This is a genomic window from Rhizobium sp. SG_E_25_P2 (genome assembly GCF_029892285.1).
Taxonomy (GTDB): Bacteria; Pseudomonadota; Alphaproteobacteria; order Rhizobiales; family Rhizobiaceae; genus Rhizobium_E.
Genome location: NZ_JARXVM010000024.1, coordinates 1 through 57671 on the forward strand (window position 1 = coordinate 1; position 57671 = coordinate 57671).

50 protein-coding genes (1 of these 50 running past the window's edge) are annotated in these 57671 nt (G+C 60.2%); 24 read left to right on the top strand and 26 right to left on the bottom strand.

The genetic code is table 11. From position 1 onward, the window contains the following. Positions 1 to 192, bottom strand: a 192-nt coding sequence (locus M2360_RS24280; RefSeq protein WP_280777977.1) for a recombinase family protein, incomplete at its 3' end; no start/stop codon positions are given. A gap of 346 nt (positions 193 to 538) precedes the next feature. Here M2360_RS24280 and M2360_RS24285 point away from each other — a divergent pair. Further along, complete coding sequence (locus M2360_RS24285; RefSeq protein WP_280777978.1) at positions 539 to 1651, top strand: flagellin; 1113 nt, start codon at positions 539 to 541, stop codon at positions 1649 to 1651. 196 nt (positions 1652 to 1847) lie between these two features. Continuing rightward, positions 1848 to 2549, top strand: coding sequence for a DUF2958 domain-containing protein (locus tag M2360_RS24290; protein ID WP_280777979.1), 702 nt, complete (start codon positions 1848 to 1850; stop codon positions 2547 to 2549). Here M2360_RS24290 and M2360_RS24295 read toward each other — a convergent pair. Further along, positions 2499 to 3812, bottom strand: a complete 1314-nt coding sequence (locus M2360_RS24295) for a hypothetical protein (RefSeq protein WP_280777980.1) — start codon at positions 3810 to 3812, stop codon at positions 2499 to 2501. The two genes, M2360_RS24290 and M2360_RS24295, sit on opposite strands and share 51 nt — an antisense overlap. Positions 3813 to 3901: 89 nt before the next feature. Here M2360_RS24295 and M2360_RS24300 point away from each other — a divergent pair, with 89 nt between their 5' ends. Then, the gene (locus M2360_RS24300; protein ID WP_280777981.1) at positions 3902 to 4213 is read left to right on the top strand and encodes a DUF6626 family protein; all 312 of its coding nucleotides are present in this window, start codon (positions 3902 to 3904) and stop codon (positions 4211 to 4213) included. Positions 4214 to 4264: 51 nt separating this feature from the next. Here the strand turns inward: M2360_RS24300 and M2360_RS24305 are convergent, their stop codons facing one another. From M2360_RS24305 to M2360_RS24330, 6 genes are all read right to left on the bottom strand, one after another. Next, positions 4265 to 4564 carry a hypothetical protein gene (locus M2360_RS24305; protein ID WP_280777982.1) on the bottom strand — a complete coding sequence of 100 codons (300 nt, stop codon included), beginning with the start codon at positions 4562 to 4564 and terminating at the stop codon, positions 4265 to 4267. Positions 4565 to 4672: 108 nt separating this feature from the next. Further along, the gene (locus M2360_RS24310) at positions 4673 to 5338 is read right to left on the bottom strand and encodes an AAA family ATPase (RefSeq protein WP_280777983.1); all 666 of its coding nucleotides are present in this window, start codon (positions 5336 to 5338) and stop codon (positions 4673 to 4675) included. A 54-nt stretch (positions 5339 to 5392) separates the two neighbouring features. Next, positions 5393 to 6148 (bottom strand): hypothetical protein, encoded by a 756-nt coding sequence (locus M2360_RS24315; RefSeq protein ID WP_280777984.1) that lies wholly within the window; start codon positions 6146 to 6148, stop codon positions 5393 to 5395. 112 nt (positions 6149 to 6260) lie between these two features. After that, on the bottom strand, positions 6261 to 7244 hold the full coding sequence (locus M2360_RS24320) for a hypothetical protein (RefSeq protein WP_280777985.1): 984 nt from the start codon (positions 7242 to 7244) through the stop codon (positions 6261 to 6263). 139 nt (positions 7245 to 7383) lie between these two features. After that, a complete protein-coding gene (locus M2360_RS24325; RefSeq protein WP_280777986.1) occupies positions 7384 to 7935 on the bottom strand; it encodes a site-specific integrase in 552 nt (183 codons plus the stop codon). Positions 7936 to 8610: 675 nt separating this feature from the next. Continuing rightward, complete coding sequence (locus M2360_RS24330; RefSeq protein ID WP_280777987.1) at positions 8611 to 11166, bottom strand: hypothetical protein; 2556 nt, start codon at positions 11164 to 11166, stop codon at positions 8611 to 8613. Positions 11167 to 11242: 76 nt separating this feature from the next. On the opposite strand from M2360_RS24330, the gene M2360_RS24335 reads away from it, so the two are divergent. From M2360_RS24335 to M2360_RS24370, 8 genes are all read left to right on the top strand, one after another. After that, the gene (locus M2360_RS24335; RefSeq protein ID WP_280777988.1) at positions 11243 to 12226 is read left to right on the top strand and encodes a hypothetical protein; all 984 of its coding nucleotides are present in this window, start codon (positions 11243 to 11245) and stop codon (positions 12224 to 12226) included. Between the two features lie 131 nt (positions 12227 to 12357). Beyond that, a complete protein-coding gene (locus tag M2360_RS24340) occupies positions 12358 to 13332 on the top strand; it encodes a hypothetical protein (protein ID WP_280777989.1) in 975 nt (324 codons plus the stop codon). 256 nt (positions 13333 to 13588) lie between these two features. After that, positions 13589 to 16972 (top strand): hypothetical protein, encoded by a 3384-nt coding sequence (locus M2360_RS24345; RefSeq protein WP_280777990.1) that lies wholly within the window; start codon positions 13589 to 13591, stop codon positions 16970 to 16972. 80 nt (positions 16973 to 17052) lie between these two features. Then, complete coding sequence (locus tag M2360_RS24350; RefSeq protein ID WP_280777991.1) at positions 17053 to 17877, top strand: hypothetical protein; 825 nt, start codon at positions 17053 to 17055, stop codon at positions 17875 to 17877. Between the two features lie 42 nt (positions 17878 to 17919). Then, the gene (locus M2360_RS24355; RefSeq protein ID WP_280777992.1) at positions 17920 to 19404 is read left to right on the top strand and encodes a hypothetical protein; all 1485 of its coding nucleotides are present in this window, start codon (positions 17920 to 17922) and stop codon (positions 19402 to 19404) included. 3 nt (positions 19405 to 19407) lie between these two features. Next, on the top strand, positions 19408 to 22338 hold the full coding sequence (locus M2360_RS24360) for a penicillin-binding transpeptidase domain-containing protein (protein WP_280777993.1): 2931 nt from the start codon (positions 19408 to 19410) through the stop codon (positions 22336 to 22338). 17 nt (positions 22339 to 22355) lie between these two features. Beyond that, complete coding sequence (locus M2360_RS24365) at positions 22356 to 25646, top strand: hypothetical protein (RefSeq protein ID WP_280777994.1); 3291 nt, start codon at positions 22356 to 22358, stop codon at positions 25644 to 25646. A gap of 74 nt (positions 25647 to 25720) precedes the next feature. Further along, positions 25721 to 27991, top strand: coding sequence for a hypothetical protein (locus M2360_RS24370; protein ID WP_280777995.1), 2271 nt, complete (start codon positions 25721 to 25723; stop codon positions 27989 to 27991). A 214-nt stretch (positions 27992 to 28205) separates the two neighbouring features. On the opposite strand, the gene M2360_RS24375 is transcribed toward M2360_RS24370, so the two are convergent. The 4 genes from M2360_RS24375 to M2360_RS24390 all read right to left on the bottom strand — a co-directional run bounded on the left by M2360_RS24375 (position 28206) and on the right by M2360_RS24390 (position 32568). Further along, positions 28206 to 28604 (bottom strand): hypothetical protein, encoded by a 399-nt coding sequence (locus M2360_RS24375; protein ID WP_280777996.1) that lies wholly within the window; start codon positions 28602 to 28604, stop codon positions 28206 to 28208. A 357-nt stretch (positions 28605 to 28961) separates the two neighbouring features. Further along, the gene (locus M2360_RS24380) at positions 28962 to 29279 is read right to left on the bottom strand and encodes a hypothetical protein (protein WP_280777997.1); all 318 of its coding nucleotides are present in this window, start codon (positions 29277 to 29279) and stop codon (positions 28962 to 28964) included. 31 nt (positions 29280 to 29310) lie between these two features. Further along, the gene (locus M2360_RS24385) at positions 29311 to 31230 is read right to left on the bottom strand and encodes a hypothetical protein (protein ID WP_280777998.1); all 1920 of its coding nucleotides are present in this window, start codon (positions 31228 to 31230) and stop codon (positions 29311 to 29313) included. A gap of 294 nt (positions 31231 to 31524) precedes the next feature. Beyond that, positions 31525 to 32568, bottom strand: coding sequence for a LysR family transcriptional regulator (locus M2360_RS24390; protein WP_280777999.1), 1044 nt, complete (start codon positions 32566 to 32568; stop codon positions 31525 to 31527). Between M2360_RS24390 and M2360_RS24395 the strand changes: the two genes are divergently transcribed. Further along, the gene (locus M2360_RS24395) at positions 32543 to 33550 is read left to right on the top strand and encodes a 2,4-diacetylphloroglucinol hydrolase (protein ID WP_280778000.1); all 1008 of its coding nucleotides are present in this window, start codon (positions 32543 to 32545) and stop codon (positions 33548 to 33550) included. The genes M2360_RS24390 and M2360_RS24395 overlap by 26 nt on opposite strands. A gap of 311 nt (positions 33551 to 33861) precedes the next feature. On the opposite strand, the gene M2360_RS24400 is transcribed toward M2360_RS24395, so the two are convergent. After that, entirely contained in the window at positions 33862 to 34611 is a 750-nt protein-coding gene (locus M2360_RS24400; RefSeq protein WP_280778001.1) for an SDR family oxidoreductase, read from the bottom strand. Positions 34612 to 34734: 123 nt separating this feature from the next. Beyond that, positions 34735 to 35649 (bottom strand): AraC family transcriptional regulator, encoded by a 915-nt coding sequence (locus M2360_RS24405; protein ID WP_280778002.1) that lies wholly within the window; start codon positions 35647 to 35649, stop codon positions 34735 to 34737. 312 nt (positions 35650 to 35961) lie between these two features. Here M2360_RS24405 and fhuF point away from each other — a divergent pair, with 312 nt between their 5' ends. Both fhuF and M2360_RS24415 read left to right on the top strand, forming a co-directional pair. Beyond that, a complete protein-coding gene (gene fhuF, locus M2360_RS24410; protein ID WP_280778003.1) occupies positions 35962 to 36738 on the top strand; it encodes a siderophore-iron reductase FhuF in 777 nt (258 codons plus the stop codon). A 90-nt stretch (positions 36739 to 36828) separates the two neighbouring features. Next, complete coding sequence (locus M2360_RS24415) at positions 36829 to 37137, top strand: hypothetical protein (RefSeq protein WP_280778004.1); 309 nt, start codon at positions 36829 to 36831, stop codon at positions 37135 to 37137. Here M2360_RS24415 and M2360_RS24420 read toward each other — a convergent pair. Further along, complete coding sequence (locus M2360_RS24420; RefSeq protein ID WP_280778005.1) at positions 37134 to 38009, bottom strand: DMT family transporter; 876 nt, start codon at positions 38007 to 38009, stop codon at positions 37134 to 37136. The two genes, M2360_RS24415 and M2360_RS24420, sit on opposite strands and share 4 nt — an antisense overlap. 172 nt (positions 38010 to 38181) lie before the next feature. On the opposite strand from M2360_RS24420, the gene M2360_RS24425 reads away from it, so the two are divergent. Further along, the gene (locus M2360_RS24425; protein WP_280778006.1) at positions 38182 to 39237 is read left to right on the top strand and encodes a calcium-binding protein; all 1056 of its coding nucleotides are present in this window, start codon (positions 38182 to 38184) and stop codon (positions 39235 to 39237) included. Positions 39238 to 39255: 18 nt separating this feature from the next. On the opposite strand, the gene M2360_RS24430 is transcribed toward M2360_RS24425, so the two are convergent. The 3 genes from M2360_RS24430 to M2360_RS24440 are packed head-to-tail and all read right to left on the bottom strand — an operon-like array spanning position 39256 to position 42914. After that, a complete protein-coding gene (locus M2360_RS24430; protein ID WP_280778007.1) occupies positions 39256 to 39894 on the bottom strand; it encodes an aminotransferase class IV family protein in 639 nt (212 codons plus the stop codon). Continuing rightward, positions 39891 to 41048 carry an aminodeoxychorismate synthase component I gene (locus tag M2360_RS24435; RefSeq protein ID WP_280778008.1) on the bottom strand — a complete coding sequence of 386 codons (1158 nt, stop codon included), beginning with the start codon at positions 41046 to 41048 and terminating at the stop codon, positions 39891 to 39893. The genes M2360_RS24430 and M2360_RS24435 overlap by 4 nt, the downstream gene beginning before the upstream one ends. Before the next feature lie 18 nt (positions 41049 to 41066). After that, on the bottom strand, positions 41067 to 42914 hold the full coding sequence (locus M2360_RS24440; protein WP_280778052.1) for a M3 family oligoendopeptidase: 1848 nt from the start codon (positions 42912 to 42914) through the stop codon (positions 41067 to 41069). A gap of 155 nt (positions 42915 to 43069) precedes the next feature. Here M2360_RS24440 and M2360_RS24445 point away from each other — a divergent pair, with 155 nt between their 5' ends. Then, complete coding sequence (locus tag M2360_RS24445; RefSeq protein WP_280778009.1) at positions 43070 to 44650, top strand: sigma-54 dependent transcriptional regulator; 1581 nt, start codon at positions 43070 to 43072, stop codon at positions 44648 to 44650. 367 nt (positions 44651 to 45017) lie between these two features. Then, positions 45018 to 46781 (top strand): DUF882 domain-containing protein, encoded by a 1764-nt coding sequence (locus M2360_RS24450; RefSeq protein WP_280778010.1) that lies wholly within the window; start codon positions 45018 to 45020, stop codon positions 46779 to 46781. Between the two features lie 67 nt (positions 46782 to 46848). Here the strand turns inward: M2360_RS24450 and M2360_RS24455 are convergent, their stop codons facing one another. The 3 genes from M2360_RS24455 to M2360_RS24465 form a co-directional block, all read right to left on the bottom strand. After that, positions 46849 to 47112: a DUF2312 domain-containing protein gene (locus tag M2360_RS24455; RefSeq protein WP_280778011.1), complete on the bottom strand. Its 264-nt coding sequence runs from the start codon at positions 47110 to 47112 to the stop codon at positions 46849 to 46851. A gap of 90 nt (positions 47113 to 47202) precedes the next feature. Beyond that, a complete protein-coding gene (locus tag M2360_RS24460; protein WP_280778012.1) occupies positions 47203 to 47508 on the bottom strand; it encodes a DUF1244 domain-containing protein in 306 nt (101 codons plus the stop codon). Positions 47509 to 47517: 9 nt separating this feature from the next. Next, entirely contained in the window at positions 47518 to 48312 is a 795-nt protein-coding gene (locus tag M2360_RS24465; protein WP_280778053.1) for an N-formylglutamate amidohydrolase, read from the bottom strand. Between the two features lie 272 nt (positions 48313 to 48584). Here M2360_RS24465 and M2360_RS24470 point away from each other — a divergent pair, with 272 nt between their 5' ends. Both M2360_RS24470 and pyk read left to right on the top strand, forming a co-directional pair. Continuing rightward, the gene (locus tag M2360_RS24470) at positions 48585 to 49112 is read left to right on the top strand and encodes a DUF1036 domain-containing protein (RefSeq protein WP_280778013.1); all 528 of its coding nucleotides are present in this window, start codon (positions 48585 to 48587) and stop codon (positions 49110 to 49112) included. Continuing rightward, on the top strand, positions 49112 to 50551 hold the full coding sequence (pyk, locus tag M2360_RS24475; protein ID WP_280778014.1) for a pyruvate kinase: 1440 nt from the start codon (positions 49112 to 49114) through the stop codon (positions 50549 to 50551). Before M2360_RS24470 ends, pyk begins: the two co-directional genes overlap by 1 nt. On the opposite strand, the gene M2360_RS24480 is transcribed toward pyk, so the two are convergent. From M2360_RS24480 to M2360_RS24495, 4 genes are all read right to left on the bottom strand, one after another. Next, positions 50552 to 51571 (bottom strand): alpha/beta hydrolase, encoded by a 1020-nt coding sequence (locus M2360_RS24480; protein WP_280778015.1) that lies wholly within the window; start codon positions 51569 to 51571, stop codon positions 50552 to 50554. It abuts the gene before it with no gap. Positions 51572 to 51639: 68 nt separating this feature from the next. Continuing rightward, positions 51640 to 52254, bottom strand: a complete 615-nt coding sequence (locus M2360_RS24485; protein WP_280778016.1) for a tetratricopeptide repeat protein — start codon at positions 52252 to 52254, stop codon at positions 51640 to 51642. 50 nt (positions 52255 to 52304) lie between these two features. Then, the gene (ykgO, locus tag M2360_RS24490) at positions 52305 to 52430 is read right to left on the bottom strand and encodes a type B 50S ribosomal protein L36 (RefSeq protein ID WP_280778017.1); all 126 of its coding nucleotides are present in this window, start codon (positions 52428 to 52430) and stop codon (positions 52305 to 52307) included. Between the two features lie 210 nt (positions 52431 to 52640). After that, entirely contained in the window at positions 52641 to 53159 is a 519-nt protein-coding gene (locus M2360_RS24495; RefSeq protein WP_280778018.1) for a DUF1465 family protein, read from the bottom strand. A gap of 521 nt (positions 53160 to 53680) precedes the next feature. Here M2360_RS24495 and M2360_RS24500 point away from each other — a divergent pair. Next, positions 53681 to 54709: a flagellar motor protein MotA gene (locus M2360_RS24500; RefSeq protein WP_280778019.1), complete on the top strand. Its 1029-nt coding sequence runs from the start codon at positions 53681 to 53683 to the stop codon at positions 54707 to 54709. A gap of 1 nt (position 54710) precedes the next feature. Further along, a complete protein-coding gene (locus M2360_RS24505; protein ID WP_280778020.1) occupies positions 54711 to 55739 on the top strand; it encodes a peptidoglycan -binding protein in 1029 nt (342 codons plus the stop codon). Here M2360_RS24505 and M2360_RS24510 read toward each other — a convergent pair whose 3' ends face one another. Beyond that, complete coding sequence (locus tag M2360_RS24510; RefSeq protein WP_280778021.1) at positions 55740 to 55895, bottom strand: hypothetical protein; 156 nt, start codon at positions 55893 to 55895, stop codon at positions 55740 to 55742. A gap of 199 nt (positions 55896 to 56094) precedes the next feature. On the opposite strand from M2360_RS24510, the gene M2360_RS24515 reads away from it, so the two are divergent. The 3 genes in view from M2360_RS24515 to M2360_RS24525 are tightly spaced (at most 8 nt apart) and all read left to right on the top strand, a layout consistent with a single transcriptional unit that may run on beyond the window. Further along, a complete protein-coding gene (locus tag M2360_RS24515; protein WP_280778022.1) occupies positions 56095 to 57393 on the top strand; it encodes an MFS transporter in 1299 nt (432 codons plus the stop codon). Continuing rightward, positions 57390 to 57581, top strand: a complete 192-nt coding sequence (locus tag M2360_RS24520; protein WP_280778023.1) for a DUF1192 domain-containing protein — start codon at positions 57390 to 57392, stop codon at positions 57579 to 57581. The genes M2360_RS24515 and M2360_RS24520 overlap by 4 nt, the downstream gene beginning before the upstream one ends. Before the next feature lie 8 nt (positions 57582 to 57589). Further along, positions 57590 to 57671 carry the start of a DUF1345 domain-containing protein gene (locus M2360_RS24525; protein WP_280778024.1) on the top strand. 587 nt of this gene lie beyond the right edge of the window, so only the first 82 of its 669 coding nucleotides appear in the window; it begins with the start codon at positions 57590 to 57592; the stop codon falls past the right edge of the window.

Consider the following 57671-nt stretch of genomic DNA (forward strand, 5'->3'; position numbering starts at 1 on the left):
CGCATTCTTGCCCTTCCATGCGCTGACGCCGATATCGCTGAGGCCTTCATCAAGACGCAGGCCGTGCTCTTTGGCGAAGGACCGGGATTTTTCCATCTGTCGGCGCAGGCTGTCGCCGGATAGCTGTTTGTGGGTGCTCATACGAACGTAGGAATAGGCCCGCGTCCCAGGCCGGGGATGATCTTGGGTCATGTCGTCTCCCTGTCAGCCCACGCCGCCTTGGGCAACGGCGAGGAAGGGCGGGAGCCAGGGCAAAGCGTATCGTGCTATATTAGTGTGCTGTTCCAGCTAACAGGACAAGAGCGCAGGCGGCTCCTGTAGAAAAGGCCGAGAGCGGCCGTTGGAAAGCAAACATAAAATACCCTCAAGTCACTGGCATGACTGCGTTTCGCACCGGAAATCTGCAATTGCGCGAAGCTGAGCCCAGCATGCAGGCCGGGTGTTAAAGCTGCGTTAACTGGCGGCTTGCGCAAACGCATATAACATGACCCTGTGCGGGCTTGCTGCGGGCGGAAACTTGCCCTTGCGAGCGCAGTCCATGACCAGCATTCACACCAACAGCGGCGCGATATCGGCGCTGCAAACGCTGCGCTCGATCAGCGGCGGCATGGAAAAGGCCCAAGGCCAGATATCCTCGGGTTTGCGGGTATCCACGGCCTCCAACAATGCGTCCTACTGGTCGATCGCCACGACGATGAAATCGGAGCGGGCCGATCTGTCTGCCGTGTCCGACGCCATCGAATTCACATCCGTTGTCCTGGCGACCGCCTATGCCGGCATGGACGCCATTCAGAAGGAATTCTCCACAGTCCGAAACCTGATGATCGCGGCCTCGCAAATGCCCGCGCCAGAGATTGCGTTTCCCTGGTCGGCCGTTGATCAGGTGGACCAACTCGACCCCGGCTATAACCGGTCGCAGCAGGCGAAGATTGCCCATGAGGTCGATCAGCACATGCTGCAGATCAGGACAATCCTGCAAAGCTCGTCATTTGCCGGCGTGAACCTGCTCTACGTGGGCGACAACAGCCCGGTTCGGGCAAGCGAGGTGGTCAATTCTTTCGTGACGGGATACGCCGATGGCAGGGTTTTGACCTCGGACCTGGCGTTGAAAGATACGCTGCTCGTCAATGACAGCTTCATGGACGCCGCGACATTTTCCAATATGGACCCCAAGGATGATGGCTTGTTCGATGCATCCTACAGCCTCACCGTAACCGGCGCTGATGGCGACACGCACGCAACGGGTCTCAGCAGTTTCAGCCAATATTCTGTGTCGTGGGAAGGTGGCAGCACCTCGCCGATTGCGAAATCCAACGACATGATCAGAACAGTCGAAATGTATGTCCAGCGCTACGGCGCAGACCGTCAGGCGGCCTGGGACTATCTCATTCCGCAGATCGACGAAAGGCTGCAAGGGCTGATCGACCGGATGAGCACGCTCGGCAGTTTGCAAAAAGCGGTCCAAGCCCATGGCGAGACTGTCGCCGGCAAGATGGATGCCATCGACAGAGGCGTCGGCCGTCTTATCGATACGGACATGAACGAAGCGTCCACCCGATTTCGTGCGCTGGAAACGCAGCAGCAGTTGGCAAACCAGGCGCTGACCATCGCCAACAGCAATGCGGAGAATATCCTGCGCCTGTTCGGGTGACCTACGGCGATGGCCATAAGATGGAATATTTCCATCTTATGGCGGCGGCAGCTTCAGGGGGAGAGCCCCGTACACACGCGGCCATCTCGCCGCGCATCGCTGCAGCAGCGCGCTACATGACCGCACTGCACGAGCGCCGTAGGGTATCTGTGGCGCATGGTAGGGCAGGGGCAGCGAGCAACGCCGCCGGGCGAACATGCTGGCCGCCCAGATTAACCCTGCTGCCGTGTCTGTGCTCGCTCTTCCGACCAAAAGGATTTTTGTTGAGCCGAGACAATCGGATCAGATGCGCATGGGCGGCAGCGATAGGCAGGATGATGACGGTGACGAAACAAAGGCCGCCGCGTCTGTCCTCGACAGTGACCTCGCCGCCTTGGCCCGATCCCGGCTGATGATCGGCACGACACCGCTCAGCGAGCTCAAGCCGCCGAATGCTCGGCCTATGTGGATGCGCTTCGAAGAGGACGGCATTGTTCAAAATCGAATGTACCGGACAACGTCGCTTTGGCGTGTTCGGGTGACGTTCGCTCTCAAAGAGGGGCGCTCGATCCACGCGTTGGAGATGGACGAATGGGGGCGGCTGAAGGCGATGTTCCCCAAGGAAGTCTGTGCCCGTCTCGCCTGGAACGCCACGCATGACGGCGAGGTCAAGCCGGTGGCGCGGTTGTTTGATCCAAACGGCCGTGCCGAACTGCTGCTGTTCCGTAGCCGTTGCCACGGTCATGCCGTCGATGTCCTACACAATCTCACTGATGGTGGTCCGGTGTTTCAGCCGCTCTGGATCTCCGACATTATGCGGCTTCATCCGTTGCTCGGGATCAAGCTGGTGCGCGATGAGGCATTCAATTCAGCCGCGCCGATTAGCATCTTGCTGGACCGCGACAACTCCGCCAGCTGATCGAGAATTGGGTGCCGAGGCCGATGGCGCAGATCTAACCGACGTGGTGTCCGTGGGCATCTGCCCCGTCCAGTTAGTATCATGTATAGATTTATTATACATGCATAATCCAAGAGCATCATGATCCTCAACGAGCACCAGCTCATTCCCAGTCATTTCAATCGCCTTCAAGTCCAAAGAGATAGACAGACACGAAATCCCATCAGCCTCCAACGGCTTGTCTTTTTCCTTATGTCGATTGCGAACACGGTCGATAATCGCCGCACCCGGTGTCAGACCGTTCCGATCGTTTTCGACTTGTACTGCCGCAGCATAGCTATCGGCCTCATCGGCCTCCTTGCTGCCTATGATGACGCGCAGCGACTGAAAGCCGGATCTTCCTGTCGGGCATAGCCAATCCACATAGGCGGCTATATCCGCTGCAGGCCACCAGGCGCGTGGGCGGGCCTTGTCCTCTGCGTCTTCCGCTTCGATGAAGTCCTGAGCATCCACGCGCTTGTAGTCGCGTTCGATGCGGAATTTCAGCGAGTACCGGATCACGTTCTTGAGATTCTCGGCGACATCGCGGTTGGTGCGGAACCGCTGAAGGTCGACTTGATAGCTACCCGTATGGGTTTCTTTGCGCAGCGCTTGGGTGACCTCGTCAGCAGTCAATCTGCCCAGGCGAACGATCGCATGCAGGTGTGGCCGCCAGATAGTCGTGTTGAGGCTTGCGGTGACCGGAAAGCCCAGATCATCGAGGGCGAGGCGCGTGTTGCGGCCAGCGACCTGATAGTCGCTGAAGCTCATGCGATCGATCTCCCACCACCCCATGAGCTGGAAATCGTCCCAGCGGGAATCTTTCTTGCGGCGTCTATCGATGAGTGTTCGCAGGCGGCGCTTTTCGATTTCGGACAGCTCGGTCATGCCGCTAAAATCCAGCTGCACGGGCAGGAGGATCGTGGCGAAAGACATTTCCTCGTTCACCGCGCCGACGAATTCCCTCTTGATGGCGATCGCCGATTGCACCGTGCGCTCACGCATATGGCATCTCGGACAAAGCGGCACTCGACAATAAATGATGTTGTTCCAGTCGTCGCGCTTGCCGCATTCCGTCATTTGATCCCGCAGAAAATGCTTTGCGGGCAGCGCATCCATCACCACGCGGCGCTGTTCGTGATGTGCGTCCGTAAGATATTCGATCTTCTTTTTATCGCGGCGCGTGAACCCGCTACCCAGCTTAGTCATCATATTTGCGCGAAACTTTTTGATTGGCGTCTTCATCAAAATCTCCATTCTTATCAATGTGCTAGTTATTTAGTACCTGGGGCGGATGGACTGACGGAGCGCATAAATAAGGGTGGAGGTGCCCAATGAATGTTTCCGAAATTTACCAATCGATGCGCTCACTCGGACTGGCAAGCTCGCAGGTGCAGTTCTCGACCGTGTGGCTCGGCCGCAGCCCGCGATATTACTCGCAACTCGTGGCGACTGACCGTGAGCCGAGTGTCGGAGCCTTGCTAGGGCTCTCGGTACGGCTCGACCGTATTGCTCGGTCAATGAAGCCGGACGCTGCGTCGGCAGTTCGCGATCTGGTGAGTTCGCTGGGTGATTGCTACGAGCGGCGCGAGATGGTGGCCGTTCGCCGGCGCAAAAGATATGACGTGTCTCATCCCGATCATTAAAGCAGAGGGCAGCGTATGCGACGGTGCTGCCCTCTTGTCGCCAAAGTTCTCTCAGGACCTTTGGCTATCGAAGAAAGCGGCTAGCTCACGCCGATACTCTTCAAGTACGCTGTCGTCTTCACCGTACTGGAAGGCGTCGTGTGGGCTGACGTCACCGGCTTTTGCGGCGGTGTATATTGGATTCCGGTCCAACCACTCGACCGGCAGAGTATTGTCGAGCTCGAGCCGCAACACGATCATTGCACATCTCAACGCGTCAACCCGCGGCCGGATTGAATCGTATATTTCCGGCATTTCGGTTTGATACCTGTATAGGCTGCAGTCGGCATCATATAGAGCATCGCTCATCATGGCAGTATTTCCTTCTTCGGTTTCGATTTTGTCGTGTTACACGACCTGGGAAATGAAGGAGCGCGCCGCACCTCCATTGAGGTATTGCGGGCGCGAACCCGCAATCGGTCACGGCATGCTCATACGCGTGACGATGTCTTCGATGACGCCCCACATGTCGCGGAACGTTGCCAGGCCGCTACTATCCTTGGTCAGCGCTGCTCGAAGGTCTTCGACGGCGTATGGGATCTTCTCGCCATCGAGAACGCGGCGGGCCATGGGGAGTACGTCGTCAACCGTTGTCGCCGGGACTTCGAGAACAAGACAACGGTCGCGTACGGGTTCACTCAGCCCGCTCAAATGGTTCGTCGTCATGACGAAGAACACGCCTCTGTCTGTCGTCGGATATTTCGTCAGCATGCCTTTGAGCGCAGACATCGCGGGTGTGCTGAATTCATGGACTTCGTCGAGGATGACGGCACGCAGGTTGCGCGTGTTTCGTGCGAACAGTTGAACTGTCTGACCGACGCTCCTTATCGCCTTAACACTTGGATCTTCGGAGACATCCACGAAACGGATGTCAGCTGGCGACATATCGGGTGCCATTTCCGCAGCCAGCAGCTTGGCCAGCTGCGTTTTTCCGCCGCCGGGCGGGCCGACGAGCAGCAATGGACGCGTGAGTGTGCCCTTGGGGTAACCGTGAATTACGGCCATCGTCTTGAGATTGAAAGTAGTGTAGTCGGCGAGCTTCGTCGGCTCGTACTTCGACATGAGCGAAGATAAGTTGACGGTCATCGGGGATATCCTTGTTGGGGGGAGGTGGTGGCGAATGGCCACCACCGCGGTCGATCACTCGGACTTGCCAGCGAGCCGGTCCTTGGCAGCATCTTGTTCGGCCGTGTTCGGCACGGCTGGCTTCAAGATGACCTTGAAGTCCTTGACGTTCGCCGGGTTGGCGAGCGCTTCGCCGACGCGCTTGACCATTGCTTCCACCGCACCCTTGGCCGTGTGGATAGCAACGACCTCGAAATTGCCATCCGCGCGCTCACTGACGAGCCAAACAGCCTTCTTAGAGTCGGAGTGAACCGGGAACTTCCACTGGGCCTTATTCGGCTTTGCAACCATGAACGCGCCGGCACGCTCGCCGGACATCGCGTCGTTGGCTTTGGCGATCGCTGCCTGCCTGTTGGCTTTGTTTTCCTTGCTCAGCGCGTCGAGATCGCCACGGCGAACAGCCTCGATGCCACCCTTTTCCTTCACCCATTCGGCAAAATCTTCGACGGCGACGTTGAGCGCATCTGCTTTCAACAGCGCAGCGGCGTACGAACTGGCCTTGGAGGAGTCGGCATTACGGAGGACCAGCTTAACCGCCACAACTTCACCGGACGATACCGTTTGCACCTTGACGCCAATTTCCTTGGCGGCCTTGTGCAGTTCGACTCTAATGAAGGTCTTCGTCAGCCGATAAGCCGCTTGCAGAGCCATATAGAGTGACTCGTTGGTCTTGCGCACATTGTCCATGTACGCGGCGACCTGAACGTCTGATGCATCGAGAGCCTTCTTCATCTCGACGCTTGTGATCTTGTCTGTAGTAATGTCTGCCATCGTTTTCTCCTTGATTGGCGTTGCGACAAGGAGACTTTTAAGCTGGGGTCGGGATTATCTCATCGACGCCGTTTTCCGATTTTCCCTTTAATGTCAATGAATTGAATATCGACTACACTTTTGGGCCAAGAAAAATGAGAGCCGACAAAGCCATGTGAGGGTCCAGGTCGAAACTATCGTAGTTGCTGGTCCCCTGTTCCCCAGCTGCGATGGCTGCAGCCAGACGACCACCACGAGAGGACGTGGCGATAAACGGATCAACAAGGGGCAGGGTATCGACGGAATATCGGCGCTCAAGGCCGAGCAGTTGCCTTTCGTGCTGCGCGGCATCGCGAGAGTGCTTGGGCACGTTCTTCACCCAATCCACCACATCCATCATCGCAAATTTTAGGGTTCGCTCATCATCTGGGCGCTGGACATCGCGGGCGCGGCTATATGGAGAAGTGGATAAGGTCTTCGCCAAAGGCGGCGCTGGTTCCTTCGTATCTCGGATCGGTTCAGCAACCGTCAAACCATTTCTCCGCATCTGCCCACGTCGCTTCTGTGTCAGGCTATTTTCGACCCGGAGCGTTTCGTGAGACACCGCAGGCGGCAACCGGCGTTGCTTGAACATTGATAGTTTTTCGATTTCTTCTCGCTCGTGAGGGAGATAACCGTCGCGATAGAAGGCGCGAGCATCTGCCTGCAACTGGGCAATCGCGCCGCTTCTCGTGTACTGTGCGCCATTCCTCAATTTAGAGTTGCGGTATTTCGGTAGACTTAGTTTGGCCAGCAATGCCGAATTTCGTTCGTCTTTCAGCTGTTCGGCTGTTGGGTTCTTTTTGGGAGCTTCATAGAGCGTGGTCCCAATAGGCAAAATGTCCGCGCGCTCAGGTCCAGAAACAACATTGTCCTTTTTCTTTTTCGCCTTCACCTTGGCTTCCCGCATTTCCTTTGCGTCAGCCTCCGCGCGAGTTTCAATTTGAGCGCTATCGACAAACCACGCCCGGTCAACAAACTTCGCGCTCTCCAGATAACCAGTCACCGCGTCGTCGATCCTGAGGACGTTACGGTGTTTGCGCAGACGAATGATCGCTTCTTCAATGTGTATAACCATCCCCAAATTCTATCCGCAAAACTCCTAACTTGCCGTGTAACCCGAAAAAAATCGAGATCTGCTCTCGATGTCCGAGGAAGGGGTCGACAGCTCGCGGCGACGTCGATTCTGAGTCGGCGGTGTGGTAGTTTCCCGCCATCTAGAGAAGGTCGACGGCCGCCCGCATCATTTCGTCTCGCACATCTATATAGCGCTGGGTCGTGGTCAGGTTCTTATGGCCGGCCAGGGTCATGATAACCTTCGGGCTCACACCGGAGTGGGCAAGGCGGGTGATGAACCATCGGCGACCGCTGTGCGAGGTAGCTCCATCAAGACCGGCTTGGCCGTAGAGTTGGGCCATGAGCTGGCACAAAGTGTTGGCGGAGAACGCCGTTCGCTTCTGGGTCAATAAAAGCGGCGCGCACGCTGGTCGTTCCTCAGGCCATTCCGCCCGGTGTCGTTCTATCTCACGGCGCAGTTTCTCGCCGACAAACACGACCCGGGCATGACCGCCCTTTGTGATCTCGGCCCGTAGCCGGATTTGCTCGCGCACTTTGCCGTCGCTGTCGAAAACATCTTGCGCGGTCAGAGCGGCAATCTCACCTACGCGTAGGCCGGCGAAGTGCGACAGCATCAGCGCGAGCCGGTTCCTGCCCGCATGCTTGTTCTGCGCTACGACCGCCAGCAGCCGTTTGAATTCCTGGTCCGTCAATACCCTTGCTTGTTTCACACATTCCTCACGATAGGCATGGTTTCCAGTCCTTTCATTGTGTTTCCGATTGGCAAAAAGGGCGACCGTAATTTAGCGGCAGAAAATCTGCAGCAGGATCAAGGCGCTAGGGTAGGGGCGGCGTGGAACCAAAGGAAATGCATGTTATATTAAGTTAATCCGCAGCGTTTGAAAGCTTGCCATGGATCATATCGCGATGGATATGCGATATTCGCGGAATGGTTGATTCTGGGATTATTCGCGAATTCGATCCTCTGGCAGATTCGAATCCTGTCGGGTTCGCCAATCTGTTCAAAGATTTAGGGCTAGTTTTGGCTTCGGACATGCGACGGATCCCCAATTTGGCCGCAGCCGATATTGTTGCCCAGCGTGTCGGTGGGGGAGCATCAACTGAATTCGATCATAATCTGGATAATTGGCATGAACGATATCGCGTTCGTCATCCGACCATAACTTATCGCCTCGAAAAATCGCTGTCACGCAGCACTGCTCGTTATGGTTGCGCGCTCCGCTCAAGCCGTTTTGAGCGGCTCCAATCTCAAAGCCCCGGCTTTGCTGGGGCATATTTACTAAACCAGATGAGGCTCAACGATTCAACTGGCCGCGTCAGTACCCGGGCGCTTTACAACCTCGCGCCAGGAGAGAAGCATGTGTTGGTTATGCCGGCGCTGCGGGCAGCCGGGGTAATGCAAGCGTCGCCGGAAGATTTATGCCGAGTGACGAAGTTGGATCGCCGGCGAAACCGGAGAACGCTTGCCACGTGCTTCGGCAGCGGCGTGGCCACACCTGAAGCGCACGGAGAAGCTCGGGAGGCACGGTCAAACCCGCCGCGCGGGCCTGAACAACGAGTTTGTCAATCTCGCTGCGCGCCTTCATAATGACCAGTCCCTTCGCATATCCGGGCAGAAGATCTGCGATCTCTATGTTTTTGTCGCCCTGCCGCCGCGATATGGTGCCGAGCCAGTCGCTGACGTAGCCACGCAGTTCATCGGCTTCCTTCATCAGTTCGCCGGGAATGGCCGTGGCCTGCTGCGATATGCGGCGAAGCACGTATTGTCTGCGGGTTTCATCCATGTTGCCGATGCCGGCCCAAGTTTCCAACACGGACAGAAGCGTCGTCATCGCCTCCATCGCCTCGCTTTCGAGGCTGGGATACTTCCGCTCGATGGCGGCGATTACCTCCTGGCAAGCGAGGACCGTACCTTCGAAGCTGTCCAATATGCTCCGGTAGTGGCGGGCGTCCTCATCGGATATTCGCTCCAGTGCGACAAGCAATTTCTCGGCACGGGGTTGGAGATTGATACCCTTATGCCGCTCGCCGGTATCGCCGGTCGTGTCCGAAGTTTTCAACATCTGCCGGATTTTCTCGCGCTCGGCATCAATGTCTCGCTTGGCCGCGACCAGCGCCGAGAGCAAGGTGAGCAACGCATCGGGCTCTTGCCGAACAAGCGCGCCATCGTCACCGAATTGGGCGACGAGATTGGCGTGCAGATCTCGGTCTTTCGGCTGCAATGCATCCAGAAAGTCGCGATCCCTCGCAATGGCGGAGATCTGTCGTATCACAGCGGCGATCTCAAGCGCATTGTGCCGCGTCGGGTCGAACTCCCGGCATGTCGCAAGCACAGCTTCGAGAGCGTCCGTCCTTTGGTTTTCCAGCAGGAACAATGCGGCTTCCGCCTGCTCTTCCACGCCGTTGGCGGCACTGAGCGCCCCGGCGGCACCAATGAGCCGCAACGCGAGTTGCGCGACGCCCGGATGCCGCTCAAAGCTGGAACCCGGCTGGGTGTGTAAGAGATCTCCCGCCGGTCTCAGCGTTCTGGCCAGCAGATAGGCAGCGCCGTCGCCTTGATAGAGATCCCAGTCACGTTCGAGCATATCTCCGTTTATGTGCGCGCGGCCCGCCGCATCGGCAAGCAGGGGCGAGAGCTCCTGCGGCTCTTCCGGAGCTCCCATTTTCTTTAGCCAATTGCGCAGCGCGGGGCTGGCGTTGGTCCTGGATGGCCGGGAAACCATCGGAGGTGGTTCGGACATCTGTAGTTCGGCGACCAATGGATCGCCTTCGTAGTGCCCCTCGGGAAGGGGTATGAAGCGATTGGGGCCGGCGAGGTAGGAGACCGTGCCTGTGCCGTGGTCCCGGTCCTCGACGCGGAAGTGCCGGGAGCGCGTGTCATAGAAGACGATGTGATCGCCGCGCGCGGCATGGTAGAAACGAAGCAGGTATCGCTTGTCGTCCCGAATGATATCGAGGCCCGAACCAGGTTCCGTCTGGGGACGGCCGAGGTTGTACATGCGGCGCTCCTTGAACAGCGAGAAGCCCTGTAGGGAGCTCATCCCGGCGCGGATTTGCCGTTCGATCAGGATTAGCAGGTCGCGCTCCACATCTGGAACACGCATGGCGGCCGGTGGGGTCGAGCCCGGCGTGGCACTCTTCGCAGCATGATCCGCCAATGCCTTGTTCCATTGCGAAACCACAGTCCGCTGGCGGAGAATGTGGACCACATAGAGGCCGTTGAGCAGTTCCGGATCGTCCACGCTCGATTCAACCGCAATAGGCAATGCGGCAATCCTTCGCGATTTCCGCGCGGTGATTTCTATCGCCGGGACATCGTCATCCCAGTCGTCCTCGGCATATGCCGGCGGGGTACTCAGCTCATATGTTTCGGCGGTCAGGCGAACCGTTTCGGTGGGCCGCGGAATGACCTGCTTGAGGCGACCAATCCTCGTCGCTTCACGCGAATTGTCGGCGTCGGCAGGCAAATGCAACGCCCAACTCACGCCCCCTCCGTGAAGTAGATCTCGGATTTTCTGCTCTGCGAACAATCTCCAGACCGCCTGCATGCCGTCGTTTCCGGCGTTCAGGGTAATGGCACGCATATCCAATGGATCATCGGTCTGTCTCGTGAGCTCGAAGGTTTTCAGCGGCATCCAGCGCGGCTCTTTCCAGATCAAGAGTTCTAGCGTGCTGGTGCCCGCGGGCAGGGTGATCGGCCTGAGAAACGGTGCCTCGTAGTGGCAAGGAAAGGCATCGACCACCACGCCGGACCGCACGCCGGCGGCGGCGGCGTCGGCGGTATGGGCCACTGCGATGACGATGCCTGCGCTCGTCGCGCCCGGGGGCGCATGGCCGGAGTTTTCGGGATAGCCTATCACGGCGCGGTTGCCGCCGTTCCAAGCCAACCAAATCCGCTTTCCGTCCAAGTCAAATTCAAGCATAATAGAAAATACCTGGCTCGCGTATCGACAGTTGCATATATAAATTACTTAAATCGCCGACGAAGGGAACTTCAAAGTGAATGAGCAAGCGAAAGATGCATCTTTTGTCGAGAAGAGGGTTGGACTCATCGGTCCTCCAGGATCAGGCAAATCCTTCCTGTTTCAGGATATTGCCGACTGTGTCTCCCGCGGGCTTCACGGTTTCGCGCAGCAGCATCGACTGAGCGTCCAGCCGGCGGGGGAGTACCGAAAGTTCCTCAGGCGCGAGCGCTACCAAGTGCCAGAAGCCACGACCGATAAGGTGGATGCTCGGCTCGAACTGCGGTACCTTGACAATGGAATAGAGTACCGGGAGCAGGTTCACACCCGCGATGGACCGGGAGAATTGTATTTCCGCAATGTGGACGAGGTGCGTCCCGTTGCCCAGATGCAATCGGCCAATGCTGCCACCGGTTCCGACGCCGCGGCCAATACCGCCACTCTCGACGACATGCGTCGAGAGTGGCACGAATGGCTGGGGGCGGCGGAGGGGCTGGTTCTCGTCGCCTCGCCGCAAAGGATCACTACACGCTCCTTTGTCTCGCGCGTGACGGAGTATGTCGAGGATTTCACGGAGGAGGAGAATTTGTCGGGGCGCAGACTCAGTGAATTGCAGCGGATCGTGATCACGGTCACCATGTTCGACTTGCTTCTGCTGCCATTCGGCACGCAGGCGCTGAACGTGGCTCTGCAGCCGGATGCCGTCTTGCAGATATTGCGCACATATCTGACGTCGGTAAGTCCCGAGCTGGGCGACATGGTTTCCTATCTGCGTGGTCAGGCCAAGAAGAAGCTCGACATACGGGTGCTCGCGACCTCGAGCTATGGTTTCAACCTGGAATTCGGTTGCCCCAATGTCGATCCCGACGCGACGCCCTATGCGCCCCATGCAAGCCAGTTGCCCCGCCCGTTCGACGTCGATGCCGCCAAACGGTTCCCATATATGACTGCTGACGCCTTCGTGTTCGCGGCGACGGGTCTCGAGAACGAATTCTTGTTTCCACTCCAGAAGGTGATCTAGGCGATGCGCGCACTCCGTGCTTGTGCAAGCTTCGTATGTTAACGGATCGGAAAGGCGGGAGCGTTAATATTTCTCGCTGGTACGTGCAATGCATGGTGTGGCAAAAACGCTGATCCTAGGAACTGCGAGTCGTGGCAAAACAATCGAACAGGCAAACTCTCACCAGACGCTACGAACTGGATGAAATGCATCATGGCAAACTTGTGGCCGAAAGCGACGGGCCGGTGCATCCAGGGGCCGACTATCGAAGGACATACAAGACACGCGGACTGGATTGGTCCGATGCCCTCATGCCCCGCAACCTGATCGGCGATGTGTCGTTGTCGAGAGTTCACGTAGAACAGGGCTGGAAGCAGCGCGGCGCTCTGGTGTTTCGCGCTGTCAGTGTCGGCGGTCGCGGGATTGCGGCGATGAGGACGCGTTATCGGTCCGAGGCCGGCGACGGCGTGCCAGGCCGCGACTACCAGCAGACAACGGTCGTCTTCCTGCGCAACATTGAATACTGGTCCGACATACCCGACGGGTTCTTCGGGTGGTGCGCCAAGAACCTGATGGCAGAGCCCGACCTCTTCGGCCAAGAGACGGATACGGCTCCCTTGCGGCGGATGGAACTGGGCGCGAGGGCGAAGCGCGACGAAGACTGGCTATATACGCTGCCGCCTCGCCGATTGTTGCGTCTGAACCAGCTCTTCAAGTTTATTGGCCGGAGCGGCGCCGGTGTTTTTGGCTCGGTGGAAGCGGACGCCGCCGAATGCGAGGCAGAATTTGCCGACGATCTCGATACCCTGACGCGGACGCGCGATCGCATCAGCATTCATGCTGGTAACGGCTTGGCGGTCAGCGTCGGTCTCGATCCCTCGCTGATGCCGAAGAGTATACGTCTGACCGAGACGTTGCGCGACGAAGGTCATGCCGGAAGTCTGTCGGCGGAAACATCCGCGCTGCGGCGGTATCTCTTCGAGGAACCGAACACCATCCAGCCCGCCGAAGCCAGCAAGAGCGCAACCGGCATGGACTTTTCATCCCGCAAGCGCGACAGCCTTGGCCGGATCATCGGATACGAGCCTATCAACATGCCTTGGCGCCAGCACAGTTGGCAGCACTGATCCGCTCCCGGAAATTCCGTATATTCGCTGCCGGTAGGCCTTAGAGTATTGCGGATAGTTCGGCACACCCGCGCGCGTGCTTTTTCCCCCTCTTCCCAGTTGGGATTTCTTGACCTCCGTCAACGGAGTGGTGGGATTCGTCCCAAAATGAAAAAAAGGCGCCATCAGCGCGTTCTCAACTTGCAATGGCATGTTTTGCCAACATATTATGAGCGCCTGGCGGAGATGATGCCGTATCATTGCTCGGGCTTCTTGAATGATAAAATACAATCTCGCAGGCACCCATAAAATTATCGAGACCGGGCCGCTGACTTCAATTGTCGCTGATGCCGATGCCGAAAGTCCTTTGATTTCCTTTTATCACGATAGACTGAAGGTGGGGCAGTCGATCGAGCTCAAAGTTGTGCCTCGTATCCAAGCGGCGCCGTGGTTGGAGCCGTTTCTGAAAGATCCGCGTGGGGATGCGACCTTACGTCCGGACGGCGAGGTTCAGCTATGGGTGCGGTGCAAGAGGCAGTCGACAAGCGACGTCGCTCTCGACGCGAAGCAGCTCGCAGATACTCTTGAGCGACGCAACCTTGTCATTCAGCTTTTCTATTCCCATGAGGGCAGCAGCAACGATCTCCCGATCGAAGTGAATGTGTCGCACGTTGAACTGATCACCAAGCATAGTCCCGAGTTCAAGCTTGAGCAGCGCGTGGTCGACGTTCTCACGCTCAGCCGAAGCGATCTGGGCGTGGAAAACGGCCTCATCGTAGTTGGCCATTTTACGGCCACGCCCATGGTCAGCGCCTTGCGCTATGTCGGCCAGGACGCGCATATCCGGCTTGAAATGAAAGTGACCTGCCAGGGACGGGATGGCGAGCGACAGCTGAGAGTGGATTTTCAGAAGGCCGACGACGGATGGAGTTCGAGCATCAGTGGGACCGATCATCTCGTCGAGACCCCGTCGCGCGCGGCCGGGCGGGTATCGGCATTTCGCTGCCTGCTCAGCGCCGCGGAACTATATGAAATCGCACAGGGCGGCTCCGGGCTCAACCTTACCGTGGGCTGGCGATTCGCGGTGGTTTCCGACAATGCGACACGCGCCGACAGGTTCGACGCGGACATGCGACAGCAGCAGACGCGCGTGGAGTTTGCGGAGGGCGAGGTGGTCCAGGTCAAGCTGGGCGCCGACAAACGCATCATTCCCAAAATGGGCGTGGAGATGTTGCTCACCACTGCCGATTGGACGTCTTCGCCCATTCCATTCAATTCATCACCGGAACACGTCGGTAGTGCGCGTTTCAAGTTCGACGTCTTGGCTCTCGACACGGCATTTGATTTGCTTGATGTCTACGCGAGGCTGTTTCCCGCAAGAGGTAGTGAAGAGGGGAGGACGGAGGATTCCTCCGCCCCGGCCGACGCATGGGTGCTTGCGGAGAATATGTCGCTCCACCGGCCAGTGGAACTGAGCATTCCGCTTGGCGAGATGCTGCTAGCCAATGCGAACGGCTCGCAGTATGTCGAAACCGGCCGCCACATGCTTCAACTCGATATCGTCGCATCCTCCGAAGACGGCGGACTGTGTAAACGCGGTCAATTGCTTCTGGCGATAAATCTGCACCCAAAGCTGTCGGGACATCTTGTTTGTGTCGACCTCGGAGCCTCTGCGACCTCGATTTGGTTCGGCCGCCCGGGCCTGACGTCGGTCGGGGATCATCTGAGACTCGGCGAATTCATCTACCAGGTCGCCGGAACGCATTCGGAATACACGCCGAATGGAAAGAACTACCTTCTTCCGAGTGACGTCGGACTCGATTCGGAAATGCATCTGCGTTCCCAGTTCGACCCGTTGTCGCTGCGCGACCCCGGCGAGCTGGGCGGCGACGATGTGGCAGTGAGCCGGCGACTGAGCGCCCGCAATCGTCACTATGATGTTTCCGTACCCTCGCTGTCGTTCGACCGCGCGGATGCCAACCAACGCAAGATCATACGCGACTCCAAGCGTCGGCTGGTTCTTGGTCCCACAAGCGTTCAGGTTGACGACGTCGCGGAACTTCACAAGGGTTTGCTACGGCGCACGACCGAGGTCTCGATCGGGACGCTTATCGAGGACACCATGTCTGAACTCGGCGAATATGTCGCGCCGGGCGCCCTGCTATCGACAAGCAGCCAGATCTTGAACGACGCTGGCGGCACCCTTTTCGACGTCTGGCGGAAGGCCGCGCCAAGCGATATTACTGCGGTGATCACCCATCCGAGCGGAATTCAGGATCAGAAACTTGAGATTTATCGCCGAGCCGGACGGCGATTCCTGGAGGCCTTCTCCGGGGTGCATGACGCCGCGGGCCTGCGCGAACCCGTGCTCGTGCCCGAAGCCATGGCTGCGGCCTATTTCGGCATCGGGAAAAAAAGGTGGCCTGCCGACAGCACCCACACCTTCGCCTGCGTCGATATCGGCGCAGGGACTTTCGATGCCAGCCTGGTCGAGGCAAATTTCGATGGCAGCGGTCTCGTGCGCGACTGGAAGGTCCTGGCTCATTTCATGGTACCTGTCGGCGGCGCGCAGCTCGATGCGAGCATTCTCCACGCCATAGACTCGATATTGACGAACGCTTTCCGGTCAGGCCAGACGCCTGCGGCGGAGGGCGTCCGAGATCTCCGGCTGCTGGACAACGCAGGCGGCCATCGCGCGCTCCTGGCGCGGGAGATCCAGGCCGCCAAAAAGCGGCTGACAGCGGAACTCCTCAAGGTGACCAATGGCGTGGAGACCTTCGACTGGCCGGCGGGGCGCGGCCGCGAGATTCCTTTTCGACTCAATCTGCGCAATGTCGTGGAGGCTCGCGAACGCGGCGCCCGGCTCGCAGCGAGGCGCGTCGTATTGTCGGATGGCGATGATCCGATCGGTGCCCTCTCGGTCGAACTGTCGCCCGGCACGGGGCACGAGTTTTGGCTCGAACTCGGTGCGGAACGCCTGGCAGGTGAGGTCAAGGTACCGTTGCGCGACGATCCGAGGACCGTCGTGCGCTTCCTGGGAAGAGCGCTGCCGGCCATGTTGGCCCGGGAGGCGCACTGGCTTGGGCCCAGCCGGCCCAAGCCGACCTGGATCATCACCGGCCGGACGAGTCTTTGGCCGCCTCTGTTCAGCGAAATCGCCAGGACGGTGAAGGAACTTGGGGGCGGAGCCCTGCTGAAACCGACGCCTTTTGAACCGGAAGAAATGAAGAACGCCGTGGTACTGGGAGCCCGCGAACTCGCCCATAGCAGCCTCAACTTGGGTGACAGGGCGGTGCGGCCGCTCGCGATCGTGCGATGGCGTCCGGCCTTCGATGGAGCGCCTAGCACCAACAGCATAAATTCTGTCCATTATCTTGAGACCAGCGGCTTGCCGAAGGGAGAGAAGATGATCGATGCGGCACCTGACAGCTATGTCGTCCGGGCATTGCCGGGCCTTCATCATGATGAGCACAACAGTTCCATAAGCCGGGACGAGATCATCCACCTGTTCAACGTTTTCGGGCAGTCGCCGGTCGAGGAACTGATCAAGATCGACCATCAGCCCGGGGGACCCGACAAGGTGAAACTGGAGTGGGAAAGAGACGGGACGTCAGTGCACATACATACCGGCAGCTACGCTATGGCGTTCAATGATCACTAGACTTGGGTGAGCCGGGAGTCTGGACGGACATCGCGGGTCGTCGAGCAGGCAACAGCAATCGTGCGCCAGCGGGAGGCGTTATGAACGACATTTGGATCTATATCCTCATTGCGGTCGCGCTGGTTATTCTTGGCACCGGGATCATCTATGCGGCAAATGCGCGTCGTGACGCTGAGCAGCGCGTCCGGCGCATCCAGCAGCTCAAGGATGATCTGCAGTCCAGTATCGCCGGCATCGTCGGTTGGGACGCCGGCGGCAACTTACCGGAGGATTGGGACACACGCCTGCAGCTCCGGCCTCAGGGCAGAGACGAAGATGCCGCGTCCCCGCAAGGTTATTCGGAGCCGCTGACACGTCTGGCCGACCTCGCCCAAAGCGAGCTTGCGACATGCGTGCCGGCGGGGTTGGCCGCCATCGTCGCGACGAGCTTCACGCCGCTGGGTTCGGTCGAGAGCGAGCACTCTCTACTCGTCGAGACCATGGCGCGCGTATCCGGTGATCCGGTGGCTCTAGCGCATGCGCTGTTCGACGGGCACCTCGATTCGCTCTTCGTGGTCGCCTCGCTGCTCGAAACGTATTTTCCGGAGTCCGCCCCGGCCGTGCCCTACCGGTTCGCTTCCGCCGCGATTGCTGCGGCGCTCGCCCGCCAAGACATTCTCGTCGTCGTTCCACGGGCGCTGTCGACAGTCAGCCGGCATGAAGTCGATCTGGTGACGGAAGAGGGAAGGCGGTTGCACGAGCACTCGGAAATTCGTCGCGTGGCGAACCGATTCTGCTCGCGTATTGCCGCCAACCTTTCCTCGGACGAGGCCATGGCCGTGCTCTGCGTCGCGCCGGGCTGGCTAAGCCGTGACGGCCGGCGACAGGCGCGCGTTCTGGTCTGGGACCGCACTTGGAGCATCTGATTGCAGTAAGGCAGGGACGTTTGGGAGAGTTGGGACAGGGCGATGGCAATCGGTGACTTGATAATTGGTCGGATCGGCACGCCAAGAACCTTGCGGTTCGTCGGAACGAGCCGTCCGTCGGCGACGCGTCCGGTTGCGCTCGAGCCGATCTTTTCGGAAGTTCCGATCGACGAATATGAAGAGATCGAGCCGCAGCACAAATATCGCTGGCTGCCATGGCCCGGCGCGGCCGCCTCATCCCAGCAGCAGCGAAAGCGGCGATCGCATAGCCTGATCGACGTCGTACGAACCTATACCAACCGATTGACCTATGGCTTGGCGAACGGCAGCGAAACGATCGAAGTGCCGTATAATCACATCATCTGCCAGTCCAGCAAAGGCGGCATCTTCGATCCCGACGCCAACCCCTCTATCGAGAGCGACATCGAAAGCCGCCTGGCGATGGAGTGCAAGGGATTGTATGACGTGAACGTCGGCATCCATGTTGCTTGCCAGGTGTCCGACCGGTTGGCGAACCAGGACGTGGAGATGTTCCTCGGGCCGGGTATCTTTGTGCCCCAGCGGGACGAACAACCCGTAGGATGGTTGCGCTTCTATCCCGACAGGGAAAACCCCGCCCGCTACAACGAGCCGTCATTCGAGTACGGACAAAGGGCGGCGCTTTATCGTCGGCAGACCGGATTGAGTTTTTCGATCGACCACGCGGTGACGCCGGCGACCTTGCCTTTCAACACTCAAAACGACGGCCGCGCGACCCATTTCAACCTGACCTCGCTGCCGCCGGGACGCGCGACGGCTGGCCATTGGGCGAATCTGCAATCAGGGGGGAAGAGCCGCACAAGACCGATACTTAGTGCGCAGCCCAGCCCCGCGCCGGGCGTGGATCAGAGCTGGAGGGTCGATTTCATCAGCGAGAACCGACCACCGGCGCGCCTTGATCTGTGTTTGGACCGCAGGCCATCCCGACTGTGGCGGCATCCGCCCGCGGGCAACCCTTTCGAGATTCTGGAAATCAGGCTCGATCTTCAGGATATAGGCGATCAAACCAGCCGCCTGTGGGTCGATCTTGACGCCGGCGGAATGCTGATCGGTTCTGCTTTTTCGCAGCCGGCATCGTCGATTTGCTGGGAGGCCGGTGCCATTTCCATCTACGACTGGAGCAAATACCGCTTCGATGAACGGTCGGGTCGCGGTCTGGTGGCTCAAGAATCCTCGCGGGATTTCATTCGGCTCGTGCGACATGATCGGAAGCCGCTCGGTTATCTGTCTCTGCCGGCGACCGAAATGTCGGTCCTATTTTTCGAGGAGTTCTGGCTTCACGATGCCTACCATCTGGATTGGCTCGATTTTTCCGGAGGAATTGAGTTCGCCGATGGCAAGAAGGTAGGACTCGCGGCGGCCTTCGCGAACGCCGGCGACACCGACCGCTGGGCCTCGAGCCGCTCCATCGGCCGTGAGGTGGGCCGGGTCGCTTCTCGCACGCTATGGCAGATCGGCCCGCTTGTCGTCGCTGCAATGGAGGGTTGATCGTTGTTCCGCAACAAGCAGAATTCCGATCCGCGCACCCGTGTTCCCGGTCGCTTTCGAATGTCGCCGATCCTTGTCACATGGCTGGTATCGGTCGGTTTCGTCGTCACGCTCGGGGTGATCATGATCGAGGCACCCCGCTGGATACTTCCCTACTTTTCGGAAAACCGAAACTGGGTAAAGTCGGCAGAGGTGAGGTCAGCATCTGCGCTTGTCGGCGACGTCTTTCAGGCACTGGTGAAGAGCGGCGCGGTTTGGCCGCGGCGCCGTGGCGAGGCCATAGCCATCGCGCACGCAGCATGCAACACGCTGGCGGATGACAGCCCGGAAACCGTGCCGTTCGCGGAAGGCAAACCTGCCGGACCTGAGGGCACGGCGGCGGTGCGAGAATTGTGCAATACGTCTCAAGGAGAGCGTATCCGCCAGGAAATCGCGTTCTTCAACCGCCGAAATCAGATGGTGGCAATACGCGATGATCGCCTCTCGGCGCAGGCTGTCAAGGATGATGGCGTAACTTGCGCGGAAGGCGGCCGGCGCTCCAGCCTCTTCGTGCCGGCGAAATGCATTCCCAATGCCTGGAAGGCGCGGCTATCGGAGGACGGAAGACCGGCTGCGCTTACCGGCGCGGAGGCGATCCCGATCCGCGAATATGCATTCATGGCCTCGACGGAGGGACCGTTTTTCGGCGATTGGGCAGCTGTCGTCCCCGTCATCGTCGGCGAAAATGGCGCCGATATCGCTAGGCTGTACGACCTTTCCTCGCAGCTCCTTTTCGCCGAGAAAGCGATAACGATCGAAACGATCGGGCAGATCCAAAAGCTGACGATCGGAGGCGAGGCCGTGACTGTGACCGACGGACGGTTATCGAGGCGCTACCTCACCGTCGCCGGCCGGCGCTACAGCGTCGAAGTCGAGACGTGGTGCAATGACGACAAGCTGGGATGGGGTGATCGTCTGGGCTGCAATGTCACATCCGCGAAAGGCCGGGCGATTGGCTCCCGGGTGCGACTTACGGGTCCCAGGGACCGGGTCGAGGATGTCAGCGTCACGATCGCATTGTCGAGTTTGGTGGAGCGTGGCATCCGCGTCGCCGCGGCCGATACCGATATCAATCTAGGCGGCGGCACGCAGCTGCGGATGACCTGCAAGCGGGGTTTGACACCGCCGGACGACGGCGAGGCGGCGGAGGGCGTCAGGAGGACGGGTTGCCGCGGCCTGGGTTGGAATTCCTCGGGCGAGCATGAACATCCGCAACTGGTCGTACCCGTCATCACCGCGGCTGGATCGAAAGGAAGCCTGCTCGATGACACCGGCATGCTCACCGAGGACGCTTTCAAGCTCGGCATGGCGGACTTCATCGGCTTCGGTGTAGATGACGGCGGGTCGCTCGCTTCCGTGCTGGCTGGCCGCAGCAAGGAACGCAGCAAACCCATCGACCTCACCATCGACCTGGACATGCAGGCGCGGGCACAAGATGCCCTCGAGGCAAGGAAGAACTGCAACTATGCCCCGCCGAGATCGACCTGCATCGCCTCCTTAGTCATCATGGAGGCCGATGGTCGGCAAGCGGGGGACGTGTTGGCCGCCGTCAGTACCTTGACGCCGCCGCGAGGCCTCTCCATGTGGGACATCATCACTCTCGAGACCGCGATGCCGGCTCGAAGTCCGCTTGCCGCCCATGCGTGGCGTGGGCATGATTTCACCGCCAAGCCGGGCTCGACGTTCAAGGTGGTGACCGCGCTGGCGGCGATGCAGGAAGTGCTGGATCACGGAGATCAAACGCTTACAAAACTATTGCTGGGTACGGAGGATCTCAAACTCGTCGTCTCGACGCTCGGCCTCGCCAAGTCGCTTGGGTCTGCCAAAGGCACGAAGGCCGACGAAAAAAAATGCGATAGTTCTGATGACCTGAGCATGCTCGGGAGTTTCGACACCCTGCCTGTGACGGATGCTCTCGGACACCGCGTCGTCCGCTGCCTCACCAATTCTGATGGGCCGCACAAGCTGTTTGGAGACGGCGTGCTGGCGGGGACGGTTTCGCGATGCGATGACACGGACCCGGGAAAACGAACTGGTGTCTGCGAATCGTTGATTGTCTCTTCCAATCTCTTCTTTGGTGGCCTGGCCTTGCTGCTGGACGCCGAGAAACTCGTCGAGCCTGGATCGCGGCGCGAGCGACATGAGGCTGTTCCCGATCTCCTGATCGCCAAGATGTCCGAGCGGTTGTTTCCCAATGACCCCGGCCGGTCCCGCGTGACGAAGCCCGATGGTTCGACCGCCCTGGGCGATTGCCCGCCGGGGCCGGCCGACGCGGTCCTGCCGTTCGATCCTTTTTCCGTCTGCATCGATAGCGCCTCCCGGCTGGCCACGAGCCCTCTGGTGTTCGAGGCTGCGTTGGCGACCGACGGGCCGCGCAAACTCGTGCTAGCACAGGGGGGATTCGGCCTAACCGTACGGGCGACGCCGATGGTAATGGCCTCGATCCTCGCTTCGATTGCCACAGGAAAGATCGTCAGGCCGCATCTCCTCCCACCCGAATTGCGAGGCACTCCGGTTGATGGCGTCGAAGGCCAACCTCTACTTCAAGCGTCGCCAAGCTCGGAAGCCTTGAAAGACGAACTGCTCGACCAGTTGCGGAGAGGTCTGTGGGGTGTCGCGAATGTGAAGACCGGCACCGCAACCTCAAATGCCAATTTTGACAGCGCCATCAGGGAGCATGTGTTTTCCAAGACGGGTACCGCCAACTTGACGCTACGCGAGAGCAGCTACGCTTCCTGGCTGGTCGGTTATGTCGAGCCGCCTGGAGGCGCCTCGGGCATTACGCGGCGGCTCGCTTTCGCATGCCGTGTCGCGCCCACGGCCAACGGCGGCGCCAGTGCGTGCGGTCCGATCATCGCGCGTTTTTTCAACGGATTGCATAAGGAACGCAAATGACCGGGTGGCGGCGAAGAATGCTCCTCGGTCTGTCGCGGTGGACACCGCTTTTTGCGCGCTATCTGATTGCATTGGCCACGACATTGACGATCGCCTGGTGGGCGACGGCCGCCAACGTGGCGCTGGAGAATGCACCGGTCTTTACGGCACTGGATCATCTGGAGTTCCCGCTCGCCAAAGGCAGTGAGGTGGTGATTGGCCGGGCGGAACTCGGCCAGCCCGCCCGCGCCGACAGTGCCGAACTTCAACATGTCAAATTGCGCCGAGCGGCCGACGGGACAGTCCTGATCAGCCGGGCGGCGGTCGAAAAGAAGCTTGATCTGGAATTTTCCGGCATCGCCGACGACGGGCTGAGCGACCGCTATGAGATTGTGTCGGACGCTTCTGAAGTCCTTCCACCGACCGGTCTGCGGTCTGATCTGCCCGACGGCCCTACAGACGTTTCCCGTCCCGACGGCAAGACGCAGGCGGCCACCAGCCTCCTAATGGGCAGCCAGGAGGTGCGCATCCAGCAGATCGGCGGCACGCTCAAGATTGAGGTCAAGCGCACCGGAGCCTCTGCCGCCACTACGCTCATGCTCGACTTGGGACGCCGCGAGTTGTCATCGAACGGCAAGCTCTTGCCCGAATGTTTTCCACCGGAATATTGGCCGCTCACGTCGCTCTATCGCCGAGTTCAGCTCGGACTGGTCCGGATGTTGACCGATTGGGAAGGCGTCATTTCACATGACGTACGTCCCTATCTGCTCCCCGACAGACTGGCCGTGCTCGGGGGGCCGAAATCCTGCAACGCGCCGCTCGGCTATGTGGCCGTCGCCTTGCCGGACGCGGATCCGGGAGCGGAATTCGAAATCACAAAAAATGGCAACGACGGCCGCCTTTTCCTGTCGTCCCTTTCGGGTGGGAGCGGCCTTTCGGCCGAATACAGGACCGACTTCGCGAACGGCCGGAGCGTGAAGCATCTCGGACTAACGGGCATCGAATGGCGTGTCGCGCTGAAACGGGCAAGTCGATCCGACGACAAGCCGGACGGTGACGCCACCGAGGGGCTGAAGTACGATCTGGACGGCGTCAACGCCTTCACCGCCGGGCGCACACATTATCTCATCACCGCAAGTCGCGACGAAGCGGAGCCCATCGTCATCGTTCCCGACAGCAAGAAATCGCTCTATCAGGCGTCGGTCTGCGCCGATGCCGCGCTAACGAAGCCGACCGGCGAGCAGGAATCGGCCAACGGAGGTGACGGCAAATTGCTCGCCAACACTCCAGCCACTGTGGCGGCAGAGGATTGCCCGCCCGCGATCCAGAGTTTGACCTCGGGACTTACCGCGGAAAATATGTTCCCGGCCCAGCAGCCGACAGCGTCCGAGCGACTCTTCGGGGCCAGGCACGTCGTCGAGCTCGGCTCGATCGAGCGCGGCCTGCGCGCTGCCACGATTCTGATCTGTGTGCTGGCGGCGCTCTATGCCCAGTTGAGTTCCGATTCCACTGCGCGGGATCAGCAGTCTTTCGCGATGCGATCGCTGACGGTCATGCGCAGAGCCTTCCCAACGCTACTAGTCGCCTCGCTTGCCATCCTGCCCGAGATCGCCAGCCGTCTGGACACCTATCTTCATCCTGGAACGTGGACCCTCGTCCTGTTCTGGTCCCTGGTCTCAAGCTGGTTTCTGACCACGACCTTTGTTGCCAAGGACAGCGTGGGCGGCGTCTTCCTTGGCCTCATCTGGTTCATTCTGACGGCGATCATCGCCATCGGTTCGGTCTCGATGCTCACGCTCAGCAGTGAGGGACCGAATACGGACTGGATACGGTTCTTCGCCAGGCAGAAGCTGATGGCGCTCGATCTGATGCCTTTGTTCGTCGTTCTGTCGGTGACGATGCCGGCATCCCGGCTTCGCCGCATCGTCGGCAGTCACGTGGCCGGCCGACCGGCATTCCAACGCGCCGGTATCGCCGCTCTGATGGCCTTCGGCGCTCTCTTCATCGCCTGGGCATTCCTGGGCACACAACAGGGGCTCCTCTCGATCCAACCGGTCGAGGCGGGGAAATTCGCCGTGATCGTGATGGCGGGGACGGTGCTGGCGCAATGGGTGATCCGCTCCCGACGCATTTCGCGACCGTTGTGGAGCGTCTCGATCTATTACGTAGGCTTTACGATCCTGTTCCTGGTATTGCTGGCCGCGGTGCCGGTCCTGAAATCCGATTTGTCGCCGTTGATCATTGTCATTCTAACACTGACGATCATGGCGTCCGGAACACTGTCCATCAACGCGCTCAGACTCTTCATGCGTAGGCGGTCGGACGATGAGGCCTTGCAAAAGGTTCCTTTGCTCTTCATGCCCGGGCGCGGCCGGCGCAGTTGGTGGAGACTGTTGCTGACCCGGTCGGGTTGGTTCCGCGCTCAAATCGCATTGGCTCTGCTGATCGGTGTGGGGGCGGTTCCCGTGGCCTATTTTGCAAGCAACCTCGCGGTCGAATGGAGCGTGGGTGTTTCGGGTTGGAGATGGGACGATCCGCCCGAGAAGCAGATCGCGACGCTGCAGGCGTCGCTGGGCGAGGGGCGTCGGCTGCTGAAGGAGCGGCTCATGAGTTGGGCCGACTTGCGATATGCGCCGTTTGGCAAGACCGCGAAGGATCGCGCCGTGCAATTGCGTGATCTCGACTTCCAGGTTCTTCGCTCCCGCTCGGTGATCGCGCATGCTTCCTGTGGCGTAAGTCCCGAATTCGCCTCCGGCCCGCTAGGCACCGGGCCGGCTTTGGTTTGGGTCACGGAGCAGATGCTGGATTATTCCGGGGCCTCCTCGATTTGCGATCCACTGATTTCCGACGGCCCGCCGCCCGTCGCCCGGTGCAGTCCGGCCAGCGCGCTGGCGCCGGTGCGTCCTCATTGTGTGCCCGTTGTTCAAAGCGATTTCGCAGCCACGTTCCTAATAGGTCGGCACGGGGTCGGCGCCGCTTCGATCCTCCTCGTGTTCCAGATCGCTTTCGTGATCTGTGCGATGTTCGTTTTCGTCCTCCTGCAGAAACGGAACTCGGAAAACCCGTTTGAGATCGGCGCCGACCAGATGATGGCCAACGTCGCTCTCGGCGTGGCGGCACTCTATTTGGCGCAGTGGATATTGTCCTGGTCGAACGCGCTTGGGCTGCTGCCGGTCATGGGGCAGCCCATGACTTGGCTGTCGGCGGGGACCAGCCATCACTTGTTCATGGCCATCCCCGCCGCGATAGGGCTTATCATCGCGACCCGGCTCGTCGGCATCCGGGAGCCCGCCATGATATTCCGCACCCCCCCTCACAACAGGGTTTGACATCAGCAACCATTCTAACGATACTTGTTCCGGGGCGCTCAATGCAGTCCACTGGGCTCGTTGGAGCAATTGCGATGACCGACTATTTCTCCGATCCAAGAAAAGCCGGCCAAGCCGAGGGTTTCAGTCTTTCACGTGTGTTTTCGGCAAAGAATATCCTGCTTCCGATGCTTGTCGCGGTGGGACTAATCGCCGTTATGATGACATCTTGGACGACATATAAGGGAATGGTGAGTTCGTTCGCCTCGGGTGACGCCTGGTATGCGGCGGTTGGGCTAACGGCGATCGCGGTCGCCGGCATGATCACCTGCTCGTATTTTCTGGGGCAGGGCCTGACGAATATTTTCGCAGGCCGGCGGGACGGATTGCTCCGCTACTTCTTCATCGCGCTCGCTTATTTTCTCATGGCCGGCATGTGCTGGCTGTTTTCGTTTTCGGGCTACTATCAGCTGTTCAGCCAAACGACCGGTAAGGACGCGCGCGACTTCGGCTTGATCCTGTCGGGATTTCCCGGCGACGCCTTGGGTGATCTGAACACCAAGGCGCATGACATCGTGACGAACGTGCCGGATGACCTCCGCGCCAAGGCGACGTCGTATGCCGAGAAGGTTCGAAAACTGGACGCGAGCTTTACCGATCCCAAGAAGAAAGCCGAGCGGAGGACGGCGCGTGAGGAAAAGGAGAAGCAGCTTTCGATTGAGTTCGCCAACGACCTGAAGAGATTGCAGACGAACGTCGACGATCTACGCAAAAACATGCAGGAAAGGGCGAAATCGGCGAAGGAGCTCGATGAAAAGCTGAAAGCGCAAACGGCCAAGAAGGATCAAGCAGCAAAGATTTCGGATCGGCTGGAAAAGGCTCTGAAGCTGGAGTTCAGGGATCCGGGTGAAGAAAAGGTTCCCATTCCAGCCGCCTCTGACGCAGGCAAATTGCTGAAGGACGTAGCGGCGTGCCAAAAGGATCGGGACTCCGGCGCGTCGTCGGGTCCATGCTACAAAGCAATCGCCGTCGCCCTTGAGGCAAAAAAGAATGAACTGTCTGATCTTGATAGTGAGGTAAGCAGACTCGTCACTGCGCAGAAGAATGCCGGTGTCGATGATCGCGTCCTGGCCAAGCAGTTCGAGGAGGCCACGGAAGACCTGAGAGTCTTTAATGAGGATTCGGAGAAAAATAAGCTCACCCTCAAGGACAGAAAGGCCCCTGACGATCTCGCCGGGAGCTTGATTGCGTTCGGCACAATTCCGACCAAGGTCAAGTTCGACCAGATTGCGGCGGAATGCATCAACACCGTCGACGCCTTGAAGTCCGACAGCGGTTCAGAAGGTGCAGACACCGATTGCGGGCAGTCGGAGCTTGCGGTAGCGCTCGAAGCGAACGACACCAGAGTGAAGAGCGCGCAGGCATATATAGATGTTTGCGAGACAAATATCGTCGGAAATGTGAATGAGGTGGTGAAACGCCTCGAATTCGACACCGTCAACAAGGAAACCGACGCGCGCAGGAAATTGCTGTCCGAGGCGCTGGCTGAGGTCCGAACCGACATCGAGAAGTGCATGGTCAGTGCGAAGGCGCTTGGTCTCGAGACGGCCAGCGCCGAGCAGAAGATGCGTGCCTATGCGCTGAAGAACGATCCGAACCAGGACAATGTGAGCGCAGCGACCGAAATTCTCGGCCGCTTTTGGCGCAACGAAGCCAATTCGAACGACTATTTTCCCGCCGCCATGGCGCTTATGCAGGAAATCTATTTCCTCTTCGCAAAGCTAATGATCGATTTCATCACGGTCGGGGGAGGGGCGAGTGGTATCCGCTACCGTGACGATACGGACGATGACATCGATTGGGCGCCGAACGAAGGCGACAGCCCTCGGGCGCGTGCCGCGAAGAACATCCTGCGTATCGGCGTGCATCGTGGCAGTTCGATGCAACTGGATCCGGACTTCGACAGCGGCTTCGCGCAGGATGTCAAGGCGGAGATGCGGCGTATTCTCAGCGAGCTGATCATTGCCGGAAAAGCCTCCAACAATTGGTTTTCCAGTCGTTTCACGGTGACGGCCCGAGGCCTGGCGACGCTGGAGGACATGATCCGAAGCATGGTTCGGCGCAAGGCGAAGGCGGCTGCGTCGGCAGCGCAGCCTTCCGAGCCGGCATGGGTGCGGCCGCGTTATCCCGACGAGGTCCCGCCCGAGCAGCCTCCAGTCCGCGAGGTGGTGGAAACAGTCGTCAAGGCACCGATCAGGAACGTAGAACGCATTTCGGATGCCGAATCCGCCGAGAATAAAGGCAAGCGATCGCATGATCCCCATCAGATCGTTCGGCTGCGCTTCGACCAGCGTCCCGAAGCGTAAGCGGCCTTGGGGGCGAGCCTTCGTGGAATGCCAACGATCAATGAAAGGAAACCATGAGACTGAGCCGATCCGATGGGCCGGCCTTCAGTCCCTGCTATAATCAACCGTGGCGGCCGCGAGGGCCTCTTGCCGCGAGCAACGGGACGAACACCGACTGGCCGCCGCTCATCAGTTGCGCCTCCGGTCGGTGTTCGTCCTGCTTGGGGAGTTCCTCCTAGAACTTCTCGGGCGTGTCGACGTCTAGGCCGAATTCGTGCATGGCGAGTTCGCCGAAGGAGAGTGGCGACTCGTCGAGCTCCTGGATGTGGTGATCGACACCGGCGCGGGCCAACGGCAGCAGGCCGTGATCCCCGTCGAAGGCACCGGCCATGACTTTGATCGCCGGAATCTGCGGATATTTCACCGCGTCTTCAACGATTTCGGCTTTGTGGTCAACGACCAAAACCCTTTGATTGAGCCCGATGAAGGACTGGGCGACAAGGTGGCCAAAGCGGCTGGCGCCGATGATCACGACCTGCGGCGTGCCCTCGTCGATGGCCTCGGCTTCCGCCGCAAGGCTCTTGTTCCAGCGCAGGAAGCGCTCTAGCGCAGAGATCGAGATTGGGGTGAGCAAGCGCCATGGGCAGAATGACCACCGCCGTCAGCATCGCGTTGACGTCGTTGTCCATCAGGCCGATATCGTCGTGGTGAAAAGGAAGAAGACGAATTCGCCGCCTGCGCGCTCATCGTCGCGGGCTACAGGTAGCGCAGTCTTAGTACGGCTGTCGTCGTGGCCCATATAAGACAACAGCTTATAACCATAGATAACCAATTCCGATGAGGCAAATCAGAGGTATCTAAAATGCCGGAACTGAGCTAACTTTAGATCAGTTTCCCGGCATAGTGGTAGCGCAGCCCTAGCGCAATTGCGACTACGGGCCTTATAAAACAATAGCTTTTAACCATGGATAACCAATTCCGATTCCAAAGGTCACAGGTTCGAATCCTGTCGGGTGCGCCATTCCAGTACAGAACTGCGAACCGCAAAAGCCGCCGTTTCCCCGCTCGAAGCGGCTACGAGGCTTTGCAGCAGGTTCGATTTCGTCCCCATGATGCGAACCCCATCGTCTGCGACCTCAACGCGCTGGGCAAACGCGCGCAGGTGATCCCGCCGATAGCCGCCTCCTTCGATCCGCAGGCTGCTGCGCGCGGCTTGTGAAAGCGCGTCGATCATGTCTGGCGTAACGGCCCGGCTCTCGGCGTCACATAACAGATTGTAGCTGCCATAAAGGCTGCGCGAGCTAAACACGGAATCTCCTAACTTCTGTTGACGATCCTGCTCAGGAGAGCGAGCGCAAACGGCGGCGAACCTCATCTGCATGAGGCGCGAGCTGCTCGATGCAAAGCCGGTAGATAAACCAGCAAGCATAAATCGCATCCCGTCCGCCAAAAACCCACTGATGCAAAAGCCCGTGCGCCATTCTATGGCGAAGCGTCGGCCCAGCCTGATGGTCGAACATGTTTTCGATCTCGAACACGACGGCATCGCCAATGAGGTCTTCGAGCGGTTTGCGCCATTCACCCGACGGATCGAGCAGCGTGGATAGCGTTGCGCTCGATTGCGTCAGATCGGATTTCAGACGCGTCGTGTCGACATCCGCCGCGTTCAGCACGTAGCGCAGCGAGTTTTCGAGCTGCGGCACGAGAAGATGTGCCGCCTCGATAAAGTCACCGTTGAAGAAGTGGAAGAAGCCGCGGCCGAAGAACGCTTCGTGGTGCGGCGGCACAAACGGGCTCATTGCCGCTAACGTCGTCAGCACCCGCTCATCTGGACCGTGATCGAAAACGATTTGATAGCGGCCCGGTTCGATCTGCCCCGCCACAATAAAACCACGCCTAATCTGCTCGTGCTGGATGATCTGGACCCGAATGTTTGCCTCGTTGGGGGGACTAGCGAAACCGCCGGCAGGCGGCGTTCGCGAGGCGGGCTTAAAGGTCTCATCGTAGATCACCGAGGCGAATAGGCTACCAAAGGGAGATCGTCCGATGGATTCTTCTGCCTCCCGGCGAAGATCCGCGACGGCGGGTGAGCGGCTTTGTCCGGCGTAGATGAGAAGAGCATCCGCCAATTCATTGCCGCCCAATTGCGCCTTGGTCCCCTCGACAATTTCGGAGATGTCGGTCGAGGATGAGATCGGCGCCATGAAATCGGCGATGTCACCCTGCTTGCGCACCAAACGTGCTTGCAGGTCAGCGCGTCTGGCATTCGTGCCTCGAACTCGTCGCAACGTCGCAATGGCCTGCTCAAGCCAATGGGTCTCGTGCATAGGGCTTTTCGCCATACGATCGGCAGTTTCGACCAGTCGCTCCGCGACCTGAACCATAGCCCGGTCGGCATCTACTTTTCGATCGGCACGGGAATAAGCGCGAGCGGTCAAACGCCAAAGTTGCTCCGGCCCGTCTGAGTCGCCCACAGCGGCCCTGGAAACGGCAAACGCTTCCGCCGCTTTCGCAAGACTAGCGGCCCTCGTCGTCTTGAAGTCCAGTTCCAGATCGCTTGCCCGCACGAAGCCGAACACGTCTTCGCGCTTCAGCGCCCGTTGCCGGACCTTCTTAGCGAGTGAAACGAGATCATCTGTTCGTCCGCCAGCCCAGCCAATCTGCCGTTGCAGCACGCACGCACGGCGCAGCAGATCGAGCGCGCGAGGGTCGCTTGCCTCATTGCGGCGGCTTCGCATCTCGGCCTTACCAGCCAAGAGGCGGCGGACGCACTCAATATAGCCGTCGATCGCCAATCGCGCGGCATCGTGCTGCTTGGTGTTCACCCACGCGAGATCGGCCAGCCGTGCTTTGAGGGCCGGGTGATCGGCTTGAGCCGCCAACTCGCCGAATACCAACGACTGCTTGCCTCGATACGTCAGGGGCGTTGGACTTGATCCCGTCGCCCACGCCATCAGCGGTGTGAACGGTTTCAATGGCTCGCCTGCCTGTAAACACATCGTACAAACACCGCCCAGAAGATTGTAGACGGCTGCCTTCTCTTCGTCGCCGCCCAACTCTGCCGCATCGCGCGCCGTCGAATAATGTCGCCACAGCACCGAGCAATCGACCGAACGCTCGCTGGAGATCGGTATCTCTGGGTCGGCCGCTAAGATATCCGCGAGATCGATTAGAGAAGGTTCGAATTTTTTCCCGGTCTGAGACGCGTCGGCCATAACTGGAATACTCGTTTGGAATTTCAGCAATCCTTGCACGATCACGGCCCATATGCGACTGTTTTGGCCCTGACTTGGAATCATTGCGGTATTAGAGCGCTATAACGGTAGACATAGTTCTCATCATCGCGCGGTGCGCCAATTCCCCTCTTTGGTGCGCTGCCTCCTCCGAAACGATGTTGACGCAATGATCGGATGATTGCTGGGGGGGATTAAGACGGAGAAATGGCGGCGTTTGGCGGTATAGATTTGGTCATTGACGCGCCATTTCGCTTTGTCTGCGCCGCTGTATCGCCGCCCGTTTCGCGGGAAGCGGAAAAGGCGCGCGGAGGGGAGAGCCTATCGTTTCCTCCCTCGCAGGCGTCTGAGCGCTTCGGCGACGAGATCGCGCATAAAACGGTGTGCCGGGGCTTTGTCGCTAGCCGCATGCCACACCAGTGTCAGCTTTGCCGGCGCAAGGCCGATCTCTTTGGGAAAGGGCCTGACCGACAGGTTGAAATATGCCGCAAAACGTTCCGCCACCTGGGTATGGACCGTCGCAATCATCGGCGCCTGAGACACGATGGCCGGGATCGTCAGCAGATGGGGCGTTCGCAGCGAGATGTGGGGCCACACCTCCACACGTCCCAAGGCGTTGAGGACTGCGTCTCCGTCGGCTCCCTCGACCGCCAGCATCGGATATCGCTTGTAATCGTCAAGGGTTATCGCATCGCCGATCCCCACCAGAGCGGCGTTGAACACCGTATGATAGCCTTCGGAATAGATCACGCGCTGCTTGTGGTAGCTTCGTCCCCCGGCAAAGGTGCCGATGGCGAGATCCAGCACGCCCATCTCCAGACCATCGGCGACATCGACCCCGTCGATGGGAATGAGCTTGAGCGAAATGCCGGGCGCCTTTTCCAGCAGCAAGGCCGTCACCGTTGGAATGAGCAATGCTTCGGCACTGTCGGTCACGCCCATTCGAAAGGTCATTTGCGCAGTTGAGGGATCGAAAGGCATCTGCTCCGCAAACAGCATGCGGATCTTGCGCATTGTCCCCCGAAGCTCGGCTTCGAGACTGACGGCCTTCGGCGTCGGCGCCATGCCGCCGGCGCTCCGCACCAGCAATTCGTCTCCCAGCAGGCGTCTAAGACGCGCCAGATTATGGCTCATGGCGGGCTGCCCAAGAGAAAGGCGCTGCGCCGCGCGTGAGACATTCTTCTCCTCCAGAAGCGCCTCCATCGAGATCAGCAGGTTGAGATCGATTTTTTCAATATCAACCACGTCGATTTCCTTCATAATTCTGATCGATTTGAATAATGAGGAGCATGCCTTAACTTCAGGGTCAAGCCACCAAACGTCACCAAGGACCCCGCTGATGACCCAGTCAATATCGCGTCGCACGCTTCTCAGGAGCGCCCCAGCCGCAATCGTTGGAACCACGTCTGCTGCCCTCCTGACACATCCGGGCGTGGCGCAAGCGATCTCTGCCGCCGAACCCGCGACGCGTGGCGATGCCTATGGAGACTGGAGCGCAGTCACGTACCTTCCCCTGCAATGCCAAAAGCAGCGCATCGTCAATGAACAGGCGGTGCGGACCACGCCTTATGCAGACTTTCTCGACACGGATCTGTCCGTCCCTTCGGCTTCTGCGAAGGCCATCCAGTTCGGGCCACTCGACCCCGGCGAGGCTCCGACACCAAGTGCCCAGAACCTCAACCGCCTGATCGATCCGTCCTTCAAGACGAAAGACAACGGCTATGCCGTTCTTGGCGGCCAGATGGCCTATGCGCAAAGCCGCATTGTCATGCCCGGCGTGACCACCGACATGTTCAAATGGTGGTTCACCTGGCATCCTGTCGAAAAAGAACGTTACATGCTCTGGTTCCCCCAGGCGCATATCGACACCAGCGTCGCCGACCCGGCTCGCCTGAAGGATACTTCGCTGAGCTACGAGAAGCGGCTGTTCAACAATCCCAATCGCATCCAGGAATGGATCGGCCCAAGCCGTCTCGACGCCATCATCCATTTCTCCGAGCCGGCGGCGCTCGGCTTCGACGCCCAAGCCCTGGCGCGGGAAGGGTTTACCGCTAGCGCCAGCGCCGTCTGCTATGCAACGCCCGCGCCCGATATCCCGTTCACGCTGATGGTCCATATTGCCCGCGACACAAGCGCCGGCATGGAACTCTTCAGCCGATACTGGATCGGGGCCCATGCGGACATGGCGCGCTTTGCCAATGCGGAAAAGGCGCCGTCCATGCTGCAGCATATTGGCTTCAACGAGCAGGTTGCAGAAATGACGGCTTATGAAATGTCGGTGCACGACATGACGGAGTTCAACCATCTCGCGCGCATCCTGCCCGGGATTCATCACGCATTCGGGTAAAGAGGGGCGAGCCGACGTCGGCCATAAGCGCCCCGATCAAAAGAGGGCTGTCGCGTAGACATAGCTCTCATTATCGCCCGGCGCGGTGCGCCCATTTCCCCGAATGCGGGCTATCATAACGCAATCGCCATCTATTGTGCTTTGGACTGGATATACAGAGGCCGGCTCCCTCACGCCGCATTCGAGAACAGCGGCATCCGGTGGAGAAGAGGTCGTGTTTGCTGAATGCGAAGATGGGCGACGGACAGGCGGCTGCGGGGTGGCCGCTGCCGCGCGGTGATTGTTCTTTGATGATCAGGACGCTTTTATGCTCACCGATGACGGGCCTCGTAGAGCGCGACCGCGTCGGTGCCGCTCGGAAACTGAAGTCGGCCTGATGTGTCATGGACCGCGTCCCAGACCGCCTCTGCGACATCCGTTTCCTTCGTCGTCATGGCGGGGTTTGCAAATTCCGCAAAAATCGGCGTCGCGAAACCGGCATAGGCCGGCGGGATCAGGTCTTCGATCCGCAGGTCCGTATTTTGCGCGAAACGTGTCGTCGGGGCATAGCCAGACTCGATCAGCTTGGCGCGGATGTCGAAATAGCCAAGCTCATGGGCGAGCGAGCCGGTAAAGCCCTCGATCGCCTGTTTGCTGGCGGTGTAGGCCGCCGCCAGCGGCATGGCGGCCAGCGTCACGCTCGAGGTAACATTGACGATCACGCCGGATCGGCGTTCACGCATCTGCGGGATGACGGCTTGGCACATGGCCATGACGCCGAATGTGTTGGTGGCGAAGACCTTGCGGATATGCGCCATCGGCGTCGCCTCGAAAGCGCCGACAACGCCGATGCCGGCATTGTTGACCAGCGCGTCGATAGGCCCCGCCGCCGCGACGGCGGCGGCGATGCTCTCGTCATTCGTCACGTCGAGCGGCAGAAGACGCAACCTGGGCGAGGCAGGCAGGAGGCCAGGGTCCGGGCGGCGCATGGTGGCGATGACATTCCAGCCGTTGTCGAGGAAAAAGCGCGCCGTTTCCTGGCCGTAGCCAGAGGATGCGCCGGTGATCAGGATCGTCTGCATGGGAACCTCCATTCGTTTGGTATGGTTCCCTGATAGCGTTGATCTTCCGGACGATCTATCATCTTTAGTCCGTACTTATTGTTCAATCGTCCAGGTCGGAAACAAACAGCCCTGCACTTGATCTCAGGCGTGGCTGAGGCTGCCATTCATCCGGGCAAATTGTCCGGGCGGGCAGCCAAGCCGCTTTCGGAACGCGGTGCTGAAGGCGCTTGCGGATTCGTAGCCGATGTCGTCGGCGATCCGGTCGAGGGACTTTGCGCCGCGCAACAAGGCGTCTTTCGCGAGCGCCATCCGCCAGCGGACGAGATATTCGATCGGGCCGCAGCCGAGGGCCGCACCAAAGCGCGCGGCAAAGGCGGAACGGGACTGACCGGCGATGCGGGCGAGACTGGCCACCGTCCAGTCGGCGCGCACATCGGCATGCATCGCCGCAAGGACTCGCGCCAAAGCCGGATCGCGCATGCCGTGCAGCAGACCGGCGCGGTCTTCGCCCATGGTCTTTCCCTGCGAGCGAAGGGCCTCGATGAGAAGAACTTCGAGCATCCGCTGGAGGATCATCTCTTTGCCCGGCTCATCGCCACGGCACTCCGCCGCGATGAGATCGATCAACTGCGCAAGCCGTGCCGATCGCCTTTCGGACGCAGGAATATGGATCATGCGCGGCAACAGCGCCAGCAGCAACGGCGCATTCGCCGCCTCGATGCGAAACGTGCCGCCGAGCGCGGCGAAATCCGCTTCGCCGTCCTGCTCGCCATGGCGGACGGGCGCATCCATCGGGTCTGCAGGCGTCCCGATCATTCCGCGACGACTGCTCAAGGTAAAGGCTGGAGTCGAGGGCAGCAGCAGAAATGCGCCCGTTTCCAGCGTCAATGGTTCTTCGCCCTCAAACGCAATCCAGCATTCGCCCTTGAGAATGATCGAAAAGCCCGGGGCGTCATGCGCGCCATAGCGCACAGCCCAGGCGCCCCGACCGGTAATGGGCTTCGAGATGGCCGTGTTTGGCCGAAGCAGGGCGATCACATCGCTGAGAGGGTCCATGTGGATGATCCGTGAATTATTGTGAGCTGAAATTATGGATCGTCCAAGGCGACAAGTCCAGCGCCGGATGGTGGCGTTGATTGGTTCTGCGATCAGCGCCCTTGCCTGCCTTTTCGACGCCCGCCCATTCCAGATGAACCTCAACGCGCTGCTTGACGACAGCAGGCGTCTGAACCCCTGCAAGGCCGTCGCGTTGGCGAACCCGTGCAAGTCCTGCGCGCCGACGCTTAATAACATGACATAAATACTCATCAATTCTTGCGGCCAGCGCCCGATCCGGCTATGTCAGCTATGGCGCAACGGGATGACGCGATGAGTGAGATACCGCATTTGCAGGCTTTTGACGGCGCGGACCAGCGCTGCCTGGATCTCGTGACCTCCGCCGGCCACGATTATCTTGCCGGCAAGTTCCTGTTGGCGGCGCCGGGAGACAAAGTGTCGACCCCGCTCGCCGCACTTCTGGACGCCGCCCATTTCGAGGCCGTGACGGCCGACTATGGTCTCCGGCATCCCGGCGTCGACAGACGGGCGATCGTGTCTCTCTGGAGCCTCTTCTACCTCTCGACGGTGGGAATTGGCGTGATTGTCGCGGCGACCGTCTATGGCGTGCGGTTGCCTTTGGCTTTGCAAGACCTCTGCGTCCTACATGAGAAGGGTGGTCCGCCCGCAGCGATCCTCCTGCCGCATGGCGGCGCCCGTCACGACGGACCTGTCGGCGTCGAGGCGCTGCAGGCGCTTGTGCGCGACCATTGCGATCCACTGATCGAGGCGATCGCGCGCGGACAAAAAGTCTCCAAGCGCATGTTGTGGAACAATCTCGTCGTCTATCTCGATTGGGTGATCCGCGAAATCGGCGCGCATATCGGCGATGACGCCGTGGCGGATGTGCTGACCGCGCTTCATGCGCCACAATTTGCCGACGGCATGAAAAATCCCCTGCACGGGCTTTTGCGCCGCGACGGGACGTCGTGCGAACCGGTCCGGAAAGTGTGCTGCCTGCGCTATTGCGTTCCCGGCGTCGGCGGATGCGGCGGAATGTGTCCACTGCCCGAAGGGCGGGCTGCGGCGCAGGCTATCGCCGCCGAGTAGCCGGCTTTTCCCATGCCCGCGCTATCGGGCGTCATGCAAATGGCATAGTGTCGCGCTATCGACTCGAAAACACCAAAGAGGAAGACAGCGATGATTGAACCGATGGGCGTCCTGATGCTCGGTTATGAAGGCGAGAACGAACTGAGCATTTTCCTGGGCGACGAACATGACGATGTCGTCTTCCGCTTCATTACACTGGTGGGCGGCGCGACCGGCGAAACGCTGCGCTTCGAAGCCAGCAACGGCATGACGGTAGCCGATTTCTTCGACGCTCTCGATGAAGAAGAAAGCGAAACGGAAATCGCCATTCTCGATTTCCTCGAAAAGGAACAGAACGCCGCCGTGTTGGTGGCCTTCGACGGCGAACCGCGTATCTTCGCGGTCGACGAAGAGGATTAATCGATCCGCATGCGACGCCGCGCGGCCTCTCGCCATAGCGTGAAGAGGCCGGCGGCCACGATGATCAGCGAACCCAGGACGATGTTCATCGCCAGGCTTTCGCCGAAGACGAAGACCCCGATCAAGGCGCTCAGCATCAGCTGGTAGTAGGCCACAGGCTGCACCAGCACAGCGTCGAGATGGTCATAGGCCTTGATCAGGCAGTAGTGGCTAGAAATGCCGGTCAGGCAGAGCAGCGCCATCCATCCCCAGTCCCACCCAGAGAGATTTGTCCAGAAGAATGGGCCAATGGCCGTGGCCAGCACGGCGCCGGCGACGCCGGTATAGAAGAAGCTGACGCTCGCGTCATCTGTGCGACTCGCAAGCCGCGTCGCCACCGAATAGGCGGCGTTGATCAGCGCCGAGGCCAGGGGAATGAGCAGCGTCAGGTCGAAGGTCGCTGGATTGGGCCTGAGGATGATCAGCACGCCGACCATGCCGACCCCGATCGCCGTCCAGCGCCGCCATCCCACGACTTCGCCGAGGATCGGCACCGACAACATCGCCACAACCAGCGGCGTGGCCGAAAAGATCGCCTGTGATTGAATAAGCCCTGCGACCCGGAAGGACAGGATGGTCACCATGATCTGGCTGGCCAGCAGAAACCCGCGCAAGATCTGCAGATAAGGCCGGTTGGCGCGGACTGCGCCGGTCAGGCCCCTGCTCGAACGCGCCGCCATCACCATCACGAAGCCGGCAAAGGCCCAATAGCGGATCATGGTGATCAAGAGTGGCGAATAGGAATGCGAGAGGTGTTTGGAGATGGCGTCCTGGCAAGCGAAGACGGTGAAAGCCAGGAATGCGAAAAGATAGCCGGTCTTGTGTGAGGTCATGAGAGGCATGTCATCGTATTGCGTCGTCCTCCCATCCGCGTGATGAGCCGGATTGTCCGCCAATACAAGCCCTTTGATCCTTCCGCGCGACGATTGATTATTAATAAATCGCTAACCGGCCTCAGAGTGTGCTAAATTAGGGCTTGTCATTTTTTCGGGGAGGAGAAATCGCATGCGCCTGATATTCACCAACACTTCTGGGGCCGGCGTGCAGGCCGCGCTCACCGCGGGAGAAGATTTCTATCTCGCCGCAGACGTCTATTTCGGCAGCACAAATACATATGCGATCACGGCGGCGGATTCGAACCATAGGTTCGACATCTATGGAAGCGTCGTGTCTGAAAACGGAGTCAATCTTGGGGATGCCGGCACAGACACGAACAACCGGATCTTTATTCATGCTGGCGCGATGATCCGCACGCCTGATGACAATTCGTCTTGGTGCGTCAATCTCGATTCTAGTTCTTCCAAGATCACCAACGAGGGCTTGATCGAAGGCTACTATGGGGTGGTTTTCGGCGCGAATTCGGCGGATACGACGTCGCGATTGGTCAATTCCGGCGAGATCATCGGCGCCGATACATTTTATGGCACCATTGTTCGCGATTCAGGCGCGAGTGAAACCGTCATTGTTGACAATAGCGGAACGATCCGAGGAGTGAACGCCTATAATGCTGTCCTAGGCGCTGGCATAGATATCATCAACAATTCGGGAACCATCGTCGGAGATATCCTTCTTTATGCGCTCGACGACAAATACAACGGCAAGAAAGGTTTCATCGACGGCATCGTCGATGGCGGCGATGGCGCGGATATCTTGAACGGCGGCGTGAAGCTCGATCATTTTCTCGGCGGCGCGGGCGCTGACACGCTTTACGGCTATCTCGGTCGCGACAAGCTTGGCGGCGGCGCAGACGCCGACACGTTCCTGTACAAGAGCGTCACGGAATCGACCGGCAAGACGGCGGACACGATCCTGGATTTCACCAAGGCGGACAATGATCTCATCAACATTCACGCGATCGACGCCAACACCACCGCCAAGAACAACCAGGATTTCACGTTCATCGCCAACAGCGCTTTTTCGGGGGACGCCGGCGAATTGCGCTCCTTCGTTTCTGGCGGCAATACCACGGTGCAGGCCGATATCAATGGCGATGGCAAAGCCGATTTCGTCTTGAAGCTGACTGGGGCGATTTCGCTGGCAGGCTCGGATTTCCTGCTTTGACGCGTGCGGTGCCGCGTTTCAGAGCTTCAACCGTGCGGCGATGAGGCCGCGCAGCGAATTGCCGACGAGAACCGTCTTTCCTGTGAGGTCGGACGGTTGCAGAGGCCGCACGCGCGCCTTTTTTCCGCAGATCAGCGCTGTCCTGAGCACGCCTGCGAGGCAGCCCGAGGAGAGCGGCGGCGTCCACAATACGCCGTCATCCCCCTCGACGAACAGATTGGTGATCGCGCCTTCGCAGACTTCACCCTTCTCGTTGAGCAGCAGCACCTCGTCGGCGTCCTCGCGCGAAATCTCCGCCCGGGCGGCGTCATAGATGGCGCGATGCGACGTCTTGTGGCGCAGAAGCGGGCCATTCGAGGCGAGCCTTGTGTTCGTCGCGATGGCGAGGGTCCAGACGGTTCCCTCGGCCAGCGGCTGGAATGCGGCGGACTGAATGTCGTACCGTCCGTCCGCCCAGAATTCGAGCCTGAGACGGGTCGGCGCCTCCACAGTTCGAGCCGCCTCCAGCGCCGCCGTCCAAGCCATCGCCGGATCGGCGAAACCGAGCTTGCGCGTCGAATTGAAAAATCGGTTCCGGTGCAGATTGCCCCTCATGACGCCTGCGCCGGGTTCGGCCCGCATGGTCTCGATCAGCGAAAAATCCGGCCTGTCCGTCACTGGGCGATCTCCCGGTCCCCCAGCGCGAAACGCGCCTTCAGCAGACATTCCGCATATTCGTCCTCGGCGTTGGAATCGAAGACGATGCCGCCGCCGATATTGAACACCGCCTGGCCGTCTTCGTATAGCGAGATGGTGCGAATGGCGACGTTGAAACACATGCGTCCGTCCGGCGCGACAAAGCCGATCGAGCCGCAATAGGCGTCGCGCGGGCCGGCTTCGATCTCGTGCAGGATCTCCATCGCCCGCATTTTCGGCGCGCCGGTCACCGAGCCGCAGGGGAACAGCGCGGAGAAGATGTCGCGCAGCGTCAGATCGGGCAGCAGTTTGGCGCGCACATGCGACACCATTTGATGCACGGTCGGATAGGTCTCGATGTGAAAGAGTTTTGGGACATCGAGCGTGCCGACCTCGGAAATCCGCGAAATGTCGTTGCGCAGGAGGTCGACGATCATGCGGTTTTCGGCTTGGGTCTTCTCGTCGCCGAGCATCGAAGCCTTGATCGCCTCGTCCTCTGCGGCGGATCTGCCGCGCGCCGCTGTTCCCTTCATCGGATGCGTCTCGATCCAGCCGTCTTCATCGACCTTGAAGAACAGTTCCGGCGAGCGCGACAGCAGCATCGGCCCGCCGAGATTGACGAGCGCGCCGTAATGCACCGGTTGCCGCGAGATCAGCGACCAGAAGGCGGCCAGCGGATCGCCCGACCATCGGGCGCGCACCGGCATGGTCAGATTGCCCTGGTAGCAATCGCCCTGGCGGAGATGCCAATGCAGCCGGTCGAAGCGCTCCCGATAGGTGTCGAACGGCCATTCCGCCCGGGGCTCTTGCAGGAACTCTTCGTTGTCCAGCCGTTGGCGCGGCTGGGCGAGGGGATGATCGGGCCGTGGCGCATCGAACACGCCGAAGGCCATCAAGGGCGTCGGCCGGTTCTGGGCCGCATAACCCGCGAGCCTTGCCTCGAAGAGGTAGCCGGCATCATAGCTCATGAAGCCGGCGATCCATTTGCCGGCGCGCCGCGCCCGTTCCAGCCGCGCGAGTCCGTCTTCGAGACCCGCCGCGTCGTGCGCGAGGATCAGTTCCTCAGGCCCGGCGAAAAACAGGGTCTCGTTCCTGCGGTCGTCGCGAAGCAGGATGAAGGGTTCGGCTGGCGCCATGCGGTTCAGGTCCTCTGGTCAGGCGCTCTTATCAAGCGCCTCCAATTCGTCGATCAGGCCCTCGATCATCGACAGACCCTTGTCCCAGAACGACGGGTCGGACGCGTCAAGGCCGAACGGCTTCAAAAGTTCGGCGTAATGCTTGCTGCCGCCGGCCTTCAGAAGCGCGAAATACTTCTCCTGGAAGCCGTCCTCGGCGTTCTGGTAAACCGCATAGAGCGAGTTCACCAGGCAGTCGCCAAAGGCGTAGGCATAGACATAGAAGGGCGAATGGATGAAATGGGGAATATACATCCACCAGTTCTCATAGCCCTCTGACGTCCTGATCGCCGGCCCCAGGCTTTCGCCTTGTACGGACATCCAGAGTTCGCCGATCTGCTCTGATGTCAGCTCGCCGTCTTTTCTCGCCGTGTGGAGCTTGCGCTCGAACTGGTAGAAGGCGATCTGGCGGACCACGGTGTTGAGCATGTCCTCGACCTTTTGCGCCAGCATCGCCTTGCGCTCGGTCTTGTCCTTGGTCTTGGCGAGCAGCGCCCGGAAGGTCAGCATTTCGCCAAACACCGAGGCCGTCTCGGCCAGCGTCAGCGGCGTCGAGGCCATCAGCGCGCCCTGGCCGCCGGCCAGCACCTGGTGCACGCCATGGCCGAGTTCATGGGCGAGCGTCATCACGTCGCGCGGCTTGCCGAGATAATTGACCAGCACGTAAGGATGCGCCGATGGCACGGTAGGATGGGCGAAAGCGCCTGGCGCCTTGCCCGGCCGGGCCGGAGCGTCGATCCAGTTCTTGTCGAAGAAGGTCTGGGTTATCTCGGCCATTTCGGGCGAAAACTGCCGATAGGCTGACAGCACGATGTCTCGCGCGTCTTCCCAGGCCACGGCGCTCGCCGGGGCTTCCGGCAGCGGCGCGTTGCGATCCCAGTAATTCAGCGTCTCCATGCCCAGCCATTTGGCCTTCATGGCGTAATAGCGATGCGAGAGCCGGGGATAGGCGGCCTTGACGGCGGCGGCCAGCGCGTCGACCACCTCTCCCTCGACACGGTTGGACAGATGCCGGCTGTCGGCGATGTCCTTGAAGCCGCGCCAGCGGTCGGAAATGTCCTTGTCCTTGGCGAGCGTGTTGGTGATCAGCGTGAAGATGCGGATATTGTCCTTGAACACCTGGCTGATGGCTTCGGCCGCCGTGCGTCTGACATCAGGATCTTTTTCCTGCAGCTTGTCGAGCGCGGATTCAAGCGTGATCTGCTCGCCGCCGAACGGCACACGCAGCGCGGCGATCGTCTCATTGAACAGCCGGTTCCAGGCCTGGCCGCCGGTCTGGGATTTTTCGAGGAACAGTTGCTCCAGCTTTTCGTCGAGTTGATAGGGCTTCTCCTTGCGGAGATCCTCGATCCAGGGGCGGTAATGAACGGCTTTTTCGTCATGGGCGAAGGCAGCGGCGAGTGCTGCGTCCTCGACGAGATTGAGTTCGAGCGCGAAGAACAGCAAATGAGCGGCCATGTCGGTGATGCCTGCGCTGACATCGGCGAAGAACTTGCCGCGCGCCGGATCGGTCATGTCGCCATAATAGTGGAGCCCGGCATAGGAGCCGACACGACCGATCAGGTCTTCGAGACCTTCATAGGCTTCCACCGCCGCGCCGAGACCGTCTTCTCCCGACAATAGCGCCGCTGCGGCAAGCTTGCCCTTCCACCTGGCCTCGAAGGCTTCCGACAGGATTCTCGCTTTGTCGAGATCCGCCTTGAAGGCGCCGCTGTCGGGGGCGGGATAGAGATCGGCGAGGTTCCATTCCGGAAGGGCGCCGAGATCGGGTGCAGTTGCTGCCGCATCCGTGGCGAAAACTGGCTGCAAACGGGACGCGCCTGTCATATCGGGCATGAACTTCATCGCAGATTTCCTTTTGATTTCTGTATTTTATCTGTTTGCCGCCCGGATCGGTAAAATGCAAGCATTTCTCAAAACGGGATTTTCAAGGCTGTTTGTCATGTTGTGTCCATGAACGGAAATAACAGGGGGAAAAGCCCGTGAACACGCATATTCTTGTGATCGACGACGATCCCGTGCAACGTCGGCTTCTCAAAAACGCCGTTGAACGCATCGGGCATACGCCGCATCTCGCCGAAAATGGCAAGATGGGTCTGGAATCGCTCGAGCGCCACGGCGACAAGATCAGCGTGATCATACTCGACCTGATGATGCCGGAAATGAACGGCATCGCTTTCCTCAACGCCCTGCATGAAAAAGGCGTCGATATTCCCGTCATCGTCCAGACCGGACAGGGCGGCATCGACACCGTGGTCATGGCCATGCGGGCCGGCGCCTTCGATTTCGTCGTCAAGCCCGTGAGCCCCGAGCGCATCGGTTCGGCGATCAGCAACGCCTTGAAAGTCGACCGCACCAGCCAGTCGCGCAATCCGGCGCGCTCGCGCAGCGGGGCGGTTCGTTTCAACGATATCGTCGCGGTCAGCCCGGCCATGTCCCGCGTCATGGATCTCGCCCGCCGGGCGGCGCAATCCGATATTCCGGTGGTGCTTGAAGGTGAATCCGGCGTCGGCAAGGAAATGGTGGCCCGCGCCATCCAGGCCGCCAGCGATCGCGCCGGCAAACCGTTCATCACCGTCAATTGCGGCGCCATCCCTCAGAACCTGGTCGAGAGCATTCTGTTCGGCCACGAGAAGGGGGCTTTCACCGGCGCGACCGAGAAACATGCCGGAAAATTCATCGAGGCCGACGGCGGCACGCTGTTTCTCGACGAGATCGGCGAGTTGCCGCTCGATGTCCAGGTCAAGCTCCTGCGCGCCATCCAGAATGGCGAGATCGAGACGATCGGCGCGCGCCGTCCGCACAAGGTCGATGTACGCCTGATTTCGGCGACCAACAAGGATCTCATCGCCGCCGTCAAGGCGGGGGAATTTCGCGAGGATCTCTATTACCGTCTCAACGTCTTCCCGATCACCATCCCGGCTCTGCGCCGGCGCAAGGAAGACGTGCCCGTTCTCGCCCGCGCCTTCGTCGAGCGGTTCTCGGCCGCGCAAAAGCTCGACGTGGTTCCGGAACTGACGCCGGCGGCCATGGCACTGCTGACCGCCTTCGATTGGCCCGGCAATATCCGCCAGTTGGAGAATTCGATCTTCCGGGCGATCGTGCTCGCCCGCGGCCCGCAACTCGGCGTCGAGGATTTCACCCAGATCGCGGCGCAAATCCCGGGTTACATTAACGAAAGCGGCGAAAGCATTTTCGCCGGCGTGCGCGATGTCCTGGCGGCGCCGAGTCTTGCTGGCGTTGAGCCTCCCGCCGGACTGCCCGTACTCAATCGGTCGCTGCCGGAGGCGACCTATCGCACTGAACCCCAACGCGCCGTCAGCCATAGCCCGCTCACCGAGGGCATCCTGTCGGCCATCGGCAGGGATGGCGGCGTGCGCACCATCGCCTCGGTCGAGGAGGAACTGATCCGCTTTGCGCTGCGCTTCTATCGCGGACAAATGAGCGAAGTCGCCCGCCGCCTCGGCATCGGTCGCTCTACGCTCTACCGCAAGCTCAAGGATTACGGAATCGATCCCGATGATCCGCTGAAGCAATTGGCGTTGGAGGATGTCGTCGGCTGAGAAATGTTCCGGCTGACGATCTAGGCCCGCTGTGTCCCTCACACGGCGGGCCTCGGCTCGTTTGGAAAACTGCGAAAATCCGTGGCGGGTTGACGGGGATCATGGCGCGCGCCGCCAGTTCGGTGCAAGTGGAGACCGTCAGGTTGAATATTGAAACGCTTGGCTGATTCGTTAAAAAAGACTGGAAAAAACAACGAAATCTGCGATAAAGCCTGCGATTGTTAAAAAACCTGATTGGCGTTTAACCCTTGTTAGTGCATCGTTCACTATAACTTGGGATGGGCGTCAGAACGCGTTCGCCATCGTCTAACCGTAATTGACCTTTAGTGGAATCAACGGTAGCGGCGGCCAGTGTACGGGGATCGAGTTGCATCAAGAGGTTGAGACCGAGAGCCGGGTGACCGGCGCCGTTCGTCGTATCGCGAAAGCGGTCGGCTCGGCGCGCTTGGGTCTCCGGGCCATGCTCCCGGCGATATTGTTCGCCGTGGTCGCCCTGCAGGGCGCGCCGGCTTCCGCCGCGCAGACCCGCGCTTTGAAGATCTATCATATCCATTCGCACGAAAAGGCCATCATCGTTTTCAAGCGCAACGGGCGCTATGACGCGGCTGGCCTGAAGAAGCTGAATTTCATTCTCCGCGACTGGCGCCGCAACGAGCCCACGCGTATGGATCCGCGCTTGTTCGACCTGATCTGGGAAGTCTACCAGAAGTCCGGCTCGCGCGACTATATCAATGTCATCGGCGGCTATCGCGCGCCTGAAACCAACGCCATGCTGCGTTCGCGCACCAAAGGCGTCGCCGAGAGAAGCCAGCATGTCCTCGGCAAGGCCATGGACTTCTACATTCCCGATGTCTCGCTCAGGAAGTTGCGTGAGATCGGCATGAAATTCCAGGTCGGCGGCGTCGGCTTCTATCCGACCTCCGGTTCGCCTTTCGTGCATATGGATGTCGGTGGCGTCAGGTCATGGCCGCGCATGCCGCGGCGCGAACTTTCGCGCCTGTTTCCGGACGGTCGCACGCTGCACAAGCCTGCCGAAGGCGGAGTGATGCCCGGTTATGCGTCCGCGCTGGCTGATTACAAGCGTCGCGTCGGTTCCGACGCCATCCTCGTAGCTGGCGGCGGCTCCAACAATTCGGATCGCGACACCGGCAAGCGCAAGAGCCTGCTTGCCGCCCTGTTCGGCGGCGGGGATGAGGATGAAGGTGATATTGCTGACGCCGAAGTCCAGGTCGCGGCGGCTCCCGCCAAGAAATCCAAGCCCGAAAGCCAGCAGGCCGTTCTGACCGCCGCTGCCGAGCCGGAAGACAAGCCGATCAACGCGCCGGTTCCGTCGCTGCGGCCGGCCGAGCCGGTGCAGCCGGCGATCGAAACGGCGCTGCTCTCCACGAATCGCAATCCTGCGGAAGAGGCGATGCAGGCCGCTCTGACGCCCAAGCCTGAAGAACAGCCGGAATTCGTCGATCTCGCGAAGTTGCATGTGCCGGCGCCGAGCCTGCTCGGCCAGCGCAGCCAGCCGGGCGACGGCGATGCCTTGACCGCATCTCTCGATCCCAATACCGCCGCCATGCTCAGCGCTGTCCCGGTCCCCGGCGGCCGTCCTGCTGATCAGCAAGCCAGCAGCGATGGCAAGGATGACGACATTGTCGTGCCGACGGGTGATGTGAAGCCCGAGGAAGTCGCGGCTTTGGCGGCGCAGTCAAAAGCCGCCCCTGCGGATGAGACAACCGATGAAGATGAGGTTGCCGGCATTATCGACAGTCTGGGCGAGCCTGGTGGAGAACAGGACAAGCTGGCGGAACTCGCATCGCTGGATGTAACGTCTGAAACGGCCACTCGTTCCTTCGAAGCGCCTGCCGCCGTGCAACCGGCCAAGCCGGTGGCCAAGACCGCCGAGAGGAAGTCTCCTGCGCTGACCGTGAACATGATCGCCAAATGGGCGCTGAGCAAAGGCCGGGTGGCTGAAGTCGCAAAACCCGTCAAGGCGCCGCGTTTTGTGAGCAAGAAGATGCGCGTCCAGCCAACCGAGGTTTACGCGGAAGGCTTTACGCAGTCCGCCAAGATCGATCCGGCCCGCTTCTCCGGCTCCGCTGTGAACTTTATTCCGGTGAAGAAATTCCCAGAAACCAACTGATGTTGGGAAGCCAACATAAAAAAACCGCCGGGAACGGCGGTTTTTTTGTGGCTGCAATAAGCGCGGATCACTCTTCCGGCGGAGCTTCGATCATGCCGAGCGCCATCAGATAGGTCTCGAGAATCGCTTCCTGCTCCATGCGCTCATCCTTATCCTGCTTGCGGATCTGGATGACTTTCTTGAGGATCTTGGTGTCGAAGCCCGTGCTCTTGGCTTCGCCATAGACGTCCTTGATGTCGTCGGCGATCGTCTTCTTTTCTTCTTCCAGCCGTTCGATGCGCTCGATGAAAGATCTGAGCTGATCGCGGGCCACGCCATGCGCGTCGGACATATGCCTGCTCCTTCTGATTCCTGTTCTCAATCCGGGCCGATGACCTGCAGCGAAAGGCCGGCGAGGTCAAGCGGAATCGCCAGCGAAGATCTATTCCTTCGGCCTGTTGGTCTCGAAGGCCGCCTTTTGCGTCTCGCTTGCTTCGCTCTGGTTGAGCCGCTTCCAGTCCTCATAAGGCATGCCGTAGATCGCCTGCCGGGATTGGTCCTTGCTGAGCGGCAGCCCTGCCTGTTGGGCTGCGTCGAGATACCAGTTTGCCAGACAGTTGCGGCAGAAGCCGGCCAGATTCATCAGGTCGATATTCTGTGTCTCCGGCCGATTGCGCAGATGGCTGACCAGCCGCCGGAAAGCGGCCGCCTCGAGCTTGGTGACGTCGTCTTCGCTCAGTTCGCTCATGTGATCTCCTCAACCCCAGATGCGGTCCGTCCGCGATGGAAAAATCTCTGTTCGATGCAGGTCGGGCTCGCCGTTCAGCGCGGCGAAAATCGGCGCGAGACGGTCCGACCAGAGCGAAATCCCGTCCGCTGCGCCGATCTCGTCCTGGCGGATTTCGAGCAGCGCGTGCGGGCGGCCCTTTTCGGTGCAATGACGGTGCATCGTATCGCCGCGCAAGGCGCCGTCATAGGGCTCATTGTCGCCCACGAGGACGCCGTCGATGTCGCGCAGCGCCGAGATCAGCCGCATGGCGGCGCGGGGATCGGAATCCCACAGCACGGCGGCATGCCAGGGGCGGGCGACGCCCTTCCAGTGCGGCGTATAGGAATGCAGCGACAGCACCAGCGCCGTGCGCCCGGTGGCGCGCTCCGTGTCCGCGATCAGGTCGCTAACCGCTTGATGATAGGGGCGATGAAAGCGCTCGATCCGGCGGCGCTGTTCTTCGGCGGGCAGCGGATGGTTGGCGGGAATGATCGCGCCGTCGGAAATGCGCATAATCAGGGTCGGATCATCTTCGCCGCGATTGGGGTCGATCAGCAGGCGGGAGAAACAGCTCATCGCCGCCGGTGCGCCGAGACGGGCGGAGAGGCTCCGTGTCAGCGCTTCCACGCCGATGTCATAAGCGATATGACGTTCGAAGGCTTCGGGCGGCAAGCCGAGCGACCCATAGTCCGACGGCAACCGGTTGGTGGCGTGATCGGCAAGCAGGATCAGCCCGCATGCGGGATCTCCAGACAGGATTTCGAAAGCGGAATTACAGGACATCGACATAATTTTTCACGTTTTTGCTGTCTTGTCATGCCGACTTGGCGGTTTCAAGGCGGTCTGTGTTGAGACTTTGTTCAAGGCCTAATAGTATCGGAATCAAGCGCCTGACTCCTGGTTATCCATGCATGCGGCCGACCTTCGTGTCATGTGAGCCGTCGCTGATAAGAATGTCAGGCTTTTGGACCGATATAATCGATTGAATTTTGCGTTGACAATCCTGTGCCGCCAACGCACAAGGACAATCAGCAGGTGGGAGCCAGCTCTACGTCATGCTCGTGAATTACATCCTCCGTATGGTGGCGCCGAATCGCCGCGCAGTCGTTCGCATGTCCGCCGGTCGTGAATCGGCGCTGCGACGCGGATTTGCGGTTTTTGCGGCGCCTTTGGCCATCGGTCTCGGTGCGGCATTCGCGGCTCCGGGTGTTGCGAAGGCGGAATTCCGCGTCTGCAACGCCACCCAGAACCTCGTCGGCGTGGCCATCGGCTATCGCTCCAAGGAAGGATGGATTTCCGAAGGATGGTGGCAGATACCCGCGACGACATGCGCCACGTTGATCGAGGGCAAGCTCGAGAGCCGGTTCTATTATCTCTATGCGGAAGACGCGACGCGCGGTGGACGCTGGACCGGCAATGTCAACATGTGCGTGGCGGAAAACGAGTTCAAGATCACCGGCGTCCAGGACTGCTATGCCCGCGGCTACCAGCAGTTCGGATTCAAGGAATATGACACGGGGCGTCAGGGAAGCTGGATGGTTCAGCTGACCGATACGCCCGCAGCACAAGAAAGCCAGAATTGATGAAGCGGAACCGGAAAGTCAAAATCCTCGCCACACTCGGCCCGGCCTCCAGTGAAGAGCATATGATCGAGAAGCTGCATCAGGCCGGTGCGGATTTGTTCCGCATCAATATGAGCCATGCCAGCCACGACATGATGCGGACGCTGATCAGCCGCATCCGCGCCGTGGAAGCGCGCTCCGGTCGCCCGATCGGCATCCTCGCCGACCTCCAGGGGCCGAAGTTGCGTGTCGGCAAATTCGCCAATGGTCCGGTCGAACTCACGCCCGGCCAGACCTTCACGCTCGACAACAATCCCGAACCCGGCGACAATGTCCGCGTCTATCTCCCGCATCCTGAGATCCTCGAATCGGTCAAGCCGGGTCATCGCCTGTTGATCGACGACGGCAAGCTGCATCTGGTCGCGGTCGAGTGCAACGGCACGAGCATCGTCACCAAGGTCGTCGCCGGCACCAAGATTTCCGACAAGAAGGGCGTCAGCCTGCCCGATACGCTTCTCGCCATCGGCGCATTGACCGACAAGGACCGTGTGGACCTCGACGCCGTGCTGGCCGCCGGCAGCGTCGATTGGGTGGCGCTGTCCTTCGTGCAGCGTCCGGAAGACCTGGCCGAAGTCCGCAAGATCTCCAAGGGCCGCGTCGGCCTGATGTCGAAGATCGAAAAGCCGCAGGCCATCGAGCGGATTGACGAAATCATCGAAATGTCCGACGCGTTGATGGTCGCTCGCGGCGATCTGGGCGTGGAAATGCCGCTCGAAGCTGTTCCCGGTCTGCAGAAGCAGTTGACCCGCGCTTGCCGCAAGGTCGGCAAGCCGGTGGTCGTCGCCACCCAGATGCTGGAATCGATGATCACCGCGCCGGTTCCCACCCGCGCTGAGGTCTCCGACGTCGCCACCGCCGTCTTCGAAGGCGCCGACGCCATCATGTTGTCGGCGGAATCCGCTTCGGGCCAGTATCCGATCGAGGCTGTCAGCACCATGGCCTCGATCGCCAGCACGGTCGAAAAGGACCCGTATTACTCCAACATCATTCACGCCCAGCGCCCCAAGCCCGAGCCGACCGGCGCCGACGCGATCTCGCTCGCCTCGCGTGAAATCGCCGAAACGCTCAAGCTGACGGCCATCGTCTGTTACACTGGCTCTGGCAACACCGGTCTTCGCGCCGCTCGCGAGCGTCCCACCGTGCCGGTTCTGGCGCTGTCGCCGATCATCGAGACGGCGCGCCGTCTCTCGGTCGTCTGGGGCCTGCATTGCGTGGTGACGGAAGACGCGTCTGACCTCGACGACATGGTCAACCGCGCCTGCCGCATCGTTCATGCCGAAGGCTTCGGCAAGCCGGGCGACCGGGTGATCATCACCGCTGGCGTTCCCCTGGGAACCCCGGGCGCGACCAATATGCTGCGCATCGCCTATATCGGCTCGGACGGCCAGAGCGGCGTCTGATCACGTCCTGGGCGCGATCCGCGCCTCGACCTCACGCACGATGCTTTCCAGATCGCGGGGCTTCCCCGCGATCTTTTCAATTGCGGCGATGGCCAGATCGGTGGCGATATAATCCGGCTTGTGGCCGAGATGGCGCACCCATAAGAGTTCTGAATGGGGCAAATCGCGCTTCAGGCCGCGCGAGTGTATTTCCTCCAGAACGATGTCGTCGCTATCGCCGGTGATGACGATCGCCGGCGCGGTGATCTTCTTGTAGCGCGGCTGGATCTTCGTGACATAGGCAAGCAGATTGGCCACATCTCGGGCATTGTCGCAAAAATTGGCCGGCCGCAGCACCAGTGGAATCGCCGCCCGGTCGATATAGGCCGCTGGCGCGGCATTGGGCGAAAAGACATGGGTGATCCCCTTGCGCAATTGCAGGAGGCCGGCGGGCAGGGCGAGGGTGTGACAAAAGGCCGGGCCGATCGCCGGCAGATTGGCGAGATCGTAGTACCAGTCCACTCCACCTGGCCAGGGATGCGTCGCAGGAGCGAGGAACAGCAGCCCCTCCGTCATCTCGGGATGGCGCAGCGCGAAGCTCGCCGCCGTCGCTCCGCCGAAGGAATGGCCGATGATGATGGCGCGGGTAATTCCCTTCTTCCGCATCAGGGTCGCAATGGCGTCGGACTGCCCCGCCGGCGTCAGGTTTTCCGCGCCGCCGCGTTCGGAATAACCATGGCCCGGCCGGTCGACGAACAGCATCTCGGCGCGGTCCTTCAGCGGTTCGAAAAAGGCGCCCCAGGGGTCGCGCAGATTGCCGCTGGCGCCATGAATGAAAACCAGCGGAGGCAGATCCGCGACGGCCGGCTGCGGCCAATGCAGGCTGTTCATCCTGAAGCCGCCGACATCGGTCAATTCACCGATATTGGGATAGCGGGCGGCGATGCGCGCCGCTTCCCAACGGCTGAAGACGAAAGCAAGCGCGGTGAGGGCTGCGACGCTCAGGACAATGGCGGCGATGAACTTGGCGAGAACGATCATGAAGGCCGGAATTTGGAATGACGAGGGTGAAGGTCAGGACATGATACGCGTCGATCGGCCCTGAGGTTTCAGGTGCGTTGGCCATCGAGCTTGATCATCAGATCGATCGCCCGCTTCTGGGCGTCGCGGTCGGCCGGATAGCGGTCGAGATAGGCCTCGAGCGCTGCGAGCGCCTGTTGGTCGCGACCGGACTGGGACAGGACGGCGGCAAGGCCCGAAAGGGCGCCGAGATGACGCGGCTCCAGCTTCAGCACATGAGCGGTGTCCGCCATCGCCTTGGGGAAATTGCCCATCTGGTAATGCAGCGAGGCGCGGGCGTTCCAGCCTTCCGCGTAGCCAGGCGCCAGCAGGGTGATCTGGTCGAGAAAATCGAGCGCAGCGCCGAAGCGCTTTTCCTCGGTCGCCTTCCGTGCGTTACCCATCAGCATGTCGACGGTGGCGCTGCCGGAATAAAAAAGGCTGCTGGTTATCCGGTCGGCGATCAGCCGGGCGGCCTGGGGATTGCGCTCTTTCTTGAGTTGGGCGAACAACAGGTCCAACTCATGGTCCGGCGGCGTCAAAGGCGGGATCTTTTGCTCGACGATACGTTCCGGCGGCGGCGATCCCGGCTTCGCCTCCTCGGCGAGGAGGGGAGACGTCACGGCCAGGGAAAGGGCAAATACGAAAAAACGCATGGCGGGCATGATAACCCGCCAGCGCCAATTCGCCAACAAAAAAGCTTGAGGCGGGCCGATCAGCCCTGACGCGCCTTGTAGCGCGGGTTCAGCTTGTTGATGATATAAACCCGGCCCTTGCGACGGACCAGACGGTTTTCACGGTGACGTGCCTTGAGCGCTTTCAGCGAATTCTTGATCTTCATTGTACTGATCCGGACCTGTTTGCCGGTCGCCCGGCGTGACTGACAATTCAAAGGCGCGCCTTTCAGGGAAGGGCGCGCCCGAAGTTGGGAGGCATGTAACGGGAGACTCTATTTCTGTCAACCGCATCGGCTGCTTTTTCAACGTTTCAGCCTGTTTTCCCAATCAAAAAGCCGGCCCGCAGGCCGGCTCTGAAACATGCGTGCTTGGTCTCACTGGCCGCTGAATGCGGTCTTCAGCAGAGACAGCTGCGCCTGGACGGAATTCTGGTTGTTGGCTTCCATCGCCGGGACGTCCGAGGGACGGTAGATCTCGCGATCGAGGATCGACACCCGATTCTGCAGTCGCACCGAACGATCAACGAGGTCGCGGAAGGCTTCGGGAAGGTCGCTCCAACCCGGCGCGTTGCGATCAACGTTGAACGAGTCGAGTCGGACCTTCTTCTTTTCCGACACGACCTGCTCGCGGGTCATTTCGCCATTGTTGATAGCCCGTTGCAGGAGAAGCCAGGAGGCGACCTGCATCAGCCGGGTGGTCAGGCGCATCGATTCGGCGGCGTAGAGCACCGAGGACATGCGCGGCAGGCTCTTGGAAGCCAGGCGACCCGCGCCGTCGAGATAGCTCGCCGTCTCTTCGACAAGCGCCATGCCTTCGGCATACAGCGCCTTGAACTGCGACGACGAGGCAACGTGGCCGGCGAAACTGATGGTGTTGGCGCCCGATTCAAGCATTGTCGTTTCCTGTTTACGCATGACTACAGTGGAGACCCGTCTGGACATCAAGATCCGTCTGGATCGCTTTTCTTAACAGGATCATGCCGCCAGTCCCGGCTTTTCGCAACATGATTCTTAAGGAACGGTTAATCTCCACAAGTTGAGTCGAAACCGCTGGAACTCTTGAGGTCCAGCCTCTCGCGACGCCAGCGGAAAAGACGCAAAAAAAGAGCCGCTAAAAGCGGCTCTCAAGGTAAAACAGGGAGAAAAATCAGACCACTTCTCAAGGCGAGACCGTCTGAATCCAGAAGCTCTGGATAACAACAGTTATGCGCCAAGAAGGTTAATAAACAGTTTAGATCGCGTTTCTTTTCGTTACGGAAGTCGAAGCGGCGCAATTGCTCTTGACCCTTCCATGAAAACGCCCTCGGTAACGCGGCGCCGGTAGGCGGCTTGGGATTCACCGTGTGCTTGCCTCTTCAATTCGGCGCAATTCTCATCTAGTTTCCAACCCGACATTTGCAGGAGTGGACAGGTACATGGCCGGTGCGGGTTTTTTCGGGGTCGACCAAGGCGAATCGGCTGAGGGGGCGAGCTATGGGCGCAAGCTTTCGAGCCCCATGTCCTATTTCTGGACGATGGTCATCTTTCTCATTCTGGTCGGATTTGCCGGCGCGATTCTCTTCCGGCAGGCGCATACGGCTTTCTCAGCCAATCCCGGTCTGAATGGACTGATTCTCGGCGTGGCGCTGATCGGCGTGCTTCTCGCCTTTAATCATGTTCTGGCGCTTAGACCCGAGGTGCGCTGGTTCAATTCGTTCCGCGCCGCCGGCAGCGCGGAGAAGGCGGGACGCGATCCCGTGATGCTCGCGCCGATGCGCGCCCTGATGGGTTCATCCAACACCGGCGCGATTTCGACCGCCGCGCTGCGCTCGATCCTTGATTCCATCGCCACGCGGCTGGACGACACCCGGGACACCACCCGTTATCTGACCGGCCTGCTCGTCTTTCTGGGCCTACTCGGCACCTTCTGGGGCCTGCTTGGCACGATCGGCTCCATCAATTCAGTCATTCAGGGACTTGACGCAGGCGCGGGCGGCACCGCCGATATTCTCAACACGCTCAAGCAAGGCCTGTCGGCGCCGTTGCAGGGCATGGGCACGGCGTTTTCGTCGTCGCTGTTCGGCCTGTCGGGCTCGCTGATTCTGGGGTTTCTCGATCTGCAGGCGGGCCGAGCGCAGAACCGATTCTATAACGAACTCGAAAACTGGCTGTCGTCGGTCACCGACGTCTCGTCGGATTTCGCGCCGGTCATTGAGGCGGGCACGGGCTCTACCGAGGAATTGAAGACGCTGTCGGAACAACTGGTGCGCATCACTCAGGATGGCGGCGGCAATCAGCGCTCCACCGCCGCTATGGCGAGCCTCGCCGAAGGCATTCAGGGGCTGGTGCGCAATATGCGCACCGAACAGCAGATGCTGCGCGACTGGATCGAGGCCCAGCAGGAGGAAGCCAAGGCGCTGCGCCGGACTCTCGACAAGCTGACCGAAAAATTCGAGGACAAGTGAGATGGCCTTGCGGCGTCGCGGCGGCCAGCGCAGCATCGATTACTGGCCCGGTTTCGTGGATGCGCTTTCCACGTTGCTCATGGCCATCATGTTTCTTCTGACGGTCTTCGTGCTCGGCCAATTCATTCTCAGCCGCGAAATCACCGGCAAGGATGAAGTGCTTGAGCGCCTCAACAGTCAGATCAACGAACTCACCCAGTTGCTGGCGCTCGAAAAGGGCAGCAAGCAGGATGTCGAGGACAGTCTCGCCAATCTGCAGGCCCAGCTCGCCGATTCCGAAAGCGAGAAGTCGCGGCTGCAGCAGTTGCTGGATCGGGACGCCGGCTCCTCGCAGACGGCCAGCAATCGCATCGGCGAACTCTCGGGCGAACTCGACGCCCAGAAGCAGATCAGCGAGCAGGCGCTCAACCAGGTCGAGCTGCTCAACCAGCAGATCGCCGCGCTCCGCTCGCAGATCGGCGCCGTCGAGCAGGCGCTGCAACTGTCGGAGGCGCGCGACAAGAACTCCCAGGCCAAGATCGCCGATCTCGGTCGGAGGCTCAACGTGGCGCTCGCCCAGCGCGTCCAGGAGCTTAACCGTTACAGATCTGACTTCTTCGGGCGGCTCCGGGAAATTCTGTCGGATCGCGAAAACATCCGCATCGTCGGCGATCGTTTCGTTTTCCAGTCCGAAGTGCTGTTTCCCTCGGGAGGTTCGGATCTCAATCCGGCGGGCCAGGAGGAGATGGGCAAGCTCGCCGCGGCGCTGATCGAATTGACCAAGGAGATCCCGGCGGAAATCGACTGGGTGCTGCGCGTCGACGGTCATACCGACAATGTGCCGCTGACCGGCTCCGGGCGCTATCGCGACAACTGGGAGCTTTCCTCGGCCCGCGCGACCTCGGTGGTTAAGTTCCTGATCTCCAGGGGCGTTCCGGCCAACCGTCTGGTGGCGGCGGGCTTCGGCGAGTTCCAGCCGATCGCCGAGGGCGATACGCCGGAGGCCCGCTCGCAGAACCGCCGCATCGAATTGAAGCTGACCGAGAAATGATCATTCGCGCAAAAGCGCGGTGACGCCGAGGGCCGCGAGCATGACGAGCGCGATTTTCCAGAAATCGCGCCGTCGGCGCAAGCCGGGCAGGCCGAGCGGCCTGATCATGTGCAAAACCATCAGGACGATGCCGAGAAGCGGAAGTATTTTCGCCAAAGCTCAAATCCTTAAAAGTTTTGCCTTAGTCTCGGCGGGATGATCCGCTTGTTTGCGGCGCATGGGCAGGCCGCGACGCCGGGGGACGTCGGGCGAATCGCGGGCTTGCCGAAATCCATATCACTGCTCTCCGGTCCCGTCAGGCTCAGCCGCCGCTGGGGGCGCGGCGGGCGACACAAGTTGGCTCAGGGGATAGACGATGCCGCAAAACCTCGTTTCCGTCATGGCGCTTCTCATCGGAACGCTGTTTCTCTACCTCGGAAACGGACTGCACAGTCTGGTCATGCCCATGCGCGGCACGTCCGAAGGCTATTCGGAAACGGTGCTCGGCTTCTTCGGCACGTCCTGGGCGGCGGGCTTCGTGCTCGGTTGCATCTTCGCCCGACCGCTGGTCAAGCGCATGGGCCATGTCCGCGCCTTCTCCGGTTTCATCTCGCTGATCGCCATCATCGCGCTGATGACCGGCATCGTCATCAATCCGACTTTCTGGGTGCTGTCGCGCGCCGCCACCGGTTTCGGCACCGCCGCCACCGCCATGATCATCGAAAGCTGGCTCAACGAGCGCGCCAGCAATGAGAGCCGCGGCATGATCTTCTCGCTTTACATCTCGATCACGCTGATCGGCATCGTCGGCGGGCAGATGACGGTCGCCTTCGTGGATATCCAGACCCCGATCCTGTTCATGATCGCCGGCATCTTCTATTGCGTGGCGATGATCCCGACCCTGGTGTCCAATGCGCAATCGCCGGCACCGCTCAGCGAGATCAAGCTCGATCTCGCCGCGCTCTACCGCAATTCGCCTGTCTCCTTCATCGGCATTCTGCTGGTCGGCATCGCCAATGGCGCCTGGGGCACGCTCGGCGCTGTGTTCGGCGCGAAGGCCGGCCTGTCCTCGGGCGATATCGCGCTGATGATGACCATCACGATTTTCGCCGGCGCGGCCATGCAGATGCCGGCCGGCCGCATGTCCGACCGCATGGATCGCCGCTATGTTCTCGCCATTCTCTCCGGCATCGCCTGGCTGGCCGGCGTGCAGATCTTCCTGCTCGAACCGCAAAATGTACTGACGCTTCTGCTGTTGATCGCCGTCTATGGCGCCACGGCGAACGCGCTCTATCCGATCGCGGTCGCGCATGCCAACGACTTCGCCAAGCCATCGGATTTCATGAATGTCTCGGGCGGCCTGCTGCTGCTCTACGGCGTCGGCACGGTGATCGGCCCCACGCTTGGCGGTCCGATCATGGAGCGGTTCGGTCCCTATGCGCTGCTGGGGGTCACGGCGACGGCGCATGCGCTGATCACCGTCTACGCCATCATCCGCTCGCGGCTGCGCGCGCCGATCCCGGTGGGCGAACGCGACAGCTATCAGAGCATCTCCTCGGGCACCCAGACCACGCCGGAAAGTCTGGCGCTCAACCCGCGTTCTCAGCTATCCTCCACGACCTCTGAACCGACCCCGCCCAAGCCGGACAGCGACGCAGGAGTGGAAGCCGCATGAGCATCAACGACGACGACAAGCCCGCCCGCAAACTCGCCCATGAGATCGGCATGGATATTTCCATGCTGTCGGCCGACGAACTCAAGGCGAGGATCGCGCTGCTCGAGGGCGAGATTTCCCGGCTGAACCGCGAAATCACCGCCAAGACGTCGAGCCGCAGCGCCGCCGAATCGCTGTTCAAGAATTGAGGCGCGCCTTGCCGCTGCCCCTCCGCCTTCGGCGCCATGTCATACGTCGTCCGCGCTTTTACGGGGCGGCGGCGCTTGGCGTTCTGCTGC

Excerpts from the sequence above, each read along its gene's own strand:
- M2360_RS24285 (WP_280777978.1), top strand. The coding sequence starts at position 539 with ATGACCAGCATTCACACCAACAGCGGCGCGATATCGGCGCTGCAAACG.
- M2360_RS24290 (WP_280777979.1), top strand. The coding sequence starts at position 1,848 with ATGCTGGCCGCCCAGATTAACCCTGCTGCCGTGTCTGTGCTCGCTCTT.
- M2360_RS24295 (WP_280777980.1), bottom strand. The coding sequence starts at position 3,812 with ATGAAGACGCCAATCAAAAAGTTTCGCGCAAATATGATGACTAAGCTG.
- M2360_RS24300 (WP_280777981.1), top strand. The coding sequence starts at position 3,902 with ATGAATGTTTCCGAAATTTACCAATCGATGCGCTCACTCGGACTGGCA.
- M2360_RS24305 (WP_280777982.1), bottom strand. The coding sequence starts at position 4,564 with ATGATGAGCGATGCTCTATATGATGCCGACTGCAGCCTATACAGGTAT.
- M2360_RS24310 (WP_280777983.1), bottom strand. The coding sequence starts at position 5,338 with ATGACCGTCAACTTATCTTCGCTCATGTCGAAGTACGAGCCGACGAAG.
- M2360_RS24315 (WP_280777984.1), bottom strand. The coding sequence starts at position 6,148 with ATGGCAGACATTACTACAGACAAGATCACAAGCGTCGAGATGAAGAAG.
- M2360_RS24320 (WP_280777985.1), bottom strand. The coding sequence starts at position 7,244 with ATGGTTATACACATTGAAGAAGCGATCATTCGTCTGCGCAAACACCGT.
- M2360_RS24330 (WP_280777987.1), bottom strand. The coding sequence starts at position 11,166 with ATGCTTGAATTTGACTTGGACGGAAAGCGGATTTGGTTGGCTTGGAAC.
- M2360_RS24345 (WP_280777990.1), top strand. The coding sequence starts at position 13,589 with ATGATAAAATACAATCTCGCAGGCACCCATAAAATTATCGAGACCGGG.
- M2360_RS24350 (WP_280777991.1), top strand. The coding sequence starts at position 17,053 with ATGAACGACATTTGGATCTATATCCTCATTGCGGTCGCGCTGGTTATT.
- M2360_RS24355 (WP_280777992.1), top strand. The coding sequence starts at position 17,920 with ATGGCAATCGGTGACTTGATAATTGGTCGGATCGGCACGCCAAGAACC.
- M2360_RS24365 (WP_280777994.1), top strand. The coding sequence starts at position 22,356 with ATGCTCCTCGGTCTGTCGCGGTGGACACCGCTTTTTGCGCGCTATCTG.
- M2360_RS24370 (WP_280777995.1), top strand. The coding sequence starts at position 25,721 with ATGACCGACTATTTCTCCGATCCAAGAAAAGCCGGCCAAGCCGAGGGT.
- M2360_RS24395 (WP_280778000.1), top strand. The coding sequence starts at position 32,543 with ATGACCCAGTCAATATCGCGTCGCACGCTTCTCAGGAGCGCCCCAGCC.
- M2360_RS24400 (WP_280778001.1), bottom strand. The coding sequence starts at position 34,611 with ATGCAGACGATCCTGATCACCGGCGCATCCTCTGGCTACGGCCAGGAA.
- M2360_RS24405 (WP_280778002.1), bottom strand. The coding sequence starts at position 35,649 with ATGGACCCTCTCAGCGATGTGATCGCCCTGCTTCGGCCAAACACGGCC.
- fhuF (WP_280778003.1), top strand. The coding sequence starts at position 35,962 with ATGAGTGAGATACCGCATTTGCAGGCTTTTGACGGCGCGGACCAGCGC.
- M2360_RS24415 (WP_280778004.1), top strand. The coding sequence starts at position 36,829 with ATGATTGAACCGATGGGCGTCCTGATGCTCGGTTATGAAGGCGAGAAC.
- M2360_RS24420 (WP_280778005.1), bottom strand. The coding sequence starts at position 38,009 with ATGACCTCACACAAGACCGGCTATCTTTTCGCATTCCTGGCTTTCACC.
- M2360_RS24425 (WP_280778006.1), top strand. The coding sequence starts at position 38,182 with ATGCGCCTGATATTCACCAACACTTCTGGGGCCGGCGTGCAGGCCGCG.
- M2360_RS24435 (WP_280778008.1), bottom strand. The coding sequence starts at position 41,048 with ATGGCGCCAGCCGAACCCTTCATCCTGCTTCGCGACGACCGCAGGAAC.
- M2360_RS24440 (WP_280778052.1), bottom strand. The coding sequence starts at position 42,914 with ATGACAGGCGCGTCCCGTTTGCAGCCAGTTTTCGCCACGGATGCGGCA.
- M2360_RS24455 (WP_280778011.1), bottom strand. The coding sequence starts at position 47,112 with ATGTCCGACGCGCATGGCGTGGCCCGCGATCAGCTCAGATCTTTCATC.
- M2360_RS24460 (WP_280778012.1), bottom strand. The coding sequence starts at position 47,508 with ATGAGCGAACTGAGCGAAGACGACGTCACCAAGCTCGAGGCGGCCGCT.
- M2360_RS24465 (WP_280778053.1), bottom strand. The coding sequence starts at position 48,312 with ATGTCCTGTAATTCCGCTTTCGAAATCCTGTCTGGAGATCCCGCATGC.
- M2360_RS24470 (WP_280778013.1), top strand. The coding sequence starts at position 48,585 with ATGCTCGTGAATTACATCCTCCGTATGGTGGCGCCGAATCGCCGCGCA.
- pyk (WP_280778014.1), top strand. The coding sequence starts at position 49,112 with ATGAAGCGGAACCGGAAAGTCAAAATCCTCGCCACACTCGGCCCGGCC.
- M2360_RS24480 (WP_280778015.1), bottom strand. The coding sequence starts at position 51,571 with ATGATCGTTCTCGCCAAGTTCATCGCCGCCATTGTCCTGAGCGTCGCA.
- M2360_RS24485 (WP_280778016.1), bottom strand. The coding sequence starts at position 52,254 with ATGCCCGCCATGCGTTTTTTCGTATTTGCCCTTTCCCTGGCCGTGACG.
- ykgO (WP_280778017.1), bottom strand. The coding sequence starts at position 52,430 with ATGAAGATCAAGAATTCGCTGAAAGCGCTCAAGGCACGTCACCGTGAA.
- M2360_RS24495 (WP_280778018.1), bottom strand. The coding sequence starts at position 53,159 with ATGCTTGAATCGGGCGCCAACACCATCAGTTTCGCCGGCCACGTTGCC.
- M2360_RS24500 (WP_280778019.1), top strand. The coding sequence starts at position 53,681 with ATGGCCGGTGCGGGTTTTTTCGGGGTCGACCAAGGCGAATCGGCTGAG.
- M2360_RS24505 (WP_280778020.1), top strand. The coding sequence starts at position 54,711 with ATGGCCTTGCGGCGTCGCGGCGGCCAGCGCAGCATCGATTACTGGCCC.
- M2360_RS24515 (WP_280778022.1), top strand. The coding sequence starts at position 56,095 with ATGCCGCAAAACCTCGTTTCCGTCATGGCGCTTCTCATCGGAACGCTG.
- M2360_RS24520 (WP_280778023.1), top strand. The coding sequence starts at position 57,390 with ATGAGCATCAACGACGACGACAAGCCCGCCCGCAAACTCGCCCATGAG.